38 protein-coding genes and 1 pseudogene are annotated in these 57,671 nt (G+C 73.4%); 14 read left to right on the forward strand and 25 right to left on the reverse strand.

The features are described 5' to 3' along the window. Positions 1-123: 123 nt before the first annotated feature. Together ACZ6D7_RS24730 and ACZ6D7_RS24735 are read left to right on the forward strand one after the other, a co-directional pair. Positions 124-2,172 carry a beta-galactosidase gene (locus ACZ6D7_RS24730; RefSeq protein ID WP_469494554.1) on the forward strand — a complete coding sequence of 683 codons (2,049 nt, stop codon included), beginning with the start codon at positions 124-126 and terminating at the stop codon, positions 2,170-2,172. 121 nt (positions 2,173-2,293) lie between these two features. Beyond that, complete coding sequence (locus ACZ6D7_RS24735) at positions 2,294-4,321, forward strand: RICIN domain-containing protein (protein WP_469494557.1); 2,028 nt, start codon at positions 2,294-2,296, stop codon at positions 4,319-4,321. Between the two features lie 6 nt (positions 4,322-4,327). Here ACZ6D7_RS24735 and ACZ6D7_RS24740 read toward each other — a convergent pair whose 3' ends face one another. Genes ACZ6D7_RS24740 through ACZ6D7_RS24760 form a run of 5 tightly spaced genes read right to left on the reverse strand, consistent with a single transcriptional unit; the run spans position 4,328 to position 9,589 of the window. Further along, positions 4,328-5,230, reverse strand: coding sequence for an STM4011 family radical SAM protein (locus ACZ6D7_RS24740; protein ID WP_469494560.1), 903 nt, complete (start codon positions 5,228-5,230; stop codon positions 4,328-4,330). A gap of 10 nt (positions 5,231-5,240) precedes the next feature. Then, positions 5,241-6,572, reverse strand: coding sequence for an STM4012 family radical SAM protein (locus ACZ6D7_RS24745; RefSeq protein WP_469494563.1), 1,332 nt, complete (start codon positions 6,570-6,572; stop codon positions 5,241-5,243). Further along, positions 6,569-7,384 (reverse strand): STM4013/SEN3800 family hydrolase, encoded by an 816-nt coding sequence (locus ACZ6D7_RS24750; RefSeq protein WP_469494820.1) that lies wholly within the window; start codon positions 7,382-7,384, stop codon positions 6,569-6,571. Before ACZ6D7_RS24750 ends, ACZ6D7_RS24745 begins: the two co-directional genes overlap by 4 nt. Positions 7,385-7,391: 7 nt before the next feature. Continuing rightward, on the reverse strand, positions 7,392-8,633 hold the full coding sequence (locus ACZ6D7_RS24755) for an STM4014 family protein (protein WP_469494565.1): 1,242 nt from the start codon (positions 8,631-8,633) through the stop codon (positions 7,392-7,394). Continuing rightward, positions 8,630-9,589 carry an STM4015 family protein gene (locus tag ACZ6D7_RS24760; RefSeq protein ID WP_469494568.1) on the reverse strand — a complete coding sequence of 320 codons (960 nt, stop codon included), beginning with the start codon at positions 9,587-9,589 and terminating at the stop codon, positions 8,630-8,632. Before ACZ6D7_RS24760 ends, ACZ6D7_RS24755 begins: the two co-directional genes overlap by 4 nt. A gap of 171 nt (positions 9,590-9,760) precedes the next feature. Between ACZ6D7_RS24760 and ACZ6D7_RS24765 the strand changes: the two genes are divergently transcribed. After that, positions 9,761-10,087, forward strand: a complete 327-nt coding sequence (locus ACZ6D7_RS24765; protein ID WP_469494571.1) for a hypothetical protein — start codon at positions 9,761-9,763, stop codon at positions 10,085-10,087. A gap of 53 nt (positions 10,088-10,140) precedes the next feature. Next, positions 10,141-11,196, forward strand: a complete 1,056-nt coding sequence (locus tag ACZ6D7_RS24770) for a DUF6745 domain-containing protein (RefSeq protein WP_469494574.1) — start codon at positions 10,141-10,143, stop codon at positions 11,194-11,196. Positions 11,197-11,226: 30 nt separating this feature from the next. On the opposite strand, the gene ACZ6D7_RS24775 is transcribed toward ACZ6D7_RS24770, so the two are convergent. After that, entirely contained in the window at positions 11,227-11,949 is a 723-nt protein-coding gene (locus tag ACZ6D7_RS24775) for an FAD binding domain-containing protein (RefSeq protein ID WP_469494577.1), read from the reverse strand. A gap of 179 nt (positions 11,950-12,128) precedes the next feature. Here ACZ6D7_RS24775 and ACZ6D7_RS24780 point away from each other — a divergent pair, with 179 nt between their 5' ends. Beyond that, positions 12,129-13,055, forward strand: a complete 927-nt coding sequence (locus ACZ6D7_RS24780) for a GNAT family N-acetyltransferase (RefSeq protein WP_469494579.1) — start codon at positions 12,129-12,131, stop codon at positions 13,053-13,055. A gap of 39 nt (positions 13,056-13,094) precedes the next feature. On the opposite strand, the gene ACZ6D7_RS24785 is transcribed toward ACZ6D7_RS24780, so the two are convergent. Next, positions 13,095-14,246, reverse strand: a complete 1,152-nt coding sequence (locus ACZ6D7_RS24785; RefSeq protein WP_469494582.1) for a M23 family metallopeptidase — start codon at positions 14,244-14,246, stop codon at positions 13,095-13,097. Positions 14,247-14,471: 225 nt separating this feature from the next. Between ACZ6D7_RS24785 and ACZ6D7_RS24790 the strand changes: the two genes are divergently transcribed. Continuing rightward, a complete protein-coding gene (locus ACZ6D7_RS24790) occupies positions 14,472-15,443 on the forward strand; it encodes an STM4015 family protein (RefSeq protein WP_469494585.1) in 972 nt (323 codons plus the stop codon). Positions 15,444-15,461: 18 nt separating this feature from the next. On the opposite strand, the gene ACZ6D7_RS24795 is transcribed toward ACZ6D7_RS24790, so the two are convergent. Further along, positions 15,462-18,836: a pyruvate carboxylase gene (locus tag ACZ6D7_RS24795; RefSeq protein WP_469494588.1), complete on the reverse strand. Its 3,375-nt coding sequence runs from the start codon at positions 18,834-18,836 to the stop codon at positions 15,462-15,464. Between the two features lie 150 nt (positions 18,837-18,986). Beyond that, positions 18,987-20,774 carry an FAD-binding dehydrogenase gene (locus ACZ6D7_RS24800; RefSeq protein ID WP_469494591.1) on the reverse strand — a complete coding sequence of 596 codons (1,788 nt, stop codon included), beginning with the start codon at positions 20,772-20,774 and terminating at the stop codon, positions 18,987-18,989. 186 nt (positions 20,775-20,960) lie between these two features. On the opposite strand from ACZ6D7_RS24800, the gene ACZ6D7_RS24805 reads away from it, so the two are divergent. The 3 genes from ACZ6D7_RS24805 (at position 20,961) to ACZ6D7_RS24815 (ending at position 29,024) form a co-directional block, all read left to right on the forward strand. Continuing rightward, positions 20,961-22,118, forward strand: coding sequence for a helix-turn-helix domain-containing protein (locus tag ACZ6D7_RS24805; protein ID WP_469494594.1), 1,158 nt, complete (start codon positions 20,961-20,963; stop codon positions 22,116-22,118). 131 nt (positions 22,119-22,249) lie between these two features. Beyond that, positions 22,250-27,451 (forward strand): family 43 glycosylhydrolase, encoded by a 5,202-nt coding sequence (locus ACZ6D7_RS24810; protein ID WP_469494597.1) that lies wholly within the window; start codon positions 22,250-22,252, stop codon positions 27,449-27,451. Between the two features lie 82 nt (positions 27,452-27,533). Further along, positions 27,534-29,024 (forward strand): hypothetical protein, encoded by a 1,491-nt coding sequence (locus ACZ6D7_RS24815; protein ID WP_469494599.1) that lies wholly within the window; start codon positions 27,534-27,536, stop codon positions 29,022-29,024. A 3-nt stretch (positions 29,025-29,027) separates the two neighbouring features. Here the strand turns inward: ACZ6D7_RS24815 and ACZ6D7_RS24820 are convergent, their stop codons facing one another. The 5 genes and pseudogenes from ACZ6D7_RS24820 to ACZ6D7_RS24840 all read right to left on the reverse strand — a co-directional run. Next, entirely contained in the window at positions 29,028-31,838 is a 2,811-nt protein-coding gene (locus tag ACZ6D7_RS24820; protein ID WP_469494602.1) for a DUF5682 family protein, read from the reverse strand. Continuing rightward, complete coding sequence (locus ACZ6D7_RS24825) at positions 31,835-32,956, reverse strand: ATP-binding protein (RefSeq protein WP_469494605.1); 1,122 nt, start codon at positions 32,954-32,956, stop codon at positions 31,835-31,837. Before ACZ6D7_RS24825 ends, ACZ6D7_RS24820 begins: the two co-directional genes overlap by 4 nt. A gap of 45 nt (positions 32,957-33,001) precedes the next feature. After that, the gene (locus ACZ6D7_RS24830; RefSeq protein ID WP_469494608.1) at positions 33,002-34,621 is read right to left on the reverse strand and encodes a VWA domain-containing protein; all 1,620 of its coding nucleotides are present in this window, start codon (positions 34,619-34,621) and stop codon (positions 33,002-33,004) included. Beyond that, on the reverse strand, positions 34,618-36,051 hold the full coding sequence (locus tag ACZ6D7_RS24835) for a hypothetical protein (RefSeq protein ID WP_469494823.1): 1,434 nt from the start codon (positions 36,049-36,051) through the stop codon (positions 34,618-34,620). The genes ACZ6D7_RS24830 and ACZ6D7_RS24835 overlap by 4 nt, the downstream gene beginning before the upstream one ends. Further along, positions 36,046-36,573 (reverse strand): annotated as a pseudogene (locus ACZ6D7_RS24840) (hypothetical protein); the annotation flags it as partial. The gene ACZ6D7_RS24835 and the pseudogene ACZ6D7_RS24840, both read right to left, overlap by 6 nt. A 196-nt stretch (positions 36,574-36,769) precedes the next feature. On the opposite strand from ACZ6D7_RS24840, the gene ACZ6D7_RS24845 reads away from it, so the two are divergent. Together ACZ6D7_RS24845 and ACZ6D7_RS24850 are read left to right on the forward strand one after the other, a co-directional pair. Further along, positions 36,770-39,028 (forward strand): ATP-binding protein, encoded by a 2,259-nt coding sequence (locus ACZ6D7_RS24845; RefSeq protein ID WP_469494612.1) that lies wholly within the window; start codon positions 36,770-36,772, stop codon positions 39,026-39,028. A gap of 295 nt (positions 39,029-39,323) precedes the next feature. After that, positions 39,324-40,292, forward strand: coding sequence for an AraC-like ligand-binding domain-containing protein (locus ACZ6D7_RS24850; RefSeq protein WP_469494615.1), 969 nt, complete (start codon positions 39,324-39,326; stop codon positions 40,290-40,292). 180 nt (positions 40,293-40,472) lie between these two features. Here the strand turns inward: ACZ6D7_RS24850 and ACZ6D7_RS24855 are convergent, their stop codons facing one another. The 5 genes from ACZ6D7_RS24855 to ACZ6D7_RS24875 form a co-directional block, all read right to left on the reverse strand. Then, positions 40,473-40,835, reverse strand: coding sequence for a hypothetical protein (locus ACZ6D7_RS24855; RefSeq protein WP_469494616.1), 363 nt, complete (start codon positions 40,833-40,835; stop codon positions 40,473-40,475). Positions 40,836-40,882: 47 nt separating this feature from the next. Then, positions 40,883-42,583 carry an immunity 49 family protein gene (locus tag ACZ6D7_RS24860; protein ID WP_469494618.1) on the reverse strand — a complete coding sequence of 567 codons (1,701 nt, stop codon included), beginning with the start codon at positions 42,581-42,583 and terminating at the stop codon, positions 40,883-40,885. Between the two features lie 109 nt (positions 42,584-42,692). Continuing rightward, positions 42,693-43,301, reverse strand: a complete 609-nt coding sequence (locus ACZ6D7_RS24865) for a flavin reductase family protein (RefSeq protein WP_469494621.1) — start codon at positions 43,299-43,301, stop codon at positions 42,693-42,695. A 36-nt stretch (positions 43,302-43,337) separates the two neighbouring features. Next, positions 43,338-43,778, reverse strand: coding sequence for an Lrp/AsnC family transcriptional regulator (locus ACZ6D7_RS24870; RefSeq protein WP_469494624.1), 441 nt, complete (start codon positions 43,776-43,778; stop codon positions 43,338-43,340). A gap of 18 nt (positions 43,779-43,796) precedes the next feature. After that, a complete protein-coding gene (locus ACZ6D7_RS24875; protein WP_469494627.1) occupies positions 43,797-45,146 on the reverse strand; it encodes a transaminase in 1,350 nt (449 codons plus the stop codon). Positions 45,147-45,647: 501 nt separating this feature from the next. Between ACZ6D7_RS24875 and ACZ6D7_RS24880 the strand changes: the two genes are divergently transcribed. Both ACZ6D7_RS24880 and ACZ6D7_RS24885 read left to right on the forward strand, forming a co-directional pair. After that, positions 45,648-48,083 carry an NlpC/P60 family protein gene (locus tag ACZ6D7_RS24880; protein ID WP_469494632.1) on the forward strand — a complete coding sequence of 812 codons (2,436 nt, stop codon included), beginning with the start codon at positions 45,648-45,650 and terminating at the stop codon, positions 48,081-48,083. Between the two features lie 169 nt (positions 48,084-48,252). Beyond that, positions 48,253-49,437, forward strand: coding sequence for a cytochrome P450 (locus ACZ6D7_RS24885; protein WP_469494634.1), 1,185 nt, complete (start codon positions 48,253-48,255; stop codon positions 49,435-49,437). Positions 49,438-49,460: 23 nt separating this feature from the next. On the opposite strand, the gene ACZ6D7_RS24890 is transcribed toward ACZ6D7_RS24885, so the two are convergent. After that, the gene (locus tag ACZ6D7_RS24890) at positions 49,461-49,634 is read right to left on the reverse strand and encodes a hypothetical protein (RefSeq protein WP_469494640.1); all 174 of its coding nucleotides are present in this window, start codon (positions 49,632-49,634) and stop codon (positions 49,461-49,463) included. 383 nt (positions 49,635-50,017) lie between these two features. Here ACZ6D7_RS24890 and ACZ6D7_RS24895 point away from each other — a divergent pair, with 383 nt between their 5' ends. Further along, on the forward strand, positions 50,018-50,692 hold the full coding sequence (locus ACZ6D7_RS24895; RefSeq protein WP_469494647.1) for a class I SAM-dependent methyltransferase: 675 nt from the start codon (positions 50,018-50,020) through the stop codon (positions 50,690-50,692). A 79-nt stretch (positions 50,693-50,771) separates the two neighbouring features. Here ACZ6D7_RS24895 and ACZ6D7_RS24900 read toward each other — a convergent pair whose 3' ends face one another. The 5 genes from ACZ6D7_RS24900 to ACZ6D7_RS24920 all read right to left on the reverse strand — a co-directional run bounded on the left by ACZ6D7_RS24900 (position 50,772) and on the right by ACZ6D7_RS24920 (position 57,661). After that, a complete protein-coding gene (locus ACZ6D7_RS24900; RefSeq protein ID WP_469494652.1) occupies positions 50,772-51,344 on the reverse strand; it encodes a phosphatase PAP2 family protein in 573 nt (190 codons plus the stop codon). Continuing rightward, entirely contained in the window at positions 51,337-52,707 is a 1,371-nt protein-coding gene (locus tag ACZ6D7_RS24905) for a diacylglycerol/lipid kinase family protein (RefSeq protein WP_469494825.1), read from the reverse strand. Before ACZ6D7_RS24905 ends, ACZ6D7_RS24900 begins: the two co-directional genes overlap by 8 nt. A 102-nt stretch (positions 52,708-52,809) precedes the next feature. After that, the gene (locus ACZ6D7_RS24910; RefSeq protein ID WP_469494658.1) at positions 52,810-54,510 is read right to left on the reverse strand and encodes a hypothetical protein; all 1,701 of its coding nucleotides are present in this window, start codon (positions 54,508-54,510) and stop codon (positions 52,810-52,812) included. Between the two features lie 140 nt (positions 54,511-54,650). After that, on the reverse strand, positions 54,651-56,678 hold the full coding sequence (locus ACZ6D7_RS24915; RefSeq protein ID WP_469494827.1) for a DUF1996 domain-containing protein: 2,028 nt from the start codon (positions 56,676-56,678) through the stop codon (positions 54,651-54,653). A gap of 212 nt (positions 56,679-56,890) precedes the next feature. Then, the gene (locus ACZ6D7_RS24920) at positions 56,891-57,661 is read right to left on the reverse strand and encodes a hypothetical protein (RefSeq protein ID WP_469494661.1); all 771 of its coding nucleotides are present in this window, start codon (positions 57,659-57,661) and stop codon (positions 56,891-56,893) included. Positions 57,662-57,671: the final 10 nt, after the last annotated feature.

Genomic DNA, 57,671 nt, shown 5'->3' on the forward strand with positions numbered 1-57,671 from the left:
GAAGAAACCCCATCCCGCTCATTCACACCACACCCCAGCCCACCAACCCCCAAAACCCCCCCCCCCCCCCCCCCCCCCCCCCCCCCCCCCCCGCCCCCGTGCACCACCTTCGGAAGGACCGCCATGATCTCCACCCTCCAGTCCCGCATGCTGCGCGGGGCGGACGGTGACCCCGCTCCGCGTCTGGCCTACGGCGCCGACTACAACCCCGAGCAGTGGCCCCGGGACGTGTGGGAGGAGGACGTCGCGCTGATGCGGGAGGCCGGTGTCACCGTCGTCTCCGTGGGGATCTTCTCCTGGGCCCGGATCCAGCCGGGCCCGGACACCTGGGACTTCGGCTGGCTCGACGAGGTCATGGACCTGCTGCACGCGGGCGGGATCGGCGTCGACCTGGCCACCGCCACCGCCTCCCCGCCGCCGTGGCTGACCACGGCCCACCCCGAGATCCTCCCCGTCACCGCCAACGGCGAGACGCTCTGGCCGGGCGCCCGCCAGCACTGGCGGCCCACCTCGCCCGTCTTCCGCGAGCACGCCCTGCGCCTGGTCCGTGAGATCGCCGGCCGCTACAAGGACCACCCGGCGCTGGTCGCCTGGCACGTCTCCAACGAGCTGGGCTGCCACAACGTCTACGACCACTCCGACGACGCGGCCCGCGCCTTCCGCGTCTGGCTGCGCGCCCGCTACGGCACGCTGGACGCCCTCAACCACGCCTGGGGCACCGCGTTCTGGTCGCAGCGCTACAGCGACTGGGAGCAGATCCTGCCTCCGCGCCTGGCCGCCTCGCACCCCAACCCGACGCAGCAGCTGGACTTCAAGCGGTTCTCCTCGGACGCCCTGAAGGACCATCTGATCGCCGAGCGGGAGATCCTCCGGGAGATCACCCCCGGCATCCCGGTCACCACCAACTTCATGGTGATGGGCGCCACCAAGGGCATGAACTACCCGGACTGGGCGGGCGAGATCGACTTCGTCGCCAACGACCACTACGTCCACCCCGGCCCCCAGGACCGCGACGAGCTGTCCTTCTCCGCGAACCTCACCAGCGGCATCGCGGCCGGCCGGCCGTGGTTCCTGATGGAGCACTCCACCAGCGCCGTCAACTGGCAGCCCGTCAACGTGGCGAAGCGCCCCGGCGACCTGGCCCGTGACGCGCTGCTGCACGTGGCGCACGGCGCCGACGCGGTCTGCTACTTCCAGTGGCGTCAGTCGGCGGCCGGCGCCGAGAAGTACCACTCGGCGATGGTCCCGCACGCCGGCCGCGACAGCGACGTCTTCCGCGCCGTGACCCGGCTCGGCGCCACCCTCAAGGCCCTGGCCCCGGTCGCCGGTTCGGAGCGGGAGAGCGCCGCCGTCGGCATCCTCTACGACTGGGAGTCCTGGTGGGCGAGCGAGCAGGACTCGCACCCCACCTCCCTGCTCGACTACCGGCAGGAGGCCCTCGACTGGTACTCGGCGCTCCTCGCCCTCGGCGTCCGCGCCGACCTCGTCACCACCCGCGCCGACCTCTCCCGCCACCAGGTGCTGATCGCGCCCGTGCTGCACATGGTGCCCGCCGAGCTGGCCAAGGAGCTGACGCGCTACGCCGAGCAGGGCGGCCACCTCGTCACCACCTACTTCTCCGGGATCGTCGACGAGAACGACCACGTCTGGCTCGGCGGCTACCCGGGCGCCCTGCGCGAGCTGCTCGGCATCCGCATCGAGGAGTTCGGGCCGCTGCTCGCCGACGAGAGCGTGGAGCTGGACGACTCCTCCACCGGCAGCCTGTGGACCGACCGGATCACCCTCACCGACGCCGACACCCAGGTCCTGGCGCACTACAGCACCGGAGTGCACACGGGCCGTCCGGCGATCACCCGCCGTCCGACGGGCGCAGGTTCGGCGTCGTACGTCTCCACCCGGCTCGGCGTCGACGGGCTGCGGGCGCTGCTGCCCCGGCTGCTGGAACCGGCCGGGGTGAGCAGCGAACTCCCCGCGGACGTCCGGGGGTCCGTCGAACTGACCGTCCGCCGGAGCGAGCAGGGACGGTTCCTGTTCCTGGTCAACCGCACCGACGACACCGTGCCGGTGTCCGGGCTGGCGGGAGACGTCCTGATCGGCGGCGCCGCAGGCACCGACGCCGGGCTCGTCCTGGGCCCGCGCGAGGTCGCCGTACTGCGCCAGCCGACCGCCTGAGCACCGCACCGCACCCCTACGACTCCTCGGCACAGCATTCACCCGTGTCGAGGGCCATCCCCTCCTGCCCGCGCGGCCGGAGGGGCCCACCGCAGCGACCGCACCGCAGTTGGGAGCATTGATGGCACGCCGTATCCGCAGCAGACGGACTCTGACAGCCGCCGCGCTGACCGCCCTGGCCACCGGGGCCGCCCTGCTCAGCGTCCCCGTGCAGGCGCACGCCGAGGCCGCCGTCACCGTGACGCCGGACCCGTCGTACAGGCAGGACTCGTTCGAGGGCTGGGGCACCAGCCTGGTCTGGTTCGCCAACGCGACCGGCGACTACCCGCCGGCCGTCCGGGAGAAGCTCGCGCGGCTGCTCTTCGACGACGACGGTCTCGCGCTGAACATCGCCCGGTACAACATAGGCGGCGGCAACGCCCCGGACGTCAAGGACTACCTGCGGGCCGGCGGCGCCGTCGAGGGCTGGTGGAAGGCGCCCGAGGGCACCACCCGCGAGGACACCGACTGGTGGAGCGCGGACGACCCGGCGGACTGGAACAAGGACGCCGACGCCACCCAGCGGTGGTGGGTGGAGCGGATCAAGAACGACATCGACCACTGGGAGACGTTCAGCAACTCCCCGCCGTGGTTCATGACCGAGAGCGGGTACGTGTCCGGCGGATTCAACGCCAACACCGACCAGCTCAAGGCCGACTCGGTCGACGACTTCGCCGCCTACATGGCGGGCGCGACCAAGCGCCTGGAGAAGGCCGAGGGCATCAAGGTCGACACCGTCGACCCGTTCAACGAGCCCAACACCGGCTACTGGAGCACCCGGCTGGACGCGAACGGGCAGCCCGTCGGCGGCCGGCAGGAGGGCGCCCACATCGGGCCCGCGCTCCAGCAGAAGGTGCTCGCCGCGCTGGCGCCCGCGCTGAAGCAGGCCAAGGTCAAGGCCGAGATCTCGGCCATGGACGAGACCAACCCGGGCATCTTCGCGACGAACTGGAACTCCTACACACAGGCCTCCAAGGACCTCGTCGACCAGATGAACGTCCACACCTACGGCACCGGGCAGCGCACCACCGTGCGCGACCTCGCCAAGGCCGCCGACAAGCCGCTGTGGATGAGCGAGGTCGAGGGCGACTGGGGCGACGGGCAGAGCTTCACCGACATGCGGCCCGGCCTGGGCCTCGCCCAGCAGATCGTCAACGACCTGCGGGAACTGGAGCCCAAGGCCTGGGTGTTCTGGCAGCCGGTCGAGGACTACGACAACATGAAGCCGGGCGGCGAGTCCGCCAAGGGCGGCAACTGGGGCTCCATCCAGCTGTCGTTCAGCTGCACGAAGGCGGACACCCTCCAGTCCTGCCCGATCTACACGAACACCAAGTTCGACACCGCGCGCAACTTCACGCACTTCATCAAGCCCGGCGACAAGCTGATCAAGGTGGACGACACCTCCAGCGCCGCCGCCGTGACGAAGGACGGCAAGGGCGCCTCGCTCGTCCACGTCAACTCCACCACCGCGGCCCGCACGGTCACCATCGACCTGTCGAAGTTCCGCACGATCAAGGACGACGCGACCGTCACTCCGGTCGTGACCAGCGCCGACGGCAAGCTCCAGAAGCAGGCCCCGGTCAAGGTCGTGGACGGCAGGGCCGCCTACACCGTGCCCGCCCAGTCCGTGACCTCCTTCGCCGTCAAGGGCGTCTCCGGTGTCGCGAAGAACGCCGGCCTGTTCACCAAGGGGCACTCCTACACGCTGACCGGCGTCCAGAGCGGCAAGGCGGTCACCGTCGCGGCCAACGGCACCAACCTGGTCATCGGCTCGGCCAACGGAACCGTCGCCCAGGAGTGGCAGCTGGACGCCCGCCACGGCAAGACCGGCAACCGCCAGCGGTACGTGTTCGCCAACCCGGCCGAGGGCAAGCGGCTCGCCGTGCGCGACAACGTGCCCGTCGTCGAGCCGGACACCGGCGAGCGGGACCCGGCCACCGAGTGGATCATGTCGACCACCGGTGACGGCACCTGGACCCTGGTCAACGCGGCCACCGGACGCCTCCTGGAGGTCGGCGGCCAGGCGACCAACGAGGGTGCCGCCGTCACGACGTGGCAGGCCAACTCCGGTTCCAACCAGCGCTGGCGGGTCACGGACGTGACTCCGTGACGGCCGCTACCCGCTGACCTCCGCCCGCATCGCGATCGTCGTGATGCGGGCGGAGTGCTGTGCGGGGACCGCGGCCGGGACGCGTTCGAGCACGCCGCCCGCGAAGACGTCGTACAGCGGCAGTGTCTCGAGGTGGACGTACCCGATGTGGCAGTCGCAGACGGCGAGCGGGCAGGCGCGCGGGCGCAGGGCGGCCCGGTAGGAGCCGTCGTAGAGGTTGCCGAGTTCGGCGGGGACGAAGTGGCAGCGGCGGACCGTGCCCTCCCCGTCGACCGAGATCACCGACTCGCCGGTGCGGCAGGGCAGTCCGGCGCTCGCGTGCGGGTGCCGGCTGTACGGGAAGAGCGGGTCGAGGGCGGTCCAGACGCCGGCCTCCTCGTCGGTGTACGTGTGGCCCTCCGCGGCGTTGATCCAGAGGTAGACGTGCTCGGGCAGGTCGGCGCGCAGCCGGCCGGCCGCGTCGAGGTGGTCGGGCAGGCCGACGACGCCGACGCTGAAGCGGATGCCCCGGTCGGCGAGGTCGCGGCACTTGGTGAGGAAGCGGTCGTAGGGCGTCTGCCCCGGGTGGTAGGTGCACCACAGGGCGAGGGTGTCGGGGTCGGCCTCGGCCAGCCAGTCGGTGCGGCAGCTGAGGTTGGTCTGGATGGCCACCCGGCGGATGTGCGGGAGGTGGGACAGCTCCGTGAGGGTGCGCCGGTACCAGGAGCGGACCAGGCCCTCGCCCCAGGGGGTGAAGAGGATCGAGAGGCGGTCGCCGGTCTGGGCGGTGGCCCAGCGCGCGAAGCGGTCCAGCGCGGCGCGGTCGGCGCGCAGCTGGGCGGTCGAGTCACGGCGCTTGGCGAACGGGCAGTAGGGGCAGTCGTAGTCGCAGGAGGCGAGCGGGCCCCGGTAGAGGAGGGTCAGGTCCATGGCGGGCCGGTCACTTCCGCTCGTAGGCGGCCATCGCGGCGCGCACGGCCGGGGAGAACAGCTCGGGGCCGACGGCGTCGGAGTGGGCGAGGCCCTCGGGGGTGAGCCGGACGGTCCTGGAGTCCTCGGTCAGCCACCCCCGGTCGGCGAAGCGGGCGAGTTCCGGGCCGAAGTCGTCGGCGGGCGTCCTGCCGAAGCGGGCCCGGTAGTCGGCGATCCGGAGCCCCTCGGCCTGGAGAAGCGACTGCAGGAGGTGCCGGCGCCGGGCCTCGCGGGGATCCATGCGGTGGCCGACCTCGGCATGGGTGAAGTCGTCCGTGCCGACGTAGTCGTCGATGATGCCGCGGATCTCGTGCATGCCGACGGCGTAGTCGAAGGAATAGTGCAGTGCGGCCGTGTAGGAGCGGGCGCCGCAGCCCAGGCCGATCATGCCGTCGGTCTGGCAGGCGTAGTCGTCGGCGCCCTGGGGCGGGGCGTCGGCGCGGCGGAACATGCGCATGGACTGCTGGGTGTAGCCGTGCGCGAGGAGGTGGTCGCGGCCGGCCCGGTACAGGCGCAGCCGCTGTTCGTCCCAGGCCGGGTCGGGTCCGGGCTCCTGGCGGCGGTCGAGGCCGGTGAGGGGGCGGACGTAGAGCGGGTAGAGGTACAGCTCCTCGGGCCGCCAGGCCAGGGCCGCGTCCAGGGAGTGCCGCCAGCTGTGCTCGGTCTGGCCGTCGATGCCGTAGATGAGGTCGATGTTGAGGACCGGGATGCGCGTGTCGCGGATACGGGCCAGGGCGGCCTCCACGTCGGCGCGGCGCTGCGGGCGTACGGCGGCCCGGGCCTCGGTGTCGACGAAGCTCTGCACGCCGAGGCTGAGGCGGGTGGCGCCCCGGTCGGCGAGGACGGCGAGCCGGTCGGCGGTGGCGGTGGCGGGCGAGGCCTCGACGGACAGCGGGATCGCGGGCAGGTCGGCGCCCATGCGGTGCTCGGCGAGGTCGCAGAGGCGCTCCAGCTCGGGTGCGGTGAGGAAGGTGGGCGTGCCGCCGCCGAAGGCGGCCGTGGCGAACCGGACGCCGTCCGACTCGCCGAGGGCGTCCCGTACGGCGGTGGCCTGGCGTTCCAGGGCGTCCAGGTAGGCACCGGTCAGTCCGTCGGGGGCGCCGATGCGGGTGAAGAGGTTGCAGAAGCCGCAGCGGACCTCGCAGAACGGTATGTGCAGGTAGAGGGAGAGGGCGTCCTTGGGTTCGGCGGCCCAGAGGTCCTTCAGCGGCGGGCGGTCCTCGAGCCTGCGGTAGGCGGTCTTGTGCGGGTAGGCGTAGACGTAGTGCTGGTAGGGGCTGGTGAGCTGGGCGGTGGTCATCGGGCGGCCTCGGCGGGGTCCAGGAAGAAGTGGGCGTACGGCACGGTCCACACCGACTCGTGGCCGAGGCGGTGGCCGGTGTAGCCGTCGTCGCCGTAGGCGGTGCCGTGGTCGGAGCAGACGATCGCGAAGCAGGGGCGCCGGCTGCTCGCGGCGGCGAAGAGCCGGCCGATGTGCCGGTCGACGTATTCGAGGGCGGCGGCGTGCGTCGCGCGGCTGTCGCCGGCCTCGCGGGTCGCGCCGGGCAGGTGGAACCAGTTCGGCTGGTGCAGGGCGGAGACGTTGACGAAGAGGAACAGCCTTTGTTCGGCGGGGAGTTCGCCGATGACCCGCTCCGCGCGGGCGATCTGGTTCTCGAAGGAGTGGGGCGAGGTGACGCCGAACTCCGGCTCCCAGTGCGATTCGTGGAAGAGGCCGGGCAGCACCGAGCCCAGCGGGCCCTGCTTGTTGAAGAAGCCCACTCCCCCGACGCACACGGTGTGGTAGCCCGCCTTCGCCAGGCCGGAGACGAGGTCAGGGGTGTCGTACACGAAGGTGGCGCCGGCTGTCGTCTCGCTGCCCGCGAAGCTCGCGGCGAAGAGCCTCGGGTGGGGGCCGGGGGCGGCCGGGGTTGGCAGGAAGCCCGCGAAGATCGCCTGGTGGGAGGCGTAGGTGAAGCTGCCGGGGGCGTGGCGCTTCTCCCAGCGGCCGCCCGGGAGACGGCGGGCGAGGTTCGGGATGCGGCCCGCCGCTGCCAGCTCGACGGCCACGTCGTGGCGCAGGGTGTCGAGGGTGACCAGGAGGAGGTCGTGGGTGCCGACGACCTCGTTCATGTCGGGCTCAGGCATGGGGTGTTCCTGTTCTGTGCTGGTGGTGCGCGCCGCGCAGGACGGCCGCCACCTGGGTGGCGTAGGTGTCCAGGCCCTCGGCTCCGCTGCCGGGCAGGCCGGTGAGCCGGGGCAGCAGGTCGCCGAAGGCGTTGACCTCGCCGACGGCGGCTCGGCGCCAGCCGACGGCCGGCAGCAGGTCGACGCCGACGCAGAGGGTGCGCGGGAAGCAGGCCGCCGCCTGTTCGCACACGCCGAGCAGGTCGGCCCAGCGGGCACCGGCCGCTTCGACGGCCCGCCGGGCCGCGTCGAGGTCGCCCCGGCTGCCGCCGAGGTGGAGGTTGGTCATGGGCGAGCGGCTGGTGCGCAGCACCGCGTGGGTGGCCCGCCCGGCGACGACGACGACCCGGAGGTCGGCGGCGCGGCCTTCCTGGGAGGCCTTGGGCAGCCAGCGTTCGAGGTGCAGGCCGTCCGGGGCGAGGGCGTCGACGATGGTGGCGAGGTCGTGCTCGCGGTCGTAGCGGCGGACTTTGAGGGAGTTGTGCAGGTGGCCCTCCGGGGTGAGTTCCACGGAGGTGGTGGCCCGGATCCGGCCGCGGCCGCCCGTCTCCACGGCGAGGACGCCCGACGCGGACGACCCGTGCGCGGGCTTCACGAAGAGCCGGGGCATCCGGTGCTCGCGCATCAGCGTCCGTACGTCGTCCCAGCCGCGCACCGGCGCGCCGCCCGGGCCCGAGGTGGGCGAGGCGGGGACGGGGACCCCGGCCGCGTCGAGGACGCCGTGGCAGAGCCGCTTGTCGAAGAGCACGGCGAGGTCGTCGGGGTCGTCGAGGCGTTCGCCGCCGCGCAGTGCGCGCAGGGCGGCGGTGAACCCGGCGTACCAGCGCCCGGAGCCCTCGACCCGGGTGGGGTCGTCGAGGCCGCGCAGGACGCGGTCCACCTCGGCGTTCTCCCCGGGTGAGTCGACGCGCACCGTCTCGTCGGCGGCGAAGTCGGCTCCCCCGTCGCGCAGGACGTCCTTCCAGGGGACGATGCGCGGGCCGGGCAGGCCGGCGGCGCGCACCGCCTCCGCGAAGAGGGCGACCCGGCGGTTCTCGGGGTTGCCGACGACCGCGAGGCGGGGCCGGTCCCGGGGCGGTGCGGGCAGGTGCGGTGCGGCGGTCACGCGTGGTGCGGTCGTTGACGGTGCAGTTGTTGACGGTGCAGTTGTTGACGGTGCGGTCGTTGACGGTGCGGTCGTTCGCGGTGCGGTCATTCGCCCACGGCGACCCAGCGCCAGACCGTGCCGTCGTCGTCCGCGTCCTCGTCGGCGTCGTCGCGGTCGAGGTCCACCTCGACGCCCGCGGTCTCGAGCGTCTGCCGGAGGCGGTCCAGCAGCGGCTCGGTGAGGTAATGGTGGTGCAGGTCGAGCTTCTTGAGGTGGGTGAGGGGCTGGCCGCCGAGCAGGGCGGCGGCGCCCTCGTCGGTCAGGACGCCCATGGAGAGGTCCAGCACCTCCAGCCGGGCGACCACGGGCGCGGAGGCGACGGCCGCGGCGACGGCGTCCTGCATCTCGCTGTTGCGCAGCGCCAGGTGACGCAGCCGCGGCAGACGGGCGCCGGACAGGAGGGGTTCCAGGTCGGCGGGCTCGCTGTCGCCGCCGTACTCGGGGGTGCCCAGCCACAGGTCGAGGTGGTCCAGCGCGGGCAGGTCGCTGCCGCCGATACCGCGCACGACCTCGGCCGGCAGTCCGCCGCTCTCCACGACGAGTCTGCGCAGCGCGCCGTGGCGCACCGCGTTCAGGCGCAGTCCGGAGCCGCCGCGCACGCCCAGCTCCTCCAGCGCGGGGAAGCCTTCGAGCAGCGGCGTCACGTCGGTCTGGTTGATCCAGGAGATCTCGCACTCCTCCGACTCCATGTCGCCCAGGAAGAGCGCGCGCAGGGCCGGGAAGCGGTCCCGGGCGGCCAGCAGGGCCTCGACGACGTCGGAGGATTCGGTGTCGTAGGCCTCCTGCCAGGCGCCCACGATCAGGGCCTTCACCCGGGTGGTGTCGACGGTGTCGCAGAAGCGGGCGAAGGCCGTCGTCCACTCCTCGTCGGCGTCGTAGACGTCGCTGGTGATCCGCCAGGCGACGGCGTCCGGGGCGGGCAGGTCGTCCGTTCGCCCGTCCGGGCCCGGGAAGGTGTGGGCGGGCAGCCGGTACAGCGCGACGAGGTGGGTGGCGTGGGACATGCGGCTGCTCCTGAGCGGAATGAGAGTGCGGTCCGTGATGCCCGCAGTTCTACCAACAGCCACTGACAACGCCCGTCGGCGGGGGCGGGCTTCGGGGCGTTGTCAGTGCCGGCTCGTACGGTCGTGGTCATGAGGCCGGTGCGCGGTGCACCCGGCGGTGAGGGGAGAGCCATGTACCGGCAGGGAGACGTGCTGATCGTGCCCGTGGCGACGGAGGCGGTGCCGGCGCATGTGGCGCGGGCCCCGAAGGAGCGGCGCGACGGGCGGGGCCGGCTGGTGCTGGCGCTGGGCGAGGTCACCGGGCACGCCCACGCGGTCGTGGGGCCGGGTGACCTGGTGCGGGAGCCGGGGCCGTTCGGTCCGCTGCTGCTGCACCTGCCGCAGGGCGGCCGGGTGGTCCACGAGGAGCACGCGGCGATCCCGCTGCCGAAGGGCTGGTACCGGGTGATCAGACAGCGGGAGTACGTGCCCGGATCCGTGCGGATCGTGGCGGACTGAACCGAGAGCCGGGCCGAACGGAGCCGGCCGGACAGAGAGGGAGGCAAGGGCGCATGAGCGGCACGGACATGCTGGACGCGACGGTGGCGGAGGCCCCGTCCGACGACCTGCGCGCGTGGCGGGCGTGGGCCTCGTCGACGGTCCCCGCGGACCGCGCGGCGGCCGAGGAGGGGATCCGCGAGGCGTACCGGCGGGCGGGGCTCGCGGAGCCGGAGCGGGTGGTGTGGGCCGGTTCGCCGCGCGAGGCGGTCACGCTGGTGCGGGAGCTGACGGATCCCGGGCCCAGTGTGCGCGAGGCGGTCCGCAGCGTCCCCTGGGCGCGTGAACGGAGCAGGATGCACGCCGAGCTGGGGGCCGCGGGCTGGTCGGCGCACTGGGCGGCGACGGGCGGCCGACTGTGGGAGTCCGCACAGGCGCTGGTGGACCGGATCCGCGCCGGCGTCCTGGAGGAGCTGGCCGGCGGCGACAGCGGGCAGGCGGCCACGGCGGTCCGGCTGATCCTGCTGGACGCCGTGCTCGGGCAGCACGACGCGCCGTGGCTCGCCGCGTTCCCCACAGACGCCGACGGCCCGCTGGACGGGCTGGCCGCGGTGTGCCGCAACGCCGGCTGGTGGTGGCCGTTCGCCCGGGTGGCGGTGGTGTGCGAACGGCCGGTGGCCCTGCATCGCGACGAGGCGGGCCGGCTCGACCACGGGGACGGCCCGGCGCTCGCCTATCCCGACGGCTTCGCCCTGTACGCCTGGCGCGGTATGCCCGTCCCGGCGGAGTTCCTCGCGGAGCTGCCCTCGCTCACCCCGGAGCGGATCCGGTCCGAGGAGAACGCGGAACTACGCCGGGTCATGCTGGAGTACTACGGCTACGACCGCTACCTGGCGGACTCCGGCGCCCGCCCCGTCCACCGGGACGAGACGGGCACGTTGTGGCGGATCGACCTCGTGGCCGACGAGCCGGTCGTGATGGTGGAGGTCCTCAACTCCACCCCGGAGCCGGACGGCACGCACCGGACGTACTGGCTGCGGGTACCGCCGTCGACCCGTACGGCGAAGGAAGGGGTCGCCTGGACGTTCGGACTGCACCCGGACGTGTACGCGCCGGTGCGCGAGACATGAGGCCGCCGTGGTGCGCCGAAGGTCCGGGGCTCAGCCGGCGGCGGCGCGGGCCAGCACGTCCGTGACCTGCGCACGGACCGCGTCCCGGGCCGTGGCGGGCAGTCCGCCCAGCTCCGTGCGCTCCAGCGCGTGGAGGGCCTGGTCGGCGTCCGGGGCGTACGGCGTGGTCTCGCTGATCACCTCGTAGCCGTCACGGACGGCCACGCGCAGCTGCCCCGGGCCGGCCCCGTCGGGGTGCACCGCGGCCGCCACGAGGAGGGGCGGCGGACCGCCCGGGTCGCCCTCCAGCTTGCGGTAGGCGCTGGCCAGCGGGGTGCGCCAGCGCAGGCCCAGCAGGAGCTGCCGTTTGGCCACCACCTCCGGCAGGTCGGTCTCGTACACGCCGTCGGACTCCAGGACCGTCGCCCGGGCGTCCAGGACGAGGGCCGCGGGGAGCAGGTCGCGCAGGGTGCTGCCGACGATGTTGCCGCCGACCGTGGCCGTACGGCGCACCGCGCCCGTGCCCACCCGGGAGGCCGCCCGGTGCAGCGCCTCCGGCACGGTGGCGTCCACGCGGTGCAGGAGCACGGCCCCGCCCACCTCCTCGGGGCCGACGGTGTTGGCCTCGGGCAGCTTGCGCAGGGAGACGGCCTGCTCGGGGAAGCCGTCCCGCTGCCAGGCGGCCCACACGAGCGTGGCCCCGCCGATCGGCACCGCCCCCTCCGCGAGACAGCGCTGTGCTTCGGCTATGGAGGTGGGAAGACGCAACTGCACGACAACCGACCTGCCTTCCCGGGTAGTTCGGGGCGGGGCATGGCTCACCCCACCCGCATGATCACTGGCAGAACGGATTCTGCCCAGGTACGCGGGGGCGCATACAGGGCTCACGGCGGCACCTCGCACCACCTCAAAATGCGTTGCGGGCGAACCCCCGCCCCCCGACCCTGGGACGCATGTCCTACGTCCTGCGTCCCGCCGGCCTCGCCGACGCGCCCGCCGTCACCGCTCTGCTCAACGAGATCGACCTGATCGAGATCGGCCGGCCCGAGACCGATCTGCACACCGTCGAAGCCGACCTGAAGCATCCCGAGGCCGATCTGGACCGGGACTCCTGGCTCGCCTTCGACGGGGACCGTCTGGTGGTCTACGGGCTGCTGTGGGACGAGTCCGGGGGCGAGCGGATCGACATCGACCACTACGTCCTGCCCGACCGTCAGGAAGTGGGCCTGACCGTCCTGGAGGCGATGGAGGCGCGGGCGCTGGAGAAGGCCCGGGAGAACGGCGCCGAGCGGGCCGTGGTGCACCTGCACCTCAACACCCGGCCCACGCTGGACACCTCGCTGATCGAGGACCGGGGCTGGTCCGTCGTACGGCGCTACCACGTGCTGCGCCGGGCCGTGGACCCGGCCGACGACCTGGCACCGGAGCTGCCCGCCGGGGTGCGGCTGCGGCCCTGCGCCGACGCGGCGGACCGGGTGCGTGTGCACGAGCTGTACCAGGCCGGTTTCGCCGACCACTTCGACTTCCAGCCGCGCGCGTACGAGCCGTGGCTGCACGATGTGGACGCCGCGGGGCTCGACTGGTCGCTGGTGTGGATCGTCTCGACGGACGACCTCGGGGACGTCGGGTTCCTGCTGGCCCGGGACGACCGCGAGGCGATGGGGTGGATCCGGGGCATCGGCGTGCTGCGCGAGGCCCGGGGCCGCGGCCTCGCCGGTCTTCTGCTGCGGCACGCGTTCGCGGCCTTCGCCGCCCGGGGCCGGGACGTGGTCGGGCTCGGTGTGGACACCGCCAACGCGACCGGTGCGCCCCGGCTCTACGCCCGGAACGGGATGACGGTCCACTACGCCGTGGACACCTGGGAGGCCGTCCTGCGGTGACCGCGAGGGCATCGGCTCCTGCCCCCGCGGGTGCGGCCGTCAGCCGGACACCGTGAGCCACGGCTGCGGATCGGTGTAGTAGCCGTCGTAGATCACCTCGAAGTGCAGATGGGGTCCGGTGGACAGGCCGGTGGAGCCGACCCGGCCGACGGGCGTGCCGGTGCGCACGCTCTGGCCGGCGGTGACGTCGATGCGGGACAGGTGGCTGTACGTCGTCTGGAGCCGCTTGCCCCCGATGGTGCCGTGGTCGACGACGACCCGGTTGCCGTAGGCCTTGGTCATGGCCGCGAACACCACCTGGCCGTCGCGGGCCGCCGCGACCCGGGCGCCCTGCGGCGCGCCGAAGTCCACGCCGGTGTGGAGTTTGGTGACGCCGGTGAGGGGGTGCCGGCGGGAGCCGTAGGGGGAGGTGACGGTCAGGGTGGTGACGGGTGCGGTCAGGATCGCGTTCGCCTGTGCGCCGTCGTCGACCGGGTCGTCCCGGTCGAACTCCTCGTACGTCGCGAACAGCGCCTTCACCTCGGTGAGGTAGGTCTTCGCGTCCGCGGGGACGCGCCCCGCCTCGGCCACCGCGTCCGTGCCGACGGCGTACGCGGCGAGGGTGAGGTCCACGAGGTCCCCGTTCACCGTGCCGTCGGTTCTGAGGTCGGTGACCTCCCGGGCGAGGGAGCAGTCCTGGCGGCCGAGGGCCATGATGGCGTCGGCCCGGTCGCGCGGCGAGGAGGTCCCGTTGCCGTCGTCGTCCTTGCCCCAGGTCCGCCACTCCTGGTCGGTGAAGGCGGCGATGCCCTGTTCGCCGGAGGGGCCGCCCCCCTCGTCGTCCCAGCCGGTGAGCTGGTCGATCTGGGCGGCCAGGACGGACGGCGTGACGACCGTGCAGGCGTCGGCGGCCTTGCGCAGCCAGGGGCCGTAGGTCTCGTTGACGCCGCTCGCCGCGTCCTGCTGCGGGCTGCCGCCCTCGGTCCGGTCCTGCGGGAGACCGCCGGTCAGGGCCACCAGCCCGGCCACCGCGGCGAGGGTGAGCACTCCGGGCAGGACGAGGAGAGTGAAGGCGCCGGGGCCCGTGCGCCGGGGGCGGGAGGCCGGTGGTGGCGCGGGGGACGCTTCCGGGGCGGTGCCGGCCGGCCGCGCGGGGACCTCGTCCGAAGGGGTGTCGCGCGCGGGTGTCCCGAGGGCCTGCTCGTCGCTCACGCGGCGGGCTCCGGACGGTGCGTCAGCGGCCGCCGCGCGAAGGTGCGGTTGTTCACGCACGGACGCTAGCCGCCCGCCCGTCGCGCGTCACCGGACGCGGGGGCAGACCTGTTGCCCTCACGGGCAGCGGCCCCCGGGGGACGGTCGGAGCGGGTTGGTAGAAAGTACGGCGCCGGGGCCGCACCGAGGAGTGCCGGCCCCGCCCGCTCCCGGAAGGTTCCTGCCTTGACCCTGGGTCACATCTCCGAACTGCACGGCCTGCCGGTGTTCGCGTTCCCGCTGCCCGGCGACGGCCCGGCGGCCCTGCCCGCGACGGAGTCCGTCGCCTGGAAACTCGTCCGGCACGAGGGCGAACCGGAGGAGTTCGACGCGTGCTGGAACCGCTTCCTGGACACCGTGGACCCGGCGCGGGTACGTGCCCTGGTCCTCGGGGCGGGGGCCTACGGAAGCGAGTCGGACGCCGCGGACGGGCCGGACGGGACGGCGGCGCGGCTCGCCGCGGCGGCGGACCGGCTGACGGGCCTTCGGGCCCTCTACCTCGCCGACCTCGACTTCCAGGAGTCCGAGCTGTCGTGGATCGTCCAGGGTGACGTCAGCCCGTTCCTCACCGCCTACCCGGAGCTGGAGGAGCTGGCCGTGCGCGGTTCGGGCGGCGGCTTCGGCGACACGCCGGGGCTCGTGTTCCAGCCCCTGCGGCACGCGCGGCTGCGTGTCCTGCGGTTCGAGAACGGCGGGCTGCCCGCCCAGGTGGTGCACGGTCTCGCCGCCTCGGACCTGCCCGCGCTGGAGCACCTGGACCTGTGGCTCGGCGAGGAGTGGTACGGCCGTGACACCACGGTCGCCGACCTCGCGCCGATCCTGGACGGCTCCCGGCTGCCCGCGCTGCGCCGGCTGGGACTGCAGAACGCCGACATCCAGGACGAGGTGGCCGCCGCCGTCGCCGCGGCCCCCGTGGTGGCCCGGCTGTCCGCCCTGCACCTGGGCCGGGGCACCCTGTCGGACACCGGTGCCGAGGCCCTGCTGAGCGGTCAGCCCCTGGGGCATCTCCAGGAGCTGGACCTGCACCATCACTATCTGTCCGACCCGATGGCGGAGCGGGTGCGCCGGACCCTGGAGCCGTACGGCGTGCGGGTCGACCTGTCCGGCCAGGAGGCGACGGACACCCCGGACGAGCGATACGTGGCCGCCGGCGAGTGAGCGCCGGCGGCCGTCGGCTCACCCCACGACGACGAGCAGGTCGCCGCCTTCCACCTGCTGGATGCGGTTGATGGCCAGCCTGCTCACCCGGCCGCCCTTCGGGGCGGTGATGGTGGCCTCCATCTTCATCGCCTCGATGGTGGCCACCGTGGCGCCGGCCTCCACCTCGTCGCCCTCGGCGACCGCGAGGGTGACCACGCCCGCGAAGGGGGCGGCGACATGGCCGGGGTTGGCGCGGTCGGCCTTCTCGGTCACCGGGATGTCGGAGGCCGCCGCCTGGTCGCGGACCTGGATGGGCCGCAGCTGGCCGTTCAGGGTGGACATCACGGTGCGCATCCCGCGTTCGTCGGCCTCGCCGACCGCCTGGAGCTCGATCAGCAGCCGGACCCCGGGTTCGAGGTCGACGGCGTACTCCTTGCCCGGGCGCAGCCCGTAGAAGAAGTCCTTGCTGTCCAGGACGCTGGTGTCGCCGAAGGCCTGGCGGTGGGTGTCGAAGTCGCGGGTCGGGCCGGGGAAGAGCAGCCGGTTGAGGGTGGTGCGGCGGGACTTCTCCAGGCCGTCGCGGTCCTCGGCGGAGAGGTCCGTGACCGGCTTGGCGTCGGCGCGGCCTTCGAGGGCCTTGCTGCGGAAGGGCTCCGGCCAGCCGCCGGGCGGGGTGCCGAGCTCGCCGCGGAGGAAGCCGATGACCGAGTCGGGGATGTCGTACCGGTTCGGGGCCGCCTCGAAGTCCTCGGGGGACACGCCGGCGCCGACCAGGTGCAGGGCGAGGTCGCCGACCACCTTGGAGGAGGGGGTGACCTTCACCAGGTGGCCGAGGATGCGGTCGGCGGCGGCGTACATCGCCTCGATGTCCTCGAAGCGGTCGCCGAGGCCGAGCGCGACGGCCTGGGTACGCAGGTTGGAGAGCTGGCCGCCGGGGATCTCGTGGTGGTAGACGCGCCCGGTCGGGGAGGCGAGGCCCGCCTCGAAGGGGGCGTAGATCCGGCGGACGCTCTCCCAGTAGGGCTCCAGGTCGCCGACGGCCTGGAGGTCGAGGCCGGTGGGGCGTTCGGAGTGGTCGGTGGCGGCGACGAGCGCGGACAGCGAGGGCTGCGAGGTCGTCCCGGCCATGGAGGCGACGGCGCCGTCGACGGCGTCCGCGCCGGCCTGGATCGCGGCGAGGTAGGTGGCGAGCTGGCCGCCCGCCGTGTCGTGGGTGTGCAGATGGACCGGCAGGTCGAACTCGCGGCGCAGCGCGGAGACCAGCTTCGCGGCGGCCGGGGCGCGCAGCAGGCCGGCCATGTCCTTGATCGCCAGGACGTGGGCGCCGGCCTCGACGATCTGCTCGGCGAGGCGCAGGTAGTAGTCGAGGGTGTAGAGGCGCTCGTTCGGGTCGGACAGGTCGGAGGTGTAGCAGAGCGCGACCTCGGCGATCGCGGTGCCGGTCTCGCGGACGGCGTCGATGGCGGGGCGCATCTGGCCGACGTCGTTGAGCGCGTCGAAGATGCGGAAGATGTCGATGCCAGTGGCGGCGGCCTCCTGCACGAAGGCGTCGGTGACCTCGGTCGGGTACGGGGTGTAGCCGACGGTGTTGCGGCCGCGCAGCAGCATCTGGAGGCAGATGTTGGGGACGGCGTCGCGCAGGGCGGCCAGCCGCTCCCAGGGGTCCTCGGCCAGGAACCGCAGGGCGACGTCGTAGGTGGCGCCGCCCCAGCACTCCAGGGAGAGCAGTTCGGGCAGGGTGCGGGCGACCAGCGGGGCGGAGGCGAGGAGGTCCTTGGTGCGCACCCGGGTGGCGAGCAGGGACTGGTGGGCGTCGCGGAAGGTGGTGTCGGTGACGCCGATGGTCGGCGACTCGCGCAGCCAGCGGGCGAAGCCCTCGGGGCCGAGGTGGACCAGCCGCTGCCGGGAACCGGCGGGCGGCTCGCCGGCCGGGGTCGCGGGCAGCTTGGTGGTCGGCTCGATCAGGTCGGGCCGCTCGCCGTGCGGCTTGTTCACCGTGACCTCGGCGAGGTAGGTGAGCAGCTTGGTGCCGCGGTCGGCGGAGTGGCGGGCGGTGAGCAGGTGCGGGCGCTGCTCGATGAACGAGGTGGTGACCCGCCCGGCCTGGAAGTCGGGGTCGTCCAGGACGGCCTGGAGGAACGGGATGTTGGTGGCCACGCCGCGGATGCGGAACTCAGCGACGGCACGCCGGGCCCGGCCGATCGCGGCCTGGAAGTCGCGGCCCCGGCAGGTGAGCTTGACCAGCATGGAGTCGAAGTGCGCGCTGATCTCCGTACCGGCATGGGTGGTTCCGCCGTCGAGGCGGATGCCCGAGCCGCCCGGGGAGCGGTAGGCGCTGATGCGGCCGGTGTCGGGACGGAAGCCGTTGGCGGGGTCCTCGGTGGTGATACGGCACTGGAGGGCGGCGCCGCGCAGGGTGACCGTGTCCTGGGACAGGCCGAGGTCGGCGAGGGTCTCGCCGGAGGCGATGCGCAGCTGGGCCTGGACCAGGTCGACGTCGGTGACCTCCTCGGTCACCGTGTGCTCGACCTGGATGCGGGGGTTCATCTCGATGAAGACGTGGTTGCCGTCGGGGTCGAGGAGGAACTCGACGGTGCCCGCGTTGCGGTAGCCGATCTCGCGGGCGAAGCGCACGGCGTCGGCGCAGATCCGGTCGCGCAGCTCGGGGTCGAGGTTGGGCGCGGGCGCCAGCTCGATGACCTTCTGGTGGCGGCGCTGGAGGGAGCAGTCGCGCTCGAAGAGGTGGATGACGCCGCCCGCACCGTCGGCGAGGATCTGCACCTCGATGTGGCGGGGGTCGACGACGGCCTTCTCCAGGAACACGGTGGGGTCGCCGAACGCGGACGCCGCCTCGCGGGAGGCCGCCTCGATGGACTCGCGCAGCGTGGCCGGGTCCTCGACGCGGCGCATGCCGCGCCCGCCGCCGCCCGCGACCGCCTTCACGAAGACCGGGAAGCCGATCTCCGCGGCTGCGCGCACCAGTTCGTCGACGTCGTTGGAGGGCGCGGAGGAGCCGAGCACGGGGACGCCCGCCGCGCGGGCCGCCGCGACCGCGCTCGCCTTGTTGCCCGTCAGTTCGAGGGTGCGGGCGTCGGGTCCGACGAAGGTGATGCCCGCTTCCTCGCAGGCGCGAGCGAGTTCGGGGTTCTCGGAGAGGAACCCGTAGCCCGGGTAGACGGCGTCGGCGCCCGCCCGGCGGGCGGCGCCGACGATCTCCTCTACGGAGAGGTAGGCGCGGACCGGGTGGCCCGGTTCGCCGATCTCGTACGCCTCGTCGGCTTTCAGCCGGTGCAGCGAATTGCGGTCCTCGTGCGGGAAGACCGCGACCGTGCGCGCACCCAGCTCATAGCCGGCGCGGAACGCACGGATCGCGATCTCGCCACGGTTGGCGACCAGCACCTTGCGGAACATCCTGGACCCCTTCAGCCTGCCGGTGACGGGACCCATCGTGGCGGTGAGTGACCGGGTTGGCCATGTGAGTCGGGCCACTCACCGCATGTCTCGCTCGATTGGACCGTGATCTGAAAGGCTGCCGGGTCACGACCGTGTCCGGCGAGGCGGTCAGGTCGCGGTGGCCGCCGCCGCGGCGCGTCCGGCCTGCCGTCCGGAGAACAGGCAGCCGCCGAGGAAGGTGCCCTCAAGGGAGCGGTAGCCGTGGATTCCGCCGCCGCCGAAGCCGGCGACCTCCCCGGCCGCGTACAGACCGGGCACGGGGTTCCCGGACGTGTCCAGGACGCGCCCGGAGAGGTCGGTCTGGAGGCCGCCGAGGGTCTTGCGGGTGAGTACGTTGAGCCGTACGGCGATCAGCGGCCCGGCGCTCGAGTCCAGGATCCGGTGGATGGAGGCGGTGCGGCTGAGCGAGTCGCCGGTGTAGTTGAGGGCGTTGCGGATGCCCATGACCTGGACGTCCTTGGTGTAGGGGTTCTCGATCTCCCGGTCGCGGGCCTCGATCTGCCGCTTGAGGTCGGCCAGGTCGATCAGGTTGTCGCCGGTGAGCTTGTTCATGCCGGCGACGAGGTCGGTGAGGGTGGTCGCGACGACGAAGTCCTCGCCCTTGTTCTTGAACTTCTCGATCGGCTCCGGGGTCTGCCAGATCCGGGACAGCAGCTGCCAGACGTTCTTGTTGGTGAGGTCCGGGTTCTGTTCGGAGCCGGAGAGCGCGAACTCCTTGGCGATGATCTTCTGGGTGGTGACGAACCAGGAGTAGTCGTAGCCGGAGTCGGTGATGGTCTTGAGGGTGTGCAGGGTGTCGTAGCCCGGGATGTCGGGGGTGTCGAACCGCTTGCCCTTCGCGTCGAACCACATCGAGGACGGGCCGGGGAGGATGCGGATGCCGTGGCCCGGCCAGATCGGGTCGTAGTTCCTGAGGCCCTCGGTGTAGTGCCACATGCGGTCCGGGTTCACGATCCGGCCGCCCGCCTTCTCGGTGATGGCGAGCATCCGGCCGTCGACGTGCGCGGGGACGCCGGTGACCATGTATTTCGGCGCGGTGCCCATCCGGGCGGGCCAGTTCTGGCGGACGAGGTCGTGGCTGGCGCCGATGCCGCCGGAGGTGACCACGACGACCGGGGCGCGCAGCTCGAAGTCGCCGACGACCGTGCGGGAGCTGGGCTTGCCGCGGGCCGCGCCGCTGGGCTCGAGGATCGCGCCGCGCACACCGGTGACGACGCCGCCGGTGGTGACGACCTCGTCGACGCGGTGGCGGAACTTGAAGGTGACCTTGCCCGCGTCGACCGCGGCCCGCACCTTCTTCTCGAACGGCTCGACCACGGCGGGGCCGGTGCCCCAGGTGACGTGGAAGCGGGGCACCGAGTTGCCGTGTCCCGTGGCGAGGCCGCCGCCGCGCTCCGCCCAGCCGACGATCGGGAACCACTGCACACCGAGCCCGGACAGCCAGGACCGCTTCTCGCCGGACGCGAACTCGACGTAGGCCTTGGCCCATTTGTACGCCCAGTGGTCCTGGCCCTTGGGGTCGTCCACGCCGCGGTCGAAGCCGGCCGTGCCCTGCCAGTCCTGCCAGGCCAGGTCGTAGGTGTCCTTGACGCCCATCAGACGCTGTTCGTCGGAGTTGACGAAGAACAGCCCGCCGAAGGACCAGAAGGCCTGGCCGCCGAGGCTCGCCTCGGGTTCCTGGTCGAGGAGCAGCACCTTGCGGCCGGCGGCGGCGAGTTCGGCGGTGGCGACCAGTCCGGCGAGTCCGTGGCCGACCACGATCGCGTCGGCGTCCTGCGACTCGGCGCCGAAGGCGGGGAAGGCCTGGGCGGCGAGGCTCGCGCCCGCGAGGACTCCGCCGGCCACGGTCAGGGCGCGGCGGCGCGTGATGCCGGCGGCGTCTTCGGGGGTGTCCATGGCGGCTCTCCTGGGCGATGCGTGGGGTGTGACCGGGGGCGCGGGGTGTTCCTGCGACACCTGCGCTGTTACCGTCGGTAGCCCAACAGGAAATCAGGACGACACACCGCCGCGATAGTGCGCGGGTGCCAACGCGGCGACCGCCTGCTTGTGGCCCGGCGACAGCGGCCGGGCGGGAGGGGGACCATGACGGTCGTTCACGGGCCGAAGCAGGTCACCGCGGTCCTGCGGGACATGGCCGCCGACCCGGACGTGTGCGGCGACCTGGTCCGTGTGGCCCGCAGCCGCTCCCCCGAGCTGTCCCGGCTCACCGAGGAGGCGACCCGTTCGCATGTGACGGCGATGATCCGGGCGGCCGGTCCCTGGTTCGCCGCGCTGGAGCGGTCGGGGTCGGTCGAGGAGCAGGACTTCACCGCCGCCCTGCTGCTGGGCGCCGACCGCGCCGTGCAGGGGGTCCCGATGACCGCCGTCCTGCACGGGGTGCAGGCGGCGCTCACCCGCGCGGCGGAGATCACCGTGGACCGCTGCCGGTCGTCGGGGGTGCCGGACGCGGTGCTGCTCTCCGTGGTGCTGCGGCTCCAGGAGTACGGCAACGCGGTCGAGCGCCATGTGATCAACGGGTATCGCGCCGCCGAGCACGAGTCCCCGCGCGCGCTGGACGCCGTCCGGACGCGGTTGCTGCGCCAGGCCCTGCTGGGCGAGGTCCCGCCGCGGGCCGAGGAGTTGGCGCGGGCGGGGGTGCGGGCGGACTCCGACGGCCGCCTGCACTGTCTCGCCGCGCTGCCGGCCCGGCGGCGGGCGCTGCGGTCGCCGCACGTGGTCACGGCGCTGATCGACGGCCGGCTGGCCGGGCTGTGCCCGCGGCCGCCCGCGGCCGGGGAGATCGACCCCGAGGCCCTGGTGGTGATCGCGCCCGCCGCTCCCCTGCCCGAACTGCCCGCGCTGTACCGGCTGTGCGTGCGCGCGGCGGGTCTCGGCCGGGAGCAGGGGCTGCGCGGGCGGTACGACGTCACGGACCTCGCCGCCCGGATCGCCCTGGCCGAACAGCCGCTGCTGGCCTCGCTGTTGAGCCGACGGCTGCTCGGCGAGCTGGATCCGGGGAACGACTTCCACCGCCAACTCGCGCTCACCGCACTGGCGTTCCTCGACAACGGCCGTCGGCTGGACCAGACCGCGGCGGCGCTGTTCACCCACCCCAACACCGTGCGCTACCGGCTCGGCCGGCTCCGGCAGATCACCTCGGCGTCCCTCACCGACGGTGACACCGGCCCGCTGGACGCCCTGCACTGGTGGTGGGCGCTCACCTCGTGGCTGTATCCCGTCGGGCCCTCAACTCGCCCCTGAGCAGGCCCCCTTGGGCAGCAGCCTGTCATGTTCGACCTGTCGGACATCGTTCGAAAACTCTTGACGGGGCCCTGTACACCGTTTGACACTCTCGCAACATCACGTCACACGGCTGAAACGGCGGTCCCCCCATGACGCACAGACATCGACTCCGCGGCCGGGCGAGACGCGGGGCCGGACACCTGGCCGCCCTGACCGCCGGGTCGCTGCTCATGGGGCTGGTCGCCGCCGCGGCTCCCGCCCAGGCGGCCGGGACCGCCGACATCACCGACGGACTGGCCCTCTGGTACAAGCTCGACGGCGCGTCCGGCACCACGGTGACCGACGCCTCCGGCCACGGCCGCGACGGCACGGTCAACGGCACCGCCGACTGGTCGACGTCCGGCCAGGGGCTCGCCTTCAACGGCTCCGACACCTCCGTGAAGGTGCCGAACGACGTCATGAAGGGCATGACGTCGATCAGCGTCGCGATGGACGTGAAGATCGACGCCACCCAGTCCACGCCGTACTTCCTGTACGGCTTCGGCAACTCCAGCGGCAGCAACGGGAACGGCTACCTGTTCGCCACCGGCAACTCGCTGCGCACCTCGATCGCGACCGGCAACTGGTCGACCGAGCAGACCACCAGGCCCGCCGACTCCCACAACCTGACCCGCTCGGTGTGGAAGCACCTCACCTACACCCAGACGGGCACCACCGGTGTCCTGTACGAGGACGGCGTCGAGGTCGGCCGCAACACCTCCGTCACCATCACGCCCGGCGCGATCGGCTCCGGCACCACGACCGCCAACCACCTGGGGAAGTCGGTGTACTCGGGCGACAAACCCTTCAAGGGCAGCATGCGCGACTTCCGGGTGTACGACCGCGCGCTGGACGCTGCCGAGGTCGAGCGGCTGGCCCTCCCCGTCGCCACCCAGGGCGTCGAGGACGACAGTGCCGCGCTCACCCTGGGCGACACCGGTGCCGTCACGGCCGACCTGGAGCTGCCGAGGACCGGCCCGGCCGGCGGCTCCACGATCACCTGGGCCAGCGACGACACCGGCGTGGTGACCGACACGGGCAAGGTGACCCGCCCGGCCGCCGGCGAGCCCGACGGCCACGCCACGCTCACCGCGACCCTGAAGAAGGGCACGGTCACCGCCACCCGCTCCTTCGACGTCACGGTCCTTGCGGCCTTCGACGACGACACCGCCGCCGAGCAGGCCGCCGCGGCGCTGACCGTCCACAACATCGGCGACGCCCGCGGCAACCTCACCCTCCCCGCGACCGGCGCCCACGGCACCGAGGTCACCTGGTCGTCCGCCCGTGCGGACGTCGTCTCCGCCGACGGCGAGGTCCACCGCCCCGCGCACGGCAGCGGCGCCACCACCGTCGAGCTGACCGCCACCGTCACCAAGGGCGACGCGCAGGCGACCCGCGTGTTCACGGCGAAGGTCCCCGAACTCCCCGAGCGGGAAGCCCTCGAGGGCTATATGTTCAGCTACTTCACCGGCGAGGGCACCGCGAACGGCGAGCAGCTCTACGCCGCGCTCAGCAAGGGGAACGACCCGCTGCACTGGCGGGAGCTGAACGACGGCGAGCCCGTCCTGACCTCCACGCTCGGCGAACAGGGCCTGCGCGACCCGTTCATCATCCGCTCCCCCGAGGGCGACAAGTTCTACCAGATCGCCACCGACCTCAGGATCTACGGCAACGGCGACTGGGACGCCGCCCAGCGCACCGGCAGCAAGTCCGTCATGGTCTGGGAGTCCACCGACCTCGTCCACTGGACGAACCAGCGACTGGTGCGGGTCTCCCCCGACAGCGCCGGCAACACCTGGGCGCCGGAGGCGTACTACGACAGCGAACGCGGCGAGTACGTCGTCTTCTGGGCGTCGAAGCTGTACGACGACGAGGCGCACTCCGGCGACACCTACAACCGGATGATGTACGCCACGACCCGTGACTTCTACACCTTCAGCGAGCCCCGGGTCTGGGTCGACCGCGGCTACTCGGTCATCGACTCCACGGTGATCCAGCACGACGGCACGTACTTCCGGCTGTCGAAGGACGAGCGGAACAACACCTCCTCGACGCCCAACAGCAAGTTCATTTTCGAGGAGAAGAGCGACTCGCTGCGCGACCTGTCCTGGGACGCGGTCGCCGAGGGCATCGGCAAGGGCGCGATGAACGCGGCCGAGGGCCCGCTGGTGTTCAAGTCCAACACCGAGGAGAAGTGGTACGCGTTCCTCGACGAGTTCGGCGGCCGCGGCTACATCCCGTTCGAGACGACCGACCTCGCCTCGGGCGTCTGGACCCCGTCCGCCGACTACGACCTCCCGGCGCGCCCCCGCCACGGCACCGTGCTGCCGGTCACCCGGGCCGAGTACGACCGGCTGCTGCGCGCCTATCAGCCGGACCAGCTCGTCGAGAGCGTCGAGGACGTCGCGGTGAAGACGCGGATCGGCCAGGCGCCGGTGCTGCCCGCGACCGTGATCGCGACGTACGCCGACGGGGTGACGCGTCCGGTGGCGGTGGCCTGGGACGACGTCCCGGAGTCGGCGTACGCGCAGGCCGGCACCTTCACGGTGACGGGGAGTCTGCCGGACGGCGCCGCACTGCCGGTGCGGGCCGAGGTGACGGTCTCCACGGAGGGCCCCGACGTGCCCGCCGACCTGCTCCTGCACTACGGCTTCGACGAGACGTCCGGCACCATCGCCGTCGACTCCAGCGGCCACGGCCGCCACGGCACGTACGTCCGCACGCCCGCCTTCGGCACCGGCGTGGACGGCGGATCGTTCAGCATGTCCGGCGCGAGCGACTCGCCGTACGTGAAGATCCCGAACGGCCTGCTCGAGAACGCCGACAGCGTGACCGTGTCGACGTACGCGAAGTGGAAGGGGGGCAGCAGCTGGCAGTGGCTGTTCGGGCTCGGCCCCGACAGCGACAAGTATCTGTTCGCCAGCCCCTCCAACGGCTCCTCGAAGCTCTACTCGGCCATCACCAAGGCGAGTTGGTCGGCGGAGTCGAAGCTGACGGCGGGCTCCCCGCTCACCGCGGGCGAGTGGCGGCATGTGACGGTCACCCTCGACGGCTCGACCGGCACGATGGTCCTGTACGTGGACGGCATCGAGGCGGCCCGGACGACGGGCGTCACCATCGAGCCGTCCGAGCTGTACGACGCGAGCAAGGACCACAGCGGCTACATCGGCCGTTCCCTTTACACCGCCGACCCGTACTTCGGCGGTGAGGTCGACGACTTCCGTGTCTACGGCAGGGCGCTGTCCGCGTCCGAGGTACTGGAGCTGAGCGGCAACACCACCGGCATCGCCCGGGCCACGCACCCGGCGCTCAAGGTCGACGCGCTCGTCGACGACGCGGCCGGCCGCATCACGCTCCCACTGAAGGAGGGGACCGACCTCACCTCGCTGGCGCCGGAGTTCACCCTGGCCCACGGCGCGGCGATCAGCCCCGCCTCCGGCAGCGTGCAGGACTTCACCGAGCCGGTGACGTACGAGGTCACCGGTTCCGACGGCAAGAAGCGCGGCTGGACGGTCTCGGCACTGGAGATGAAGAGCCCGGTGCTGCCGGGTCTCAACGCCGACCCGAACATCGTCCGCTTCGGCGACACCTTCTACATGTACCCGACCACCGACGGCTTCGAGGGCTGGAGCGGTACGCAGTTCAAGGCGTACTCGTCGACCGACCTGGTGCACTGGACGGACCACGGCGTCATCCTCGACCTCGGTCCCGACGTCGGCTGGGCGGACAGCAGGGCCTGGGCCCCGGCCATCGAGGAGAAGAACGGGAAGTACTACTTCTACTTCTGCGCCGACGCCAACATCGGCGTGGCGGTCTCCGACTCCCCCACGGGCCCGTTCAAGGACGCCCTGGGCAAGCCGCTGCTCGCGGCCGGCCGGTACCCGGGCCAGATGATCGACCCGGCGGCCTTCACGGACGACGACGGCCGGTCGTATCTCTACTGGGGCAACGGCCGGGCGTACGTCGTCCCGCTGAACGACGACATGGTCTCCTTCGACGCCTCGAAGGTCACCGACATCACCCCCGGCGGCTACAACGAGGGCACGTTCGTGGTGAAGCGCAAGGGCACCTACTACTTCATGTGGTCGGAGAACGACACCCGGGACGAGAACTACCGGGTCGCCTACGCCACCGGCCCCTCGCCCACCGGCCCGTGGACCAAGCGGGGCGTGATCCTGGAGAAGGACCTCTCGCTCGGCATCAAGGGCCCCGGCCACCACTCCGTCGTCCAGGTGCCGGGCACCGACGACTGGTACATCGCCTACCACCGCTTCGCGATCCCCGGCGGTGACGGCACCCATCGCGAGACCACCGTCGACACGCTGGAGTTCGACGCGGACGGACTGATCGAGAAGGTCGTCCCGACGCTCACGAGCATCGACCCCGTCACCGTCGTCCACGCCGGTGCGGACCCGAAGGGCGCCGAGGGCGAGGCGATCGCCCTGAACGGCACGCTCTCCGGGGCGGGGAGCCCGCGGTGGACGGTGGAGAAGGGCGCGCCGTGCGCGGTCGCGGACGCCTCGTCGGCTCGCACGACGCTCACCTGCACCGACGACGGCACGTTCACCCTCACCCTGACCGGCGGCCGCAGCACCGACACGGCCGTGGTCACGGTGACGAACGCGGCCCCGTCGATCACGTCCGCCACCGGCCCGTCGGCCCCGGTCCCGGCCGGTCGCCGTACGGCCGTCACCGCCCGGTTCGACGACCCGGGCGCCGGTGACACCCACACCTGCACGGTCGACTGGAAGGACGGCGGTGCACCGACCGCCGGCACGGCCACCACGACCGGCTGCCGTGCCGAGCACACCTACACCTCGGCGGGCCTGCACCGTCCGGTGATCACCGTCACCGACGACGACGGCGCCTCGGACAGCAGGACGCTCCCCGAGCTGGTCGTGTACGACCGCGCCGCCGGTCCGGTGGCGGGCGCCGGTGTCGTCGACTCCCCCGCGGGCGCCCACCCGGCCCGGCCGAACGTGACGGGCAAGGCGTTCTTCTCCCTCGCCGTCGGCTATCTGCCGGGGGCCGACGCGCCGGCCGGGCTCGTCACCTTCGACCACGGAGCGGCCCGCCTGAAGTTCCGCTCCACGGGCGTCGACTGGCTCGTGGTGTCCGGTTCCCGGGCCGTTCTCGAGGGCTCCGGAACGGTCGGCGGCACGAGGGGCTACGCCTTCCGTGTCACCGCGACGGACACCCCGGACACCTTCCTGATCAGGATCTGGAAGAAGTCCGGCGGGGAGGTGGTGTACGACGGCGGAGTGGCCGCGAAGGTCTCCGGTGTCGTGACGATCGGCACCCGCCACCGGTAGCCGCTCACGGGTGCGGATAAGGTCATGGGCCCCCTGCCGCGGCAGGGGGCCCGTTCGTCGTCCTGGGGGGGAACCGACAGCAATGCCCACACCCGATCAGATCTGGCGCGAGGCCGATCTGCCCACCCGCCGGCTGGCGGGGCTGGCGCTCAATCCGTCCGCTCCCGAGGACGTCCTGCTGCGGCTGCTGGCGCACGCCCCGCTCGCGGTGCGGATGGTGCTGTGCCGGGACCGGATTCCGCCCGAGGCGGTCGTCGACGCCGTGATCGAGCACCCGGACGCCTACACCCGCAGCTTCCTCGCCCGCAATCCGCACGTCGATCCGGCGCAGCGGGCGCGGCTGGTGGACGATCCGGACTGGTTCGTCCGCGCGCATCTCGCCGAAGGTCCCCGGACGGCGGACCCGGCCGGGCCGCGGCCGCTCCCCGACGACACCGTCGTCCGCATGATCACCACGTACGGCACCGAGGATCTGGGCTCCGGCCTCTACCAGCAGTTCTCCCCCGGGCTGCGCCGGTCGCTGCCCACGCACCCGGTGGCGAAGCTCCGCCTGTGGGGCGTCGGCGCCTGGCGTTCGCTGCCCGCCGAGACCCGGGCCGCCCTGCTGGCGGACCCGGACGACGCCGTCCGCGAGGCGGCACAACGGCATCTGCGTCACGAGGATCCGGCGTGGGTGGAGAGCACGCTGCCCGCCCACCCGTGCCACGGCCGCACCGGCGCCCTGCTGCACGACGCGCTCAGCCGGGCCGTCGTGGACCGTGTCCTCGGCGATCCGGCCGGTCCTGAGGAACGGTCGATGATCGCGGACAATCCGAGTCTCCCGCCCGACGTCGTGGTCCTCCTGGCGACCGATCCGGACCCGGAGGTGCGGGAGCGGATCGCGCGCCGCGCGGACCTCGGGCCGGCCGAGCGCCGCGCCCTCGCCGTGGACCCCGATCCGAGGGTGCGGCTGGCCGTCTCCGTCCACCCGGCGTGGAGCGAGGAGGAACGGGCCCAGATCGACTACGAGGTCCCGCTGGACCGGACGTTCCCCTACTGCCACCAACCGATGCCGCCCCGCGATCCCGAGGCCGTCCGCCGGGACGCGCTCTCCGCCCACCCGCTTGTGCGCCGGCGGGCGGCGACGGTGCACACCCTGCCGCCGGACCTGCTGGAGCGGCTGGCCGTCGACGACGACCTCGGCGTGCGCGTCCTGCTGGCGCAGAACCATCCCGACGCCCCGCCGGCCCTGCTGCTGCGCGCCTTCCTCGAGTACACCGGCTCCGGACGCGAGGACCTCCTCCTGCGGCCGGGGTTCCCGACCGACGGGCTGGCCGTCCACGCCGACGACGAGGACCCCGCGGTCCGCGCCCTGGCCGCCCGCGACCCCGGGACCGCGCCCGCGACGGTGGAGCGGCTCACCCGGGACCCGGACCCCGCCGTACGGGCCGCGCTCGCCGGCCACCCGAACCTTCCGCCGGCCCGGCTGGCCGAACTGCTGGACGACGAGGAGCTGGCCCACCGTGCCGCCGCCAACCCGGCGCTGGCGGCGGACACGATCCGTCGGCTGATGGCGGCGCCGCCGGTCAGCTGACGGTCAGCTGACGGACAGTAGCTCCTCCAGCGCCCGCGCGGTGTGCGGGTGCCGGGTGAGGAGCACCGCTCCGGTGGCGGTGGGCGCCGCGGTGTCCCAGGTGCCGTCGTAGCCCAGCAGGTCCGCCAGCGCGTCACAGGTCGCGGGGTGGGCGGCCACCAGCGCCAGACCGCCGGCCGAGCCCGCCGCCGGCTCCGGGCGCACGCTCTGCGTCTCCTGCGGGAGCCGCCACGGGGGCACCCAGCTGTCCAGCTCCGCGAGCCGGGCGGGGAAGACCCGGCCGGCCTCGCGGATGAGGAGGGGGGCCAGTTCGGTGCCGCTCGCGCGCAGGGTGGTGATCAGGGTCGGCAGCCAGGGCAGCAGCACCGGGTCGGGCAGCCGGGCGAAGGCGTTCGACACCGCCTCGACGACGAAGTCGGCCAGGCCCGGCACCGGTTCCAGGGCATGCACGAACCCGCTGAGGTAGCGGGGGTAGGCGGGGACCACCAGCGGGTTGGCGAGCAGCTCGTCGCAGCGCTCCCGCAGGGCTGCCCGGGACAGCGTGCCAAGGTGGCTCCGAGCCGCCCACAGCAGGGCGGTCCGGGCGGGCTCGGCCGGGTGGGACTGGGCCAGGGCCAGTTCCAGCTGGGTGCGGTCGCAGCCGAGCGAGAGGGCGAGGCCCTCCATGCTGAACAGGAAGCCCAGCATGGCCGCGACCTGCCGGACGGTCGCGTCGTCGTCGGTGAACGCCGTCGGCAGCAGGGTGCAGTAGTGGGCGTAACCGGTCTTGACGAAGGACTCGATCCACGGCGGCAGGACCGGTTCGGCGGTGCGGTAGTGGGCGAGCAGCCGGCGGATGCGGCGCAGGACCTCCGGCGCTCCGTCGACGCTGCGTTCGCGGGCCAGGACCTCGAGGGCGTGGGTGCCCAGTTCGTCGGCGAGGCGGCGGCTGCGCAGGTAGAGGATCGCGTCCTCGACGGCTTCGAGGACGGTGGCCGCGGTGGCCTGCGGCGCGTACGCGGTGCGCCGCAGCCGCTGCTCCAGCACCTGCTCGATGCTGACACCCTCGTAGCCCAGCTCGATGAGGGCGCGCTGGTGGGTGCCCAGGGCCAGGTCCCAGGACTCCTGGATGGGGCGTTCGCCGAGCCGTCGTTCGCCCATGATGGGCCGGGCGGCGCCGTCGGGCATCAGCGGGCGCAGCATCCACAGCACGTCGGAGCAGCGCTCCAGTTCGGGCTGGGAGGCGATGTCCAGCAGGGCCCGCTGCACCCCGCGCTGCTGGAGCCGCAGGCCGAGGGGTTCCAGCCGGTCGTGGACGTCGCGGGCCAGGGGCGGCAGCGCGTCGTAGCCGACCTGGCCGACGCGGTCGCCGCCCATCATGATCTCGACCAGCCTGCGCACGTCCCGCCGGCCCGGGACCCGGTCCTTCTCGATGCAGGTGACGGCCGCGTCCTGGAAGTCGTACGGCGTCGGCTTGGCGCGGTCGCGCATGCCGGCCAGCAGGATCGACGTCTCGAAGACGGCGATGGCGTCGGCGGTGGAGGCGAGATAGCCGCCCCGGCGTGCGGCGCGCACGATGTCCACGGACCAGCCGAGGAGTTCGGCCTCGTCGAGCGGGTCGAGGACGGGCGGCCGCTGGAGGAAGCCGGTGAGCCGGTCGGCGGCCGGTGTCCCGGCGGCGGGCAGGGCCCGGGCGGGCTGTGCGGTCTTCGCGGGCTTCTTCGTGCCCGCCTGGCCGGCCAGCCGGTACGGCTTGACGCGGGTGCGCCTGAGGTTCTTCGCCCACTCGGTCGCGGCGATCGAGACCGAGCCGGCGGCCAGGCCGAACTGTGCCTCGATGGCGGCGTGGCTGGACGGGATCAGACCGTGCCGCCACGTGGTTCCGCTCGGCGGGGTGATGGTGAAGGTGTCGCTGCCGTGCACGCCGAACTCCTCGACGCGGCTGGCCGCGTGGAAGGCGCCGCAGACGTACAGACAGTCGGCGGGGTCGGTGCCGGTGGCGGCGAGGTGTTCGCGCATCCGGGTCCACATGTACCGCTCGCGGTCCTCGTCGACCTTGACCCGCCGCTCGTCACCGGGAGCGAGGCGGCGGAAGAGGCTGCCGATGAGCAGCATCACCTGGCGGTAGGTGTCGTGGTCGCTGTCGCCCAGGGGCAGTTCGACGAACTGGTGCCACCACTCCGACCAGTGCCGTACCCGGCCGTGGCGCAGCAGGTGCTCCTCCAGTTCGGCGAAGCGCGGGCGCAGGTCGCCGATCTCCACACCGACGGCGTCGCCGTGCAGGGCGGACTCCGCGTCGGCCGCCGGTGCGTCGGGGTCGGGTTCGCCGCTCTCCGCCTCGGCCCCGCGCCCGCTCTCCTGGTGGGTCTCCCACTGGAAGACGTGGTCGGAGGAGCGGTCGACGAGGACGAGCTCGACGCCGGGTGTGTCGAGGGCGTAGGCGATGGCCTGGTACTCGGCGGAGGCCTCGGTGACCGGGGCGACCACCGACAGCGGGGTCCAGTCGGCCGGAAACCCCTCGACCTCGCTCGCGAACGCCTGGACCGCCACCGGGAGGCGGCAGTTGCGCAGCTCGGTGAGGAGCGGGGCCATGTCCTCGCACAGCTCCAGGTACACCACCTTGGGCTGCTTCTCGCGCAGCCGGCGGGCCATCGCTATCGCGGACGCCGGTGAGTGGTGGCAGACCGGGAAGATCTCCAGCGGCTCGCGGACGGCGCGCTCCACGTCGTCGACGATGCCCCTGAGGATGCCCTCCAGGGCGCCGGGGCCGTCGGCGAACGCCGTGGCGGCCTCGTTCAGTTGGCCGCGCAGGGCCTCGAAGGTGCCGCCGCTCATGACAGGGTCGCGATCGCGTCGCGGCCGCCCTCGAGGAACTCCGGCCAGGAGCCGCCCTCTTCCTTGCTGCGCGGTTCGACGACACCGTGCAGGTACTTGTTGAGGATCGCGAGGTCCTCCGGTTCACGCCGGGCCAGGGAGCCGACCAGGGAGGAGGCGAGGGTGCGGGCGGTCAGGGCGCGCTCGCCGAAGAAGTTGCTGTGCAGGATGGCGTCCTCCAGGACACCGATCTGCTCGGCGGTGGACAGCGCGGACTCCAGCTTCTCGTCGTCGCTGCCGGCCGCGGCGGAGGAGGCGCGCAGGTCGGCGAAGCTCTGGAGCAGCACGTCCAGCAGGGTCGGCGGGACGTCGAGTTCGATCCGGTGGCGGCGCAGGAGTTCCTCGGTGCGGAAGCGGACGATCTCCGCCTCGCTCTTCTTGTTCGTGATCACCGGGATGCGGACGAAGTTGAAGCGGCGCTTGAGCGCGGAGGACAGGTCGTTGACGCCCCGGTCGCGGCTGTTGGCGGTGGCGATGACGGAGAAGCCGGGCTTGGCGAAGACGATGTTGTCGCCGCCCGCGCCGTCGAGTTCGGGGACAGAGATGTACTTCTCGGAGAGGATCGAGATCAGCGCGTCCTGGACGTCGCTGGTCGAGCGGGTCAGCTCCTCGAAGCGGCCGATCGTGCCGGACTCCATCGCGGTCATGATCGGCGAGGGGATCATCGACTCCCGGGACTGGCCCTTGGCGATCACCATGGACACGTTCCACGAGTACTTGATGTGGTCCTCGGTGGTGCCGGCCGTGCCCTGCACGACCTGGGTGGAGGTGCGGCAGATCGCGGCGGAGAGCAGCTCGGCGAGCCAGCTCTTGCCGGTGCCGGGGTCGCCGATCAGCAGCAGACCACGGTCGGAGGCGAGAGTGACGATGGACCGCTCGACGAAGCTGCGGTCGCCGAACCACTTCTGGGCGACCTCCCGGTCGAGACCGTCGGCGCGCTCGGACCCGAGGACGAACAGGCGGACCATCTTCGGCGACAGCCGCCAGGAGAACGGCTTGGGGTTGTCGTCGATGGACTCGAGCCAGTCCAGCTCCTCGGCGTACTTGATCTCGGCGGGGGCGCGCAGCAGGTCGGACATGTCGGAACCTTTCTCAGAAGTCAGGGGGTTGCGGCGATTCGGGGGTCAGCCGAGGAACGACTTGAGTTCCTGGACGAGCTTGCGGATATGACCCGAGAGCACCGGGGTGCCCTGGTCCTTGAAGCGCTCCCGGAACCACGGGTTGACGCTGCCGCGCCCGGAGCTGGTCACCGAGCCGACGGGGATGAACTTCACCCCGGAGCGGTGGAGGGCGGCCATGCTGTCGAACAGGGCCTGGCCGCGCCATTCGTAGAAGTCGGAGATCCACACCACGACCGTGTTGCGGGGCTCGGCGACCTTCGGCTGGGCCAGGGTCATGGCGACCGTGCCGTCGGTGCCGCCGCCGAGGTTGGTGCGCAGCAGCGTCTCGAAGGGGTCGTGCACCCAGGGGGTGAGGTCGAGCGCCTGGGTGTCGTACGCGATCAGGTGGACGTCGACCTTCGGCAGCCCGGCGAAGATCGACGCCAGGATGGTGCAGTTGACCATGGAGTCGACCATGGAGCCCGACTGGTCCACCACGACGATGAGCCGCTGCGGGGTCGTCTTGCGGGCGGTGTGCCGGTAGTAGAGGCGGTCGACGTAGAGGCGTTCCTCTTCGGGGCTGTAATTGGTGAGGTTCTTCCAGATGGTGCGGTCGAGGTCGAGGTTACGGAAGACGCGCTTGGGCGGGATCGAGCGGTCGATGGCGCCGACCGTGGCCTTCTCCACCTGGGTGCGCAGCACTTCGGCGACCTCGTCGACGAAACGGCGGATCAGGGCCTTGGCGTTGGCGAGAGCCACGCCGGAGAGGTTGTTCTTGTCGCGCAGGAGCTGCTCGACGAGCGACATGCTCGGGGTGAGCCGCGCCGCGAGCCGCGGATCGGCGAGCACCTCGCGCAGGTGCATGCGCTTGACGAGGTCGGCCTCCAGGGCGCCCAGTTCGGGGCCGATCGCAGGGATCAGCCGGCTGAGGTCGGGTGTCCTGCCGTTGCCACCGGTACCGGTCGGGCTGACGCCGCCGGGGCCGCCCGGGATGCGGCCGCCGCGCAGGTCGCCGGGGGCGCAGCCGAGGGCGCGCTCCAGCCAGCCGGCGTCGGACTGCCAGCGGGACAGCTGCCCGGCGCTGACGGCTCCGCTGCCGGTGGTGAAGACGTTGAGCAGCACCTTGGAGACCAGCGCGGCACGGCGCACCTCGGCGGCACCGGCACGAGCGGGCTCGGAATCGTCCGCCTCCACGGGATCCGTATCGGCATCGGCTTCCGCCTCCGCGCGATCCGGCTCGGCTTCGGCCGCCTCCACGCCATCGGCTTGGGCATCGGCATCGGCATCGGCATCGGCATCGGCATCGGCATCAGTCTCTGCATCGGCCTCGGCCGCGGCCGCGGTCCCGGCCCCGGCCCCGGTCCCGGTCCCGGTCCCGGTCGCAGTCTCGGCCGCGGTCTCCGTGTCGGTGACCATCAGCCCGTCGAACTCCGCCGCCAGCTCCGGATGGCGCTGCACGATCGAGTCGACCGAGGCCTGCGGGTCCAGCAGTGCGGGCGGCAGGCCGATGTCCTCGACGACGGCGAGGCTGGCCAGCTCCAGCGCGGGCTGCTCCTCGGGGTCGAAGAGACGGGCGAGGAGCCGCCAGTACAGGACCTGTCGGCGGTTGTCGTCGGGCAGGGCTTCCACGAGGTGTTCGCTCATTTCCGCAGCAGCCTTCCCGCCCGTTCCCGCAGGACGGTGACGGCGTCGGTGGCCGCCTTCTCCGCCTTGACGCCGGTCTTGTCGGTGGTGCCGCCGGCCCACGCGCCCGCGTGGAGGGCGACGGGTTTCCTGCGCACGGTCGTCTCGACGGCGAGCGGCTGCACCCGGAACTCCCCGTCGTCCCAGCGCAGCAGGGCGATGCAGGCACCGGAGGCGGCGACGGCGTCGGGGGTGAGCGGGCCGGCCGTCGGGATGCGGTCCGTGTCGACCGTGAGAGTCTGTCCGGCGACCGTGAAGGTGAGCGTGTCGCCCTCCCGCCGGGTGTCGTAGCCCTCCAGGAACACCGGCTCGGCCACGCGCGCGGGGTGGCGGTCCAGCGGGGCCACGGGCGGTGTGGTGGCCGTGGGCAGGGCGACGCGGGCGGTGGTGAGGGCGTCGGCGGGGTCGCCGGGGCGGGCCAGGGCGTCGTCCCAGATCAGGTCACCCTCTTCGGTCAGGGGCATCCCGTCGACGTCCATGGCCCGGCCCTCGCCGAGTGCCGCGAGCAGCGAGAGGTGCGGGCGCAGCAGCTGCCAGACACCGGCGCCGACGACGGTGTCCGGCTTCGGCGCGGAGACGCTCGCGCGGACCAGGCGGGGCGCGCTGCCGTCGGCGGGTTCGAACACGGCGTGCACCTGGGCCTGCGCGGCCGTCGCGTGTTCGTGCAGGTCGACGCCGAGCGGCAGCAGCCGGCCGGTGGCGGGGGCGACGGCGGGCAGATCAGCGGCGCCGGGGCAGGTCAGCAGGAGGGCACGGGACCAGAGGTCGCCCCAGCGGCGGGCCGGGATCCGGTCGAGGGCCGCGCCGGGGCAGGAGGCGGCCAGTTCGGCGGCGAACCCGTCGAGCAGCGTGGCCAGGCGACGCAGTCCGGGCTGGGGAAGCAGCGCGGAGACGATCTGTGCCGCGCCGCCGACCAGCTCGTGGTCGATGCCCTGCCAGCCGGTGCGGGCGAGGTCGGAGAGCCAGGTCCGGGCCGCCGCCAGCAGGTTGACGGTCTGCCGGTCGCCGGCGGCCGGGGGTGCCGGCTCGCCGCGGGTGCGGCCGGTGGACTCGTCGACGCGGGACGTGAGCGCGTCGTGGGCGGCGCCCAGGAGGGCGGTGCGGGCGGCGGCGAGGGCGACGAAGTGGTCCTCGCCGGCGGCACCGGCCGCGGCCTTCTCGGCCGCCTCGGCGACACCGGCGGCCAGCGGGCTGCCGGCGACGGCGCGGGCCAGTTCCACCAGGTCGGCGGCGCGGTCGGGGCGGGGGCGCAGCAGCCCCGAGGCGAGGGTGCGGTCGAAGGCGTCGACCGCCGCCAGGGCCTCGTCGAGCCCGTCCACGGGCGCGGTCAGCAGGCCCGCGCGCTCCTCGCCGCTCGCAGCGGTCTCGCTCGGGGGCGTCTCCGCCGCCACCGCCCGGGTCGGCGGGAACCACTGCATCTCCGGCAACGGTGAGGTGACCGGGGCCAGTTCGAGGTAGGCGAGGTGGCGCAGGAACCTGCTGAAGACGGGCGCGGCGAGCGTCTTGCCGTCCGCCTGCGGCGGACGGGTGGCGGTCATGGCGGCGGTGAGGGCCAGGGCGTCCGTGCCGCCGCCGGCGGGTTCGGCGCGCAGATAGCGGGCGACGCGGTCGGTGCCGTACTGGAGGACCGCCTCGGTGATCAGGGCGCGGATGTGGTTGCAGAACGAGCCGCGGGCACCGCCGCAGGGGCGGTTGTTGTTGGTGCTGCACGCGAAGGCGTACGTGCCGGACGCGACCGACGAGACGTACACCCGCTCGATGTCCGAGCCGCTGGAGACCACCCCTTGGAGGCGTCCGTCGGCCAGTTCGACGAAGGGGACCTTGGCGAGCTTGCGTGGCCGCGCGGGTGGCACCACCCGGGCCGTGCTCGACTTCTCCCAGTCCGACAACGCACCATCTCCTTCGCGGCGCATGGCTGCGCACGCCGAAATCGGCGCAGCACACGGGGGGTGTCGCGGCCGATCGCCGCGACATCAAGGAACTTACCGGCGACCACTGACAACGCCGTCCGCGTCCTGGTGGGCCCGGGGCTCACCGGTCCGCCTCTCCTAGAATTCGGATGATCACGCCGGGGGCGACGGTAGGGCACGGCGAGGAGAAAGGGCGGGGTTGAGCGGGGAGCGGGCGGCGTTCGGAGCGCTGCTACGGGAGTTGAGGCTGGCCGCCTCGCAGACCATCGAGGGGCTGGCGGAGGTCTCGGGGGTGAGTGTGCGGGGCATCGGGGACCTGGAGCGGGGGCGGCGGGCCGCTCCGCAGCGGCGTACGGTCGCCGCGCTGGCGGACGGCCTGGGCCTGGACGAGAAGGCCCGGGAGCGGCTGCTCACGGCCGCGCGGGCCGGTCGTACGCCGGGCTACAGCCCGGTGGGGGTGCGGGCGTTCCCGCGCGGCATCGACGACTTCGTGGGCCGGGAACCGGAGGTGGCGCGGCTGGTGGCCCTCGCGGAGCGGGGTTCCGCCGGGCAGCCGCTGGTGGTGGCGGTGTCCGGGCCGCCGGGGGCGGGCAAGACCACGCTCGCGCTGCACGCCGCCCGCCGGCTCGCCGACCGGTTCCCGGACGGGCAGTTGGTGCTGGACCTGTGCGGCACGGACGACGATCCGCCGGGCCCGGCCGAGTTGGTGCTCAGCGTGCTCAGGGCGCTCCAGGTGGCCGACCGGGACCTCGCCAAGTCCGGTCCGCAGGGCCATCTCCCCCTGTTCAGGCGGCTGCTGGCCGAGCGGCGCTGTCTGCTGGTGCTGGACAACGCGCGCGACGAGGGCCAGGTGCGTCCGCTGCTGCCGGCCGCGGGCGCCGGCATGGTGGTGGTGACGAGCCGGCGCATGCTGACCGGGTTGGACAGTGTGTACCGGCTGCCGCTCGGGGAGCTGAGCCCGCGGGAGGCGGCCGTGTTCCTGGCCTCCCTGGTCGGGGCCGACCGTGCCGCCGCGGACCCGGCGGCGCTCGCGGACGTCGCGGAGCGCTGCGGGCATCTGCCGCTCGCCCTGCGGGTGGCGGGCAACTGGCTGGCCACCCGCACCGGTTGGACCGTGCGCCGGCTCGCCGACCGGCTGGCCGCCGAGGACCGGCGCCTGGACGCGCTGGCCGCCGGGGACGTCCGGGTGGCGGCCGCCTTCGACCTGTCGTACCGTCAGCTCACCCCCGCCGCCGCCCGGTTGTTCCGGCGGCTCGCGCTGCTGCCGGGCCCGGACACCGGGGCCGCGGCCGCCGCCCGGCTGACCGGTCAGCCGGTGTTCGACGCCGAGGACACGCTGGAGGAGCTGGTCGAGACGGGCCTGCTGGGCACGGACGGCGACCGGTACCGGCTGCACGACCTGCTGCGGCTGTACGCCCGTACCCGGCTGGCGGCCGAGGAGAGACCCGAGGACACGGAACACGCCCGCGCGGACCTGTACCAGTGGCTGCTGGAGACGACCGTGGTGGCGGGCCGCTGGTTCGAGCCGGACCACGGTGCTCCGCCGCCGTCCTGGCGAGGCACGGTCGATCTGTCGACCGCGGAGAAGGCCCGGGAGTGGCTCCAGGCGCAGGGCGCCCACTGGCTGTCCGCACTGCGCGCGGCCGCGACCGCCGGCGACCACGCGACCGTGGTGGAGGTGGCGGAGGCGCTGCACTGGTTCTCCGACCAGTGGATCTTCTGGGGGCACTGGCCCGAGGTCTTCGGTACGGCGGCCCGCTGCGCCCGGGCCCTGGGCGATCCGGTGCTGGAGGCGACGCAGCTGAACTACCACGCCTGGGCGCTGCTCATGTGCGAGGACCGTCCCCGGGACAGCCTCGCGCGCTCCACCGAGGCGCTGGCCGTCGCCGAGCGGGCCGCCGACGGGCGACAGCGGGCGTGGGCCCACTTCTATCGCGGCTGGGCCCTCCACCGGCTCGACGACCACGCGCCGGGCGCCGACCACATGCGCCGTGCCGCACGGCTGTTCGAGGACGTGGGCGAGCTGCACGGCAGCCTTCAGGCCCGGCACGGGCACGCCATGTTCCTGGTGGCGAACGGCCGGTCCGAGGAGGCGGCGCGCGCCGCCTATCGGCACACGCTCTCGTTCCTGGAGCGGGTCAGCGGCCGGCTGGAACCGCACATCGCCGACTTCACCCGGATCGGGCTGCACGCGGGCCTGGGCGACAGCTACGCGCGGTCGCAGCGGTGGCCGGAGGCCGTCCACCAGCTGAGCACGGCCGTGGCGATCTGCCGGGAGAGCGGCAACACCGCGCTGGAGAGCCGGCATCTGGTGCATCTGGGCAAGGCGCTGCGGTCCGCCGGCCGGACGGCCGAGGCCCGGGTCGCGTTGACGCGCTGTGTCTCGCTGGGTCTCGACGCCGACCCGCGGCGCGTCACCGAAGCCCGCGGCCTCCTCGCCCGCCTCGACGCCGACTGACCCGGCCCTCCCGTGCCGTGCCGCCGCGACACGGCACGGGGTACCGGGGTGGGTCGCCGTCGGGCGGGCGAGGTTCCCCTCGCCGTGCCGTCCATCCTGGCCCCGTCCGTTCCCCGCGTCTTGCCCGTGAGCGCACCGCGCCGTTCCCTCCGCGCACCGCCGCCGGGGTGCGCGTTTCTGCCTGCTTCCTGCCTGGAGGCCGCCGTAGGCCGCTGCTTGGCTGAGGCCGGGCGGGGAGACCGGGCCGCCACCCGTCCATGCTCTCCGCCCGTCGCACGGTGGAGAGGAGAGCCAGGTGGCCCTGGTGTGTACGACGGCTTCGGTTCCCGACGGGGAGAAACTCACGTACTGGCGTGACGCGCTGGGCCGGGCGCTGGTGCCGATGGCCGTCACCGCGCGCGGGGACGGCCCGTTCTCGGGGCGGATCGCGACGGACCGGCTGGGCTGGCTGCGCGTGTCCACGGTCGACGCGGACGCCCAGCGTCACAGCCGTACCTCCGCGCACATCGCCCGCTCGGCGGCGGACTACGTGGCGGTCGGGGTCCAGACGGCGGGCACGGCGACGCTGTTCCAGGACGGCCGGCGCGCCCTGGTGGGCGAGGGCGACCTCATGGTCTACGACACGGCACGGCCGTACGCGCTCGACTATCCGGGGCGGTTCTCCGCCCGGGTGGTGCACATGCCGCGGCGGGCGGTGGGGCTGCCCGAGGAGGAGCTGCGGCGGGTCACCGGCACCGCGGTCGCCGGCACGGACGGCTTCGGCTCGCTGCTGGCGTCCTTCCTGACCGGGCTGACCTCCTCGGTGCCGCCGTGCTCACCGGCCGTCGCGGCCCGGCTGGCCACCAGTGTCGTGGACCTGTTCGCCACGCTGGTGAACGAGCGGACCGCGGACGACGGGCCGCGCGAGGCGGACCCGCACCATCACCTGATGCCGCGCATCCGGGACCACATCGACCGCCACCTGGGGGATCCCGAGCTGTCCCCGCAGAGCGTGGCGGCCGCCCACCACATCTCCGTGCGCTATCTGCACCGGCTGTTCGAGGACGAGGGGATCACCGTGGGACGGCTGATCCAGCGGCGCCGGCTGGAGGAGTGCGCCCGTGAGCTGGCCCGGCCCGGTCCGGCGACGCCCACGGTGTCGGCGGTCGCCCAGCGGTGGGGTTTCGCCAATCCCGCCCATTTCAGCCGGGTCTTCCGCGCGGCCTACGGGCTCTCCCCGCGCGAGTGGCGCGGCTCCGGCGGCAGGCTGCCGCTCGCGGGCTGACCTCGGCGGGCCCCGACCGGGCGCCGGGGCCACCGATCAGTTTCGGCGTGACCTGATGCGAGGTGTGGGGTCCATGCGAGGTGTGGGGTCCATGCGAAGTGTGGGGTCCATGCGAGGTGTGGGGGTCCTGCTCACCCGGCGCACCCCGGACCCCGTCGCCTCAGCTCACCCGCGCGGGGCTCAGCCCCGCCGGACACGGCCCCGGCCCGCCGTCCACGCGCACAGCAGGACCACTCCGGCGACCCCGGCGACCGCGGCCGCTCCCGTGCCGAGGCCGACAGTGTTGCGGGAGCGCCAGGCGAGCACCGAGCCGGTGGAGCAGGCGGACAGCGCCGACCCCGCGCTCAGCCAGGACCCCACCGACGCCACGGACGTGGCGGAGCCGATCGAGCCCACGGACAGCGCGCTGCCCACCGAGCCGATCGAGAGGAAGCTGCCCACGGAGCCGACGGAGAGGAACGAGCCGACCGAACCGATCGACAGTGCCGAGTCCTTCGACCACAGCGAGCCCCAGGAACCGTCACCGCTGCCTCGCATCGTCATGATCCGAGCATACGGCCGGATGATCCGAACGTCCGGCCGTCCCGCGCTCAGGTGTCGAACTCGCCGTACCACGACCGTTCGACGAGGTGCTTCGGCAGATACGGCGACGTGGTGTCGACCGGGAGTCCGATGTCATGGGCGAGGCAGGCCAGCGCGAGGAGGCCCAGGGGGACGCGGCCGCGCGGGTCGGCGGAGCCCTCGTAGTAGACGGCGTGGTGGGCGAGGCCCTCGGCGAGCGCCCCGGCGAACTCCTCCGGCTGCCGGGTGAGGACCCGGTGGAAGACGGCGACGGGCTGGTAGTCGACGAGGTTCAGGAACTCCGCCGGGGTGCGGGGCGCCAGATGGGGGTGGGAGGACTCCATGGTGGCGACCAGCCGGGGCACGATGTCATTCGCCGGAACGCGCCCCAGGTACGCCTGGAGGGTGTCGATCCAGTGGAAGAGGTAGTCGTCCTCGTCGGGGCTCGCCCGGCGCAGCTCCTCCAGCGGCACCTGGCGCAGCGTCTCCAGCCGGTCGTGCTCGCGACAGACGAGGGCGAGCCAGCAGGCGTCGAGCCAGGCGCGGGCATCGGCGTGCGGGGCGGGGCCGGTGGCGGGCAGGGTGTGCACCCGGTCGCCGATCCGGCATCGGACGGTGCCCTCGCGGGCGAGGGCGGAGGTGAAGAGGGCGCCGCCTATCTGCAGGGCGGTGACCCAGGCCTCCCAGGTCTCGAGCTTCCCGGCGTCCGGGTCGTCGGCGCAGTGTGTGAGGGCCTCGGCGACGGCGGTCCGCAGGGCGGGCCGGAAGGCGCCCGGGTCCTGCGCGAGCCGTCCGGTCAGCTCCGTGAGGCTGGGCGTGTCGTCTGCGCGGCCCCCGCCGCCGTGCAGACTCCGCATCAGGTCCAGCAGTTCCTGGGGCGGGGCGACCGACAGGGCCCGGGTGTCGTGGTCGAAGGCGGTGATGCACTCCAGCCGCCCCTGGTGCCACCAGTACAGCCGGGGCGTGAGCGAGCCGGGACCGTCCTGGTAGGCGCCGAAAGCGTACGCGCCCAGGTCGTTGACCGCGTCGACGACCGTGCCGTCCACGATCGGGTGGAAGGCCAGCAGGTGCCGGGTCGGTACGGCGACCAGCGCGCCGGCCTCCGGGAGGTCGCGTCCGGTGACCGCGCGGGCCACCTCCGGCAGGGTCAGGGCCCGGCCGGCGACGAAGTGGGAGGCGCCGTGGACGGAGTGCAGCAGGGCCCCGGACGGGGTGCGGACCTCGGTGTGCTCGTAGGGGTCGGCCAGCAGGTTGGCCCGCGCCGCGTTCCACAGCTCCTCGCCCCCGGCCCGCACCACGTCGTCGTCGCCGAGGATCCGCACGGAGTCGGGCGCGTCCAGCGCCAGGGCGGCGACGAGGTCCTCGGCGACCGGGCGGACGTACCGGAACCGGTGGGCCGCGTCGGCCGGCAGGGCGTCGGGGGGCAGCAGTCGCAGGTAGGTGTGGCGCAGCAGCTGCCCGGCGTCCTCGTCGCCGCGGGAGGCGTTCTCCAGGCGGGTGAAGTGCTGGCGGACGAGGTCGGGCCAGTCCGCCTCGGGCAGGTCACGGCACCAGCGGGCCAGGTTGACGAGCGGGTGGCGGTGGCCGTCGTACTCGACGGCGTCCGTGGTGACCGCCGGCCGGGTGCCGTGGCGGGCGGCGAAGTGGTCGGCCGTGAGGGCGCGCAGGCGGTCGGCCTGGGACACGGTGAGTGAGGGCAGATGGATGTCGGGCGTGTCGAACTGATTCACATGATCACTCTACGGAGGCGGGGCCAGGGTGATCCGCGCGCGGTCCGGGGCCGTCCCCACCCGGATCCACCCCGCATCCACGCGGATCCGCCCCGAACCCGCTCGGGCGTCAGTCCTTCGGCCAGTCGCGGTAGGCGATACGCGCCAGGTCGTGGACCTCCCCGACCGTGCCCCACTCGTTGCGGCCCAGCCGGGCGAGGGGCTTCAGCCTGCGGATGTCGGGGAGTCCGTCGACGACGGCGTCCTCGCGTACGGAGGCGTGCACGACCTGGCCGAGAACCAGCGTGGAGTTGCCGATGCCGAGGGTGGAGTGCAGCCGGCACTCCAGGGCCACGGGCGAGGCGGCCACGCGGGGCGGCTTCACGAGCAGGGAGGGTTCCCGCTCGATGCCGACCGCCTCGAACTCGCCCTCGTGCGCCGGGAAGTCGGTGGCGCTGGCGTTGATCTGCTCGAAGAGCGGCTCGGGGGCGAAGTTCACGACGAACTCGCCCGTGGCCTCGACGTTGCGCAGCGAGTCCTTGCGGCCGACGGAGGTGAACTGCACGATCGGCGGGTCGGTGCAGGCGACCGTGAAGAAGGAGTGCGGGGCGAGGTTGGCGGTCTCGCCGTCGGCGGCCAGGGTCGACACCCAGGCGATCGGCCGGGGGACGACGACGGCGGTCAGCAGCCGGTAGAAGGCTCCCGCGCCCAGGGACTCGGGATCGTAGTCAACGCGCATGCCGGCCATTCTCCACCCCGGAGCGACCGGGAGGTCTCAGCCCACGTCCCACAGGAAGCGGTGGGTGTGGATGGCGAAGTAGGGGAAGGACTGGACGCCGGCCACGCCCTCGGTCTGCCGGACGGTGTCGTTGACGAAGTCGAGGAGGTCCTTGGCGGTGGGGCTGACGACCTCGGCGAAGAGGTCGAAGCCGCCGGAGGTGAACACCGAGTAGACGACCTCCGGGTGGGCGGCGAGCGCGTCGGCCACGGGGCGCGGGTCGCCGTCGGCGGTGATGCCGAGGAGGGCCATGGCCTGGCCGCCCATGGCCATCGGGTCGGTGACGCCGACGACCTGGACGGCACGGGAGTCCAGCAGCCGCTGGAGACGCTGGCGGGCGGCGGAGGCGGACAGTCCGACCCGGGGGCCGAGGTCGGCGTACGCGATGCGTCCGTCGGTCTGCAGCTCGCGCAGGATGGCCCGGTCGATCTCGTCCACGCGAGACTCCTTGGGGGTTCAGCCGGCCAGTTCGGCCAGGGCGGCGGCGAACAGCCCGGTGTGGGTGTCGACGTCCTGTTCGGTGGTGTCGGGGCACATCAGGGCCATGTTGTGGAACGGGGTGAGCAGGATGCCCCGGTTGGCCAGGTAGAGGTGGAGGAAGTCCTCCAGCTCGGTGTCCCCGACAGCCGCCGCCTCGGTGCCGGTGCGGGGCGCGGGAGCGGTGAACCGGTACTCGGTGCGGGCGCCCAGACGGCTGACCGACCAGGGCAGGGCGTGCGCCTCGATGCCCGCGCGCACCCCGGCCTCGAAGCGCTCCGCGAGCCGGTGCATCCGGGCGAACGCCTCGTCGGTCAGGACGTGTTCGAGGGTGGCCCGGGTCGCGGCGACGGACAGCGCGTTGCCGGCGAGGGTGCCGCCGACGCCGCCCATGTCGACGAGGTCCAGGTCGGCGCGGCCCAGCAGCCGGTCGGCGAGGTCGGCGGAGAGGCCGTAGGCACCGGCCGGGATGCCGCCGCCGATGGCCTTGCCGATGGTCAGGACGTCCGGCTCCAGGCCCCAGGCGGCGGTGCAGCCGCCGGGACCGGCGGAGAAGGTGTGCGTCTCGTCGTTGATCAGAAGCGTGCCGTGCCGGCGGGTCAGTTCGCGCACGCCCTCCAGGTAGCCGGGTTCGGGCAGCACGATGCCGATGTTGGTGAGGGCGGGTTCCATCAGGACGGCGGCCACGTCGCCGTGCGCGAGTTCCCGCTCCAGCTGGTCCAGGTCGTTGAACTCGGCGACCCGGCTGGTGAGGGTGACCTCGCAGGGGGCGCCGACGTTGCCGGGGCGGGCGGCGCCGTGGCCGTCGGGGACGGTCACGATCAGGGACTCGTCGACGCTGCCGTGGTAGCAGTAGCTGTTGACCAGGATCTTCGGGCGGCCGGTGACGGCCCGGGCGAGCCGGATCGCCCAGCGGTTGGCGTCGGTCGCGGTCAGCGCGAAGCTCCAGCGGGTCGGCCCGAACCGCCGGGTCAGCTCGGCGCCGACCCATTCCGCGTCCTGCGTGGGGAGCATCGCCGTGGCGCCCCCGAGGTCCGTGAAGCGGTGGTGTACGGCGTCGGCGACGGCGGCCGGCGAGTGGCCCGCCATGGCGCCGGTGTCGCCGAGGCAGAAGTCGATGTACTCGTGCCCGTCGATGTCCCGGACGCGGGCGCCGCGCGCGGAGTCCAGGTACCGGGGGAAGGCGCCGGCCGTCTTGTTCATCCAGGTCATCGGCACCCGGCCGAAGAGGTGGTCGGCCTCGGCGTAGGCGGCACGGGAGCGGGGGTTGGCCCGCTCGGCCTCCGCGCTCTCGCGGGCCAGCAGCTGACGCAGTCGGGCACGGTCCATGGCACACCCCGGCTCGGGAGGACGAGTGAATCGCCACGACGCTACGCGCGAAAGCGCAGGAATCGCAAGATCCGACGATCGAATCGATCGTCACGGCGCGCGATTCGATCGTCGGGCTTGAGGGCGGCGGCGCCGAGCGGGGAACAGCGGAGGCGGGACCATCGCACACGCGGGCACCGGGCGTTCCCGGAGTGCGGAGCGGGAGACGAAGGTCACGGATACGTATCGGACATTTAACACTTCAATCTTCACACGGGCCACACAAGTTGGTTAGTTTGACGCACAGGCCGCACGACCTACTCCGGCGAACCCCGCCGGGCCGCGCGGCCTCCGCCGAGTCCGTGGCACTCTTGGGTGCGGCCGGATCCGGGAAGCGAACCAGCACCCGGGGTGGACGGCTCAACCGCCCGGCAGGGCAAGGAGCTTGAGGCGCGCCCGATCCGCGGGGCGCCCAGGTCCACCGCCCCTCGGCCGGCGGAGCACGGAAGGAGTACGTCTTCCATGGCGACGGAGGTCGGCGAGCCCAGCAAGGCGGAGGTCCAGCAGGCCGTCAGCGCGTTGTACGACCGGGCCGAGAACGACACCGGCAGGTTCAACGCCACTCGCGCCAGGTCGAACGCGGGCCGCAGGGCCACCGGCGGCGGGCGTGGGACGGGCGACGCCTCCTTGGACTCCGTGGCCCGGCAGTGGTTCGACATGGTCCGCAACAGCGTCGGCCCGACCCTCGCCGCCACCCTGCCCGCCGACCGTATGCCCGAGCGTCCCGCCCTGCCCGCGCGCGCGTCCAGGGACGAACGCCCCGCCGGTGGCGGGGGGATACGTGAACTGGAGTCCGGACGGCGCCTCGAACTGGAGGCCCCCGAGCGGCGCGTTCCCGAACTGACCGGGCGCGGCGCCATCGCCGCGCTGCCCGCCGCCGCGCCCGCCGCACTGCCCGCCGCGCCCCGCCCGATGCCGCCCCAACTGACCGCCGGACAGCCCGGGGACACGGCGGAGCAGCAGGCGTACCGCGCCGAGGCCGCGGCGGCCTGGGCGGGCACCCCCTCCCCCGCCGCGACCGGCACCGACCCGCTGACCGACACCGGCGGCATGCTCCCGATCCCCGACGGCGGCCTCACGGCGCCGAACTCCGGCTTCGCGGCACCGGCTCCGGCTCCGGCTCCGGCTCCGGCGTACGCGACGCAGGGGGGCGGCACGGCGGCACCGGCGGGCGGCTACGCGACGCAGGGCGGCGACGGAGCGGCACTGCCCAACGGCATGGCCTTGCCGGTGGGCGGTATGACGGCATCCATGGGCGATGTGACGGCACTCGCGGGCGGTGTGACGGCGCCCATGGGCGAGTACGCGACGCCGACGGGAGGCCTGCCGGCACCGGCAGGCGGCTTCGCCGACCCGGCGGGCGGCCTCACCGCGCCGCAGCTGGGCGAGTACGCGACCCCGGCCGGGGGCATCGCAACCCCCACGGGCGGCTTCGCCGCGGCGCCCGGCCTCACGGCCCCGGCGGGCGAGTACGCGACGCCGGCCGGCGGCACACCGGCACCCGCGGGCGGCTTCGCCGACCCGGCGAGCCGCCTCATGACACCGGGAGCCGGCCCGACGGAACCGGCGAACGAGTACGCGGCGACCGCCCTGATGGCACCGGTGGCCGACTACGCGGCCCCCGCAGGCGCCATGGCAGCACCCATGGACGCCTTCGCCGCACCCACCGGCAGCCCCGTGGCACCCACCGCCGCATACGCGACACAGGGAGTCGACCTGACGGCAGCGATGGCCGAGTACGCGGCCCCCACGGGCGGCTTCGCAGGCCCCGTGGACGGCTTCGCGGCACCGGTCGGCGGCCTCATGGCACCCCCGGCCGCATACGCGACACAGGGAGCCGGCCCGACGGCACCGGTGGCCGACTACGCGGCCCCCACGGGCGGCTTCGCAGGCCCCGTGGACGGCTTCGCGGCACCGGTCGGCGGCCTCATGGCACCCCCGGCCGCATACGCGACACAGGGAGCCGGCCCGACGGCACCGGTGGCCGACTACGCGGCCCCCACGGGCGGCTTCGCAGCACCGGCAGGCGGCTTCGCCACGGCCGCGAGCGCGGGCGCCCTCATGGCGCCCTCGGCCGGCTTCGCGGCGCCCCAGCCCGAGCTGGGCGGCGCCCGTCCCGCGTCCGGGTTCCCCACGTCCGAGTTCGGCTTCGCCTCCCCCGTGGTGGCAGCCGCACAGGCTTCCATGGCCGCTCAGGCCTCCATGACCGCTCAGGCTTCCATGGCCGCACAGGCCCCCGTCGCCGCGCCGGCAGGCATGCCCGCACCGGCACCGGTGGCCACCCCGGCCCCCTCCCCCGGCCTCCCCGGCCCCGAACTCGGTCTCCCGGCCCAGATGTCCGGCTACCCGACGTCCCAGCTCGCCGCCACCGCCGCCATGCCCACGCTCCCGGCCCCCGACCTCGCGGGCGGCGTCGGGACGCCCGCGACGGGATTCCTGACAGCCCCGCTCGCCGCCCCCGCCGCCCCCCTGCCCGACCCGGGGCTCCCGCCCGTCGCGCCCACGGGCGCCACCGCCAGTGCCACCGGCACGGCGTACCTCGGGAAGGCCGACAAGGCGCTGGCCTTCGCGCGTGCGCAGATCGGGCGGCCCTGTGTGTGGGGCGCCACGGGACCGGAGTCGTACGACCCCTCCGGCCTCAACCAGGCCGCCTGGAAGGCCGCCGGGGTGTCCCTGCCGCGCGCCACGCTCGACCAGGCGCGGGACTTCCCCCGGGTCGGTCTCGACGAACTGCGGCCCGGGGACCTGGTCTTCTTCCACGACGACCTCAGCCACACCGGCCTGGTCTCGGGCAGCGGCATGATGATCCACGCCCCACGGCCGGGCGCGGCCATCCGCGAGGAACCGATCCTGACCGTCGGCGAGGACGCCCTGCGCGGCGCGGTACGCCCCTCCTGACCCGGGCCGAGGACCAACGGGTCCCAGTACCCGGTGGCTCACCCGCCGCACGCCCACCGCACGCCCACACCCCACGGCGCTCGACGCGCGTGGCCGGAAGTGACGCATCGCGGGAGCCGTCCGCGCGGTCACACTGGCGTCCGGTCCGGCGAACGGGAGGGTGGTCAGGGTGGGGGACGCGCAGGAGACCGTACGGAAGGTCGACCGGGGGTCGGGGCGGCCCGGGTGTCCGGTGAGCCGCGGTGCGGACGGGACGTGGCGGGTGAGCGGGTACGCGGCCGCCCGTGAGGTGCTGCGCGGCACGGAGACCGTGCAGGCGGGCCTCGGGATCGAGACGGTGGAGAAGCTGCCGTCCCGGATCCGCCGCCCCGTGCTGTACCAGGACGGTCCGGGCCATCGCGAGCAGCGTCGCCAGACCGCCCGGTTCTTCACGCCCCGGCGGGTGGACGAGCACTACCGCGAGCTGATGACACGGGTCGCCGAGGAGCAGGTCGCGGTGGTGCGGCGGGCCGGGCACGCGCAGCTGTCCGATCTGAGCTTCACCATGGCGATCGAGGTGGTGCGGGAGATCATCGGGCTCACGCACAGCCGCCCGGGGCTGAAGCGGCGGCTGGAGAGCTTCTTCCCCGAGAAGTTCGGGCGGCCGGGGCTGACGAGCGCGCACGGCCTGTACTGGCTGGTCCGGCAGAACGTGAACTGGCTGCGCATCCACCTCGCCGACGTCCGCCCGGCGATCCGCGCGCACCGCCGCCGGCAGCGGGACGACCTGATCGGCCATCTGCTGGCCGACGGGTGCTCGGACGCGGAGATCCTCGGCGAGTGCCTGACCTACGCGGCGGCCGGCATGGTCACCACGCGTGAGTTCATCTGTGTCGCCGCCTGGCATCTGTTCGACGATCCGGCGCTGCTGGAGCGGTACCGCGCGGCGGACGAACCGGAGCGGCTCGCGCTGCTCCAGGAGATCCTGCGGCTGGAGCCGGTCGTGGGCCGCCTGTCCCGCCGGACCACCGGGCCTGTGGAGGTCGGCGGGGTCCGGGTGGGGACGGGTGAGGTGATCACCGTCCACGTGGACGAGGTCAACGCCGATCCGGAGGTCGTGGGAGGCGATCCGGAGCTGCTGCGCCCGGGCCGGGTGCTGGGGCTGGGTCCGGGGGCGGCCGGGCTGGCATTCGGGGACGGCGCCCACCGCTGCCCGGGCGCGGGGGTCGCCGTACTGGAGGCCGACGTCCTGCTCGGCAGGCTCTTCGCGCTGGACGGGCTGCGCATGACCGGGGTGCCGCGGGTGTCGTTCAAGGACGACATCGGCGGCTACGAGATCCGGGACCTGACCGTGGCCCTGCCCGCGCGGCGGTGAGCGGCGAACCGCCTCGGATCGGCTCAGCTCAGCTCGGTGCCGGGGCGCATCTGGGCCCTCCTGGCGTTGTTGTAGGCGCGCAGGAGGAGTTTGGAGACCGCGCACCGCGCGTTGTCGTAATGACACTGGCGGCAGGTGCGCATGTGCTCCTCGTAGGCGGCGCGGGCCTCGTGCAGAGCTTCCTCGGGAGAGGGCATGGGGGGTCCTCCGAACGGTACGACGACTGGCGGGGGCCTTGCTACTTGCGAGTAGGCCTCCCATCAGACGGCAGTTGATCATGTTACTTACGGTAGTGGGAACTCGGATTCCGGCCGCCCCCGGGAACCGCCCCCGCCGCGCGGCGAGAATCGGCCAGTTCGGGGGCCACGGACGGGCGAGGGAGGACTGACGCGGTGGCGAGCCGGACGGCACGAGCACGCGGCGGAGCAGCGATCGATCGCGCCACGGTCCTCGAACGGTTGCGCTCCGTAGCGATCACGGCCGAGCGGAGCGGTCGCGAGGACCGCTCGCGCACGGGTACGGCCGGGCCGGGCGGAGCCGTGTTCCGGTGCCGTTGTGAGGTGCCGTCAGGGATGGAAGGATGCGCGGACCTGCACTGCGGAGCGACGGGAGGACCGCCTTGACCGGCGAGGACGACGGGCGGCGTGCGGCGGCGGTGTTCGACGCGCTGGGGTCCGTGTACGAGAAGGCGTTCGCGCACTCGGAGGCGCACCGCGCGTCCCTGGACTGGCTCCTGGGGCGGCTCGCGCCGGGCGGCCGGGTGCTGGACGTCGGCAGCGGGACCGGTCGGCCGACCGCGCAGACCCTGGTGGCGGCCGGCCATGACGTGCTGGGCGTCGACGTCTCCCCCGTGATGGTGGACCTCGCCGCCCGGCAGGTCCCCGGGGCCGTCTTCCGCTGTGCCGATGTGTGGGAACTCCCGCTGGAGGAGGGCTCGTTCGACGCGGTCTGCGTGTACTTCTCGCTGCTCCAGATGGACCGCGCGCGGCAGGCCGGGCTGCTCGGCCGGCTCGCGCGGGCGCTGGTGCCGGGCGGCGCCCTGGTGCTCGCCACCGTGCCCCTGGACGTGGAGGGCGTGGACGCCGTCTTCATGGGGCAGCCGGTGCGCGTGACGAGCTTCACCGGCGAGGATCTCGCCGGCGTGGTGCGGGGCGCGGGCCTGACCGTGCTGGCCGAGGAGAACGTGCTGTTCACCCCCGACCATCCCGAGGCCGTGCCCGAACCCCACCTCTTCCTGTACTGCGAGCGGGCGTAGCGGGCGCTCTACCCGTACTGCGAGCGGGCGTGGCGGTCGACGTCTTCCTTGTTCTACCGCGCGCGGGCGTAGCGGTCCGTCAGGCGTCGGCGCGGGCCGCGAGCGCCACGACCAGGGCTGCGGACCCGGTGCCGAGCAGGGCCCCGGCCACGACGTCGCCCGGGTAGTGGACCCCGGTGTGGACCCGCGAGTAGCCCACCGCGCAGGCCAGCAGGCCCAGCGGGACGGCGGCGGCCGGGAAGGCCGGGCCGACAGCGGCCGCGAAGGCGACGGCCGAGGCGGTGTGCCCGGAGGGGAAGGACGCGGAGTCCGGCATCGGCACATGGCGGCCCGGGAACGGCGAGTCCTCCGAACGGTGCGGCCGAGGCCGGCGTACCAGCCGCTTGCCGAGCAGGTTGGCGGTGGCCGAGGCGACGCCGACGGCCGCGACGCCCAGGAGGGCGGCCCGGCGCGGGCGGCCCCCGCACAGGGCCAGGCCGGTGGCGACCGCGAAGGAGATCTTGGAGTGGTCGGCGGCCGCGGACAGCCGGCGCAGCGCGGTGTCCAGGGTGGGCGTTCTGGTGATCGTGACCGTTTCGTACAGGGCCTGGTCCATGGTCGCGAGGTCGCGGACGAGACTCAGGGCGGAGATTTTCTGCCGGCGGTCAGACATCGTAGGCATCCTTGATGGTACGGGGATCGGGGTGGCCGAGGGCGAGGCGGACGATCCGCCGCCAGTCGACCGTGGGAGGCGCGTAGGCGGCGCCCGGACGGTGCCGGGGCACCCGGACCCGGAGCGCGCCGGGCCGGATCGTGCACACGACCGGGGTGGGCAGGTCGAGGGCCTCGCCGTCCACGGCGACCGGGATGGTGTCCTGGCCGGCCTCGACGACCACGCGGCGGGAGGTGAGCGAGGTGATGCCGCTGGCCCGTTCGCCGAGCAGCACCAGTTCGGCGGCCTGGGCGGGTCCCTCGACCCGGAGGCCGATCACGCCGAGCAGGCCCGTGTCGAGCCGGTGCCGGCGGCCGCCGCCCAGCGGGTCGGCGCGGGCGTAGGGGTTGTTGCTGACCAGCAGGGCCTGCGGCGCGTGGATCCGGGACTCGTCCGCCTGGACGACCAGGGTCGTGCCGGCCGCGCCCTGGAGCAGGTCGGGCAGGTGCTCCAGGGCGGTGGCGGCCTTGGCATCGCGGTACTCGGGGCTGCGCACTATCTCGGCGTACGCCCCGAAGGAGACGGTGTTGACGAAGGCCCGCCCGCCGACGTCGCCGAGGTCGACGCGGAGTTCGACGCCGTGGGTGAGGGCGTCGAGGCTGAGCACCGGGTCGGTGCGGTCCAGACCGAGGTCCATGGCGAAGTGGTTGCGGGTGCCGGCGGCGACGACCAGGAACGGCAGGTCGTGCTCGGCGGCCACGGCCGCCACCAGCGCCTGGGTGCCGTCGCCGCCCGCGACGCCGAGCAGGTCCGCGCCCTCGGCTATGGCCCGCCGGGCCTCCGCCACGGGGTCGGTGTAGCCGCCGTCGGTGCCGAGCAGCACCACGCGCGCGCCCAGCGCCTCCGCCCGCTCGACGAGGCCGTGCTTGACGACCTTGCCGCCGCCCGACTTCACGTTCATGATCAGCACCGGTTGGCGGGGCGGCAGGACCTTGCGCCCGTGCGTGCCCTTGGGACGGCGCACGCTGCGCAGGGAGGCGCGGGCCGAGGCGAGGGCGGCCGCCCAGAGCGCCAGCGCGCCCACCGCGATCACCCACAGGCCCGACGCGGCGTACAGCACCAGCACGCCGATCGGCGCGGTGACGGCGAGCAGCCCGCCCAGCAGCCGGGGCCCGCCCCGGTGTGCCAGCATCCACCACACACCCGCCCCGGCGAGGCCGAGGCCGGCGAGGCCGACGAGCAGGACCAGCCAGCCGCTGGCGCCGGAGCCGCCCGCCACGACGGCGGCGCAGCCGGCGACCAGGACCAGGGCGACCCGGGCCCAGCGCCGTGCGCGGACGACGGCGTCGTGGCTGGTCCGGCCGATCGGCCAGGGTCTTGTCAGAGCAGTCCTGCGTGTCTCGTTCACCGTGCGCCCGCCATGCCCCGGGGTCCCCCTGTGGTGCGTCCTGTTGTGCGGCCTGTTGTGCGCCGACAGCGTCGTCGATCAATTGTCCATGCCGCAGCAACCGGGTGTGACGGCGGAGTCCTCGACGGCCTCCAGACGGCAGAAGCAGGACGCCCGGACGGGTACGTCGGCCAGCGCGGCCGCGAGCTTCAGCTGCTGGGCCACGATCAGGGCCTCCGCGTCCTTGCCCTGCCGGACGAGGCACTCGTGGAAGCCGTGCAGGGACCAGACGTTGCCGGGGTGCTGGGAGGGGCGCGTCAGGGTGTCGTCGAGGCCGAGGTCGGCGCGGTAGACCGCCTCGGCCTCCGCGATCCGCCCTTGCTCCAGCAGCAGGGCGCCGTAGGCGTGCCGGGTGGGCTGCATCCAGCCCCAGGGCTCGTCGTAGGGGAGGTTGTCGTCCAGGTCGATCGCGCGTTCCAGGGCCGCGAAGGCGAGGTCGTAGTGGCCCCTGCGGTACTCCAGTTCGCCGTCCAGCATCGCGGCGGCGATCGCGAGGATGTCCTCGCAGGTGTTGTTGAACAGCATCCGGGTCTCGGGGATCCGGCCGGCCGCCGCCCGGAACAGCTCGCGTTCGGCCTCGGCCTCCTCGACCCGGCCGGTGGCGGACAGGGCGACGCCCCGGGCGTAGTGGAGCAGGGCGGTCGTGACGCAGTGCAGCTCGGGGTCCGCGGGCAGTGGCAGGGCGAGGATGTCCTGCCAGCGGCCGAACCGGATGAGGACGTGGAAGCGCATCCCGAGGAAGCCCTCGAGCCAGTCGGCCATCGGCGGGCTCGGCACGCGCAGGAGTTCCTCCGGGATCGACTCCTCCAGGCGGTCGGCGGCCTCCAGGGCCGTCCCGCACCGACCGAGGAACATCGCGCCGTAGATCTTGAAGTGGTGGTTGTGCGACCGGTAGAGCGTGTAGAAGTTCATCGCGCCGGCGCGCGCCCGGTACTTCTCGTCGGCGGCGATCGCCGCGGTGTTGTCGGTGACGACCCGGCGGTAGTCCCCGCACAGCACGTCCAGGTGGGACGGCATGTGCTGAAGGTGGCCGGCGTCGGGCACCAGGTCGCGCAGCAGGTCGGCGACCGGGAGGGCGGCCTCGGGGGTCGGGGACATCTCCATGAGGTGGACGTAGAAGTGCAGGATTCCGGGGTGCCGGGCCGCGGGCCCGGTGGCGAGCGCGCGGTCGAGCACGTCCTGGGCCTGCCGGGTGCGCGCGCCCTCGGCGGGGGTGCCGGTGCGCAGGTCCCACAGCTGCCAGGGGGTGAGGTTCATCAGCGCGTCGGCGTACAGGGCGGCCACGTCCAGGTCGTCGGGGGCGAGGTCGTGGACGGCGCGCATGGCGTCGGCGTACGGCTCGTTCCACACCGAGCAGTCCTTCGCGGGGCCGGACTGCGGGTAGCGGGCGCGCAGCGCGCCGATCAGGGCCCGTTCGACCGGGGTGGCGCCGGCGGCCTTCTCGTGGGCCAGCTCCACGGCGGCGTGGGTGCGGGCGACGGTCCGGGTGAGGTCCTCCTCGTCGAAGAACTCCCAGGGCTTGTTGTAGTTGGGGCCGAACGCGTAGGCGATGCCCCAGTGGGCCATGGCGCAGTCGGGGTCGGCCCGGACCGCGGCCTCGAAACAGGCGACGGCCTCCTCGTGGTGGAAGGCGTACGACCACACCAGCCCGCGGTCGAACCACAGCTGGGCCTCGGGTGACGAGGTCGTCACGGGCCGGCCGTGGCTGCCGAGGTCGTAGGGGTACTCCGTGGACTCCATGGCTCTCCCATCGTCACGCGCGATTCGAGCGACGTATACCGCGCGGCCGGCTGCCGCGAGGGTCGGTCGGGGGCGGGAGCACCCGTTCGGGACGGGCGAAGGGGCCCGCCGGCAGTGCCGACGGGCCCCTTCGACGGAACTCAGTCCTTGCGGAACGCGGTACGCCGCAGGAGGACGAACCCTGCGATCAGCAGCAGGCCTCCGGCCATGGCGGGCCACAGCTGGGCGCCCGTCTCGGCCAGGCTGCCCTGCACGGCCTGGGGTTGGGTCTGGGGCTCCGTCTGCGGGCCGGTGTCGTCCGCCGGGGCGGTCGTGGCGGCGGCGGACGGCTCGGCCGGCTCCTCCGGGGGCGCGGTGGCGGCGGTGCCGACCTCACCCTGGGAGCCTTCGCCCTCGTCGGCGCCGGAGCCGGTGTCGGGCTTCGCCGTGTCGGCCTTGGGCGACGGCTTGGTGTAGACCCGCGGCTCGTTGGTCACCGGGGTGTCGCCACCGGCGTCGTTGCCGCCGTCGCCGGCGGGCTCGTCGGCCGGGGGCTCGGGGGACTGGGCGGGCGGGGGCTCGTTGCCGTTGTCGCCGCCGTTGCCGGTGTCCCCACCGTTCCCGGTGTCCCCACCGTTGTCGCCGCCGTTCCCGGTGTCCCCACCGTTCCCGTTGTCGCCACCGTTGCCGTCGTCGCCACCGTTGTCGCCGCCGTTGCCGTTGTCGCCGCCGTCACCCGCTCCGGTGCCGGCGCCGCACGTGCGGCCCTCGTTGATGCAGTCGACCATCTCCTGCATCAGGCCGTCGTCGAAGACGTTGATGAAGTCGCCGTGGTCGGTCCCCGGCTTGTGCAGCTGCTCGGGGAAGGAGTCCACCGCGAAGAGCGGGGTCGTCCGGCCACCGTCGGCGAGGCTCGGCGCGTCGACGTCGTACACGATGCGCTGGACCAGCTGCGGGATGGCCTTGAAGCCGTTCGCGCAGCTGCCGTCGGCGGCGGCGAAGGCCACATGGGTGCGGTGGTTGGCGCTGTCGATGTTGGAGCCGTCCCAGCAGCTCTGGAAACGGAAGGTGCGCACCACGTCGCTGCCGTCCGGGCAGAGCGGGTACTTGTCCTTCAGCTGCCGGTCCTCGAAGCCGGTGCAGCTCCAGGAGGCGTTGGCGTTGACCGGGCCGTTGACGAAGGCCTTGGCGTCGCCGGTGATGATGCGCAGCAGCCGCGGCATGGCGGTGACCTGCGACCGGGCGTTGCCGACGAAGCTCAGCGTGACGTCCTTGGGCGTGACGATCTCACCGGCGTTGCCCTCGATGCCGCCGCCGGGGCTCTTGGCGTCCTGCTCCTCGGTGCCGTTCTGGAGACGCAGAACGGGCCAGTAGTAGGTGGACTTGTCGCCCTGGTCCACACAGGTCGTCTCGGCGTTGGCCAGGTCCTCGTCCGAGGCGAAGGCGTCGTTGGACTGGTTGCCGATGTAGTCGTGGAAGTGGTGGGCGCCGTTGGAGACACCCGGGGCGACGATCACATTGTCCGAGTTGAACAGACCGTTCTCGTTGACGCCGCAGCTGCTGGCGAAGGTGCCGCGGGAGGGGCCGGATGCCGGGTCCGCGCCCTGGCCGCCGGGCTGGACGGTGGTGATGTCCACGTAGTCCGCGGCGACGGGGCCGTTGCCGGCCTGACCGCCGTTGCCCTGCTGACCGTTGCCGCCCTGCTGGCCGTCGCCCTGCTGACCCTCACCGTCCTGGCCCTGCGCCTGGCCCTGGTCGCCCGCCTGGCCGTCCTGGCTGGCGCCCTGGTCCTGGCCGCCGTCGCCCTCCTCGCCCGCCTGGTCGTCGGCGGTGCGCAGGGTGCAGGCGGCGAACTCCTCGAGGTCCTGCGGGCGCTCGCCGACGCGGTCCATGGCGACCGCGATGCGCTCGATCGTCGCCGCGCGCTTCTCCTTCAGCGGGTTCATCACCGCGTTGTCGGCGAAGCCGGCGTCCTCGCGCACGGACTGGGCCGCGTCCTGGAGCTGTTGGTAGGCCGCGGCTATCTGCTGGTCCAGTGCGGCGAGTTCACGGTCGACCTCCTCGCCGGCCTCCTCGGGCACATCGGTGAGCCGCGTCCCGACGTCGGGACAGTCGATGGTGACGGAGCCCGATGTCCAGGGCTTGCCGGCGTCGTCCTCCGTGGCGGAGGCGTAGACGTTCGCCGCCATGAGCCCGCCACCGCCGAGCATCAGCGCGACCGCCGCGAAGGTCGCGCGCCGTCCGCCCGTTGGGCGTCTGCGCCTGTTGTGTACCAAGGAGTGCTCCTACGCGTCGTGGTCGGCGGCCGGACAAGAAATTTCCCCCTGGTCCCATACGCGGCCCGACGCGGGAGTGTTCAATCATCCCGGAAATTCATATCAACATCTCAGGTTGCCCCCTCTCACCTGCGTACACACAGGGCTTCGGGCAACAGGCGCCGCAGCCGCCCGCCCTGACCGTGCAGCAGCCCCAGGACGACGGCGGCGGCCACCGCGATCAGATGCTCGCGTCCGGCCAGATTGGGCTTGGCGATGGACTCGACGACCATCGAGCCGCCGGTGAGCGTGAAGACGATCGGGGCGCGGCGGACGACCGAGAGGTAGGTGAAGAGGCCCACGACCGCCGCGGACGGCCCGGTGTCGAGCACGTGCCCCGCCTCGGGCGGCAGCCCCAGCCCCCACCAGCCCGGGCCCATCGCGATCATCACCCGCACCGTGAGGGTGCCGGCCAGGGTGCACGCGTAGGCGACGGCCAGCGTCCGGGCGCGGCCGAGGGTGAGTTCGGCCAGGGCGAAGGCGAGGAAGAGCTGGGTGATGCCGCCCCAGACCGGCAGGTCGAGCGCGGGAACGTACAGGGAGACCGGGGTGCGCAGCACCGCCAGCCACAGGGGGAGGTCGCCCTGGACCCCGCCGAGGAGCCGCACGGCCGTGGCTCCGGCGGGCCGTTGGGCGATGGCGTGGAAGAAGATCACGCCCCCGCATGCGACGACCGCCAGCAGCAGCGCACCGGGCCCCCGCCGCCGCAGCTGCCGTACGGGATCGACGACGATCCCCTGCCACTCCCCCCGCACCGTCCGCCCGGCGAACGCGACGCCCCGGGAGAGGGCGCCGCCCCGCTCCTCCGGCGCTCTCTCTCCCCTCGGTTCTTTCGCTTCTTTCTCTGCTTCCTTCACTTCTGTCTCT

The sequence above is a fragment of the Streptomyces sp. NPDC041784 genome (assembly GCF_055591025.1).

Coding starts and splice junctions, on each gene's coding strand:
- ACZ6D7_RS24730 (WP_469494554.1), top strand. CDS start 124: ATGATCTCCACCCTCCAGTCCCGCATGCTGCGCGGGGCGGACGGTGAC.
- ACZ6D7_RS24735 (WP_469494557.1), top strand. CDS start 2,294: ATGGCACGCCGTATCCGCAGCAGACGGACTCTGACAGCCGCCGCGCTG.
- ACZ6D7_RS24740 (WP_469494560.1), bottom strand. CDS start 5,230: ATGGACCTGACCCTCCTCTACCGGGGCCCGCTCGCCTCCTGCGACTAC.
- ACZ6D7_RS24745 (WP_469494563.1), bottom strand. CDS start 6,572: ATGACCACCGCCCAGCTCACCAGCCCCTACCAGCACTACGTCTACGCC.
- ACZ6D7_RS24750 (WP_469494820.1), bottom strand. CDS start 7,384: ATGAACGAGGTCGTCGGCACCCACGACCTCCTCCTGGTCACCCTCGAC.
- ACZ6D7_RS24755 (WP_469494565.1), bottom strand. CDS start 8,633: ATGACCGCACCGCGAACGACCGCACCGTCAACGACCGCACCGTCAACA.
- ACZ6D7_RS24760 (WP_469494568.1), bottom strand. CDS start 9,589: ATGTCCCACGCCACCCACCTCGTCGCGCTGTACCGGCTGCCCGCCCAC.
- ACZ6D7_RS24765 (WP_469494571.1), top strand. CDS start 9,761: ATGTACCGGCAGGGAGACGTGCTGATCGTGCCCGTGGCGACGGAGGCG.
- ACZ6D7_RS24770 (WP_469494574.1), top strand. CDS start 10,141: ATGAGCGGCACGGACATGCTGGACGCGACGGTGGCGGAGGCCCCGTCC.
- ACZ6D7_RS24780 (WP_469494579.1), top strand. CDS start 12,129: ATGTCCTACGTCCTGCGTCCCGCCGGCCTCGCCGACGCGCCCGCCGTC.
- ACZ6D7_RS24795 (WP_469494588.1), bottom strand. CDS start 18,836: ATGTTCCGCAAGGTGCTGGTCGCCAACCGTGGCGAGATCGCGATCCGT.
- ACZ6D7_RS24800 (WP_469494591.1), bottom strand. CDS start 20,774: ATGGACACCCCCGAAGACGCCGCCGGCATCACGCGCCGCCGCGCCCTG.
- ACZ6D7_RS24805 (WP_469494594.1), top strand. CDS start 20,961: ATGACGGTCGTTCACGGGCCGAAGCAGGTCACCGCGGTCCTGCGGGAC.
- ACZ6D7_RS24810 (WP_469494597.1), top strand. CDS start 22,250: ATGACGCACAGACATCGACTCCGCGGCCGGGCGAGACGCGGGGCCGGA.
- ACZ6D7_RS24815 (WP_469494599.1), top strand. CDS start 27,534: ATGCCCACACCCGATCAGATCTGGCGCGAGGCCGATCTGCCCACCCGC.
- ACZ6D7_RS24820 (WP_469494602.1), bottom strand. CDS start 31,838: ATGAGCGGCGGCACCTTCGAGGCCCTGCGCGGCCAACTGAACGAGGCC.
- ACZ6D7_RS24825 (WP_469494605.1), bottom strand. CDS start 32,956: ATGTCCGACCTGCTGCGCGCCCCCGCCGAGATCAAGTACGCCGAGGAG.
- ACZ6D7_RS24830 (WP_469494608.1), bottom strand. CDS start 34,621: ATGAGCGAACACCTCGTGGAAGCCCTGCCCGACGACAACCGCCGACAG.
- ACZ6D7_RS24855 (WP_469494616.1), bottom strand. CDS start 40,835: ATGACGATGCGAGGCAGCGGTGACGGTTCCTGGGGCTCGCTGTGGTCG.
- ACZ6D7_RS24865 (WP_469494621.1), bottom strand. CDS start 43,301: ATGCGCGTTGACTACGATCCCGAGTCCCTGGGCGCGGGAGCCTTCTAC.
- ACZ6D7_RS24875 (WP_469494627.1), bottom strand. CDS start 45,146: ATGGACCGTGCCCGACTGCGTCAGCTGCTGGCCCGCGAGAGCGCGGAG.
- ACZ6D7_RS24880 (WP_469494632.1), top strand. CDS start 45,648: ATGGCGACGGAGGTCGGCGAGCCCAGCAAGGCGGAGGTCCAGCAGGCC.
- ACZ6D7_RS24890 (WP_469494640.1), bottom strand. CDS start 49,634: ATGCCCTCTCCCGAGGAAGCTCTGCACGAGGCCCGCGCCGCCTACGAG.
- ACZ6D7_RS24895 (WP_469494647.1), top strand. CDS start 50,018: ATGCGCGGACCTGCACTGCGGAGCGACGGGAGGACCGCCTTGACCGGC.
- ACZ6D7_RS24900 (WP_469494652.1), bottom strand. CDS start 51,344: ATGTCTGACCGCCGGCAGAAAATCTCCGCCCTGAGTCTCGTCCGCGAC.
- ACZ6D7_RS24910 (WP_469494658.1), bottom strand. CDS start 54,510: ATGGAGTCCACGGAGTACCCCTACGACCTCGGCAGCCACGGCCGGCCC.
- ACZ6D7_RS24915 (WP_469494827.1), bottom strand. CDS start 56,678: ATGGCGGCGAACGTCTACGCCTCCGCCACGGAGGACGACGCCGGCAAG.